This window comes from Kitasatospora sp. P5_F3 (assembly GCF_054049135.1).
Window position 1 is genome coordinate 166,820 of record NZ_JBFUMY010000031.1, and the last position, 57,671, is coordinate 224,490.

The 57,671-nt window shown below is 71.2% G+C and carries 47 protein-coding genes and 3 pseudogenes (2 of these 50 running past the window's edge); 25 read left to right on the forward strand and 25 right to left on the reverse strand.

From position 1 onward, the window contains the following. Positions 1-238 carry the end of an ABC transporter permease gene (locus tag ACXJMZ_RS19850; RefSeq protein WP_457031391.1) on the forward strand. 527 nt of this gene lie to the left of the window's left edge, so 238 of the gene's 765 nt are visible here — the last part of the coding sequence; the start codon falls outside the window, past its left edge; the stop codon is at positions 236-238. 11 nt (positions 239-249) lie between these two features. On the opposite strand, the gene ACXJMZ_RS19855 is transcribed toward ACXJMZ_RS19850, so the two are convergent. Beyond that, complete coding sequence (locus ACXJMZ_RS19855; protein ID WP_457031392.1) at positions 250-1,383, reverse strand: choice-of-anchor A family protein; 1,134 nt, start codon at positions 1,381-1,383, stop codon at positions 250-252. Positions 1,384-1,731: 348 nt separating this feature from the next. On the opposite strand from ACXJMZ_RS19855, the gene ACXJMZ_RS19860 reads away from it, so the two are divergent. The 3 genes from ACXJMZ_RS19860 (at position 1,732) to ACXJMZ_RS19870 (ending at position 4,922) form a co-directional block, all read left to right on the forward strand. Next, positions 1,732-2,958, forward strand: a complete 1,227-nt coding sequence (locus ACXJMZ_RS19860) for an acyltransferase family protein (protein WP_457031446.1) — start codon at positions 1,732-1,734, stop codon at positions 2,956-2,958. 57 nt (positions 2,959-3,015) lie between these two features. Beyond that, positions 3,016-3,981 (forward strand): COX15/CtaA family protein, encoded by a 966-nt coding sequence (locus ACXJMZ_RS19865; protein WP_457031393.1) that lies wholly within the window; start codon positions 3,016-3,018, stop codon positions 3,979-3,981. Positions 3,982-4,280: 299 nt separating this feature from the next. Beyond that, entirely contained in the window at positions 4,281-4,922 is a 642-nt protein-coding gene (locus tag ACXJMZ_RS19870; protein WP_457031394.1) for a DUF2461 domain-containing protein, read from the forward strand. Between the two features lie 48 nt (positions 4,923-4,970). On the opposite strand, the gene ACXJMZ_RS19875 is transcribed toward ACXJMZ_RS19870, so the two are convergent. Beyond that, a complete protein-coding gene (locus ACXJMZ_RS19875; RefSeq protein WP_457031395.1) occupies positions 4,971-5,912 on the reverse strand; it encodes a heme o synthase in 942 nt (313 codons plus the stop codon). 446 nt (positions 5,913-6,358) lie between these two features. Between ACXJMZ_RS19875 and tkt the strand changes: the two genes are divergently transcribed. The 5 genes from tkt (at position 6,359) to pgl (ending at position 13,107) form a co-directional block, all read left to right on the forward strand. Then, the gene (gene tkt, locus ACXJMZ_RS19880; RefSeq protein WP_457031396.1) at positions 6,359-8,455 is read left to right on the forward strand and encodes a transketolase; all 2,097 of its coding nucleotides are present in this window, start codon (positions 6,359-6,361) and stop codon (positions 8,453-8,455) included. Positions 8,456-8,532: 77 nt separating this feature from the next. Continuing rightward, a complete protein-coding gene (gene tal / locus ACXJMZ_RS19885) occupies positions 8,533-9,648 on the forward strand; it encodes a transaldolase (RefSeq protein WP_457031397.1) in 1,116 nt (371 codons plus the stop codon). Between the two features lie 86 nt (positions 9,649-9,734). Then, the gene (gene zwf / locus ACXJMZ_RS19890; RefSeq protein WP_457031447.1) at positions 9,735-11,255 is read left to right on the forward strand and encodes a glucose-6-phosphate dehydrogenase; all 1,521 of its coding nucleotides are present in this window, start codon (positions 9,735-9,737) and stop codon (positions 11,253-11,255) included. Beyond that, complete coding sequence (gene opcA, locus ACXJMZ_RS19895) at positions 11,252-12,337, forward strand: glucose-6-phosphate dehydrogenase assembly protein OpcA (protein WP_457031398.1); 1,086 nt, start codon at positions 11,252-11,254, stop codon at positions 12,335-12,337. The genes zwf and opcA overlap by 4 nt, the downstream gene beginning before the upstream one ends. After that, positions 12,334-13,107 (forward strand): 6-phosphogluconolactonase, encoded by a 774-nt coding sequence (gene pgl, locus ACXJMZ_RS19900; protein ID WP_457031399.1) that lies wholly within the window; start codon positions 12,334-12,336, stop codon positions 13,105-13,107. Before opcA ends, pgl begins: the two co-directional genes overlap by 4 nt. 39 nt (positions 13,108-13,146) lie before the next feature. Here the strand turns inward: pgl and ACXJMZ_RS19905 are convergent. The 11 genes and pseudogenes from ACXJMZ_RS19905 to ACXJMZ_RS19955 all read right to left on the reverse strand — a co-directional run. Beyond that, positions 13,147-13,302: pseudogene (locus ACXJMZ_RS19905) on the reverse strand (RNA polymerase-binding protein RbpA); the annotation flags it as partial. A 265-nt stretch (positions 13,303-13,567) separates the two neighbouring features. Next, the gene (gene secG / locus ACXJMZ_RS19910) at positions 13,568-13,804 is read right to left on the reverse strand and encodes a preprotein translocase subunit SecG (RefSeq protein WP_057240349.1); all 237 of its coding nucleotides are present in this window, start codon (positions 13,802-13,804) and stop codon (positions 13,568-13,570) included. Between the two features lie 86 nt (positions 13,805-13,890). Next, on the reverse strand, positions 13,891-14,676 hold the full coding sequence (gene tpiA, locus ACXJMZ_RS19915) for a triose-phosphate isomerase (protein WP_457031400.1): 786 nt from the start codon (positions 14,674-14,676) through the stop codon (positions 13,891-13,893). Between the two features lie 6 nt (positions 14,677-14,682). Beyond that, on the reverse strand, positions 14,683-15,888 hold the full coding sequence (locus tag ACXJMZ_RS19920) for a phosphoglycerate kinase (protein WP_457031401.1): 1,206 nt from the start codon (positions 15,886-15,888) through the stop codon (positions 14,683-14,685). Between the two features lie 138 nt (positions 15,889-16,026). Next, positions 16,027-17,031: a type I glyceraldehyde-3-phosphate dehydrogenase gene (gap, locus tag ACXJMZ_RS19925; protein ID WP_457031402.1), complete on the reverse strand. Its 1,005-nt coding sequence runs from the start codon at positions 17,029-17,031 to the stop codon at positions 16,027-16,029. Between the two features lie 288 nt (positions 17,032-17,319). Beyond that, positions 17,320-18,300 (reverse strand): DNA-binding protein WhiA, encoded by a 981-nt coding sequence (whiA, locus tag ACXJMZ_RS19930; protein WP_057240357.1) that lies wholly within the window; start codon positions 18,298-18,300, stop codon positions 17,320-17,322. Then, positions 18,291-19,346, reverse strand: coding sequence for a gluconeogenesis factor YvcK family protein (locus tag ACXJMZ_RS19935; protein ID WP_457031403.1), 1,056 nt, complete (start codon positions 19,344-19,346; stop codon positions 18,291-18,293). Before ACXJMZ_RS19935 ends, whiA begins: the two co-directional genes overlap by 10 nt. A gap of 98 nt (positions 19,347-19,444) precedes the next feature. Then, complete coding sequence (gene rapZ / locus ACXJMZ_RS19940) at positions 19,445-20,329, reverse strand: RNase adapter RapZ (protein WP_457031404.1); 885 nt, start codon at positions 20,327-20,329, stop codon at positions 19,445-19,447. 55 nt (positions 20,330-20,384) lie between these two features. After that, the gene (uvrC, locus tag ACXJMZ_RS19945; protein WP_457031405.1) at positions 20,385-22,358 is read right to left on the reverse strand and encodes an excinuclease ABC subunit UvrC; all 1,974 of its coding nucleotides are present in this window, start codon (positions 22,356-22,358) and stop codon (positions 20,385-20,387) included. 207 nt (positions 22,359-22,565) lie between these two features. Beyond that, positions 22,566-24,230, reverse strand: a complete 1,665-nt coding sequence (locus ACXJMZ_RS19950; protein WP_457031406.1) for a flavin monoamine oxidase family protein — start codon at positions 24,228-24,230, stop codon at positions 22,566-22,568. 23 nt (positions 24,231-24,253) lie between these two features. Then, on the reverse strand, positions 24,254-25,681 hold the full coding sequence (locus tag ACXJMZ_RS19955; protein ID WP_457031448.1) for an APC family permease: 1,428 nt from the start codon (positions 25,679-25,681) through the stop codon (positions 24,254-24,256). 293 nt (positions 25,682-25,974) lie between these two features. Here ACXJMZ_RS19955 and ACXJMZ_RS19960 point away from each other — a divergent pair, with 293 nt between their 5' ends. Then, positions 25,975-27,075 carry a hypothetical protein gene (locus ACXJMZ_RS19960; RefSeq protein ID WP_457031407.1) on the forward strand — a complete coding sequence of 367 codons (1,101 nt, stop codon included), beginning with the start codon at positions 25,975-25,977 and terminating at the stop codon, positions 27,073-27,075. 88 nt (positions 27,076-27,163) lie between these two features. Here the strand turns inward: ACXJMZ_RS19960 and ACXJMZ_RS19965 are convergent, their stop codons facing one another. The 3 genes from ACXJMZ_RS19965 to uvrA form a co-directional block, all read right to left on the reverse strand. Next, complete coding sequence (locus tag ACXJMZ_RS19965; protein WP_457031408.1) at positions 27,164-28,195, reverse strand: ArsR/SmtB family transcription factor; 1,032 nt, start codon at positions 28,193-28,195, stop codon at positions 27,164-27,166. A gap of 150 nt (positions 28,196-28,345) precedes the next feature. Further along, complete coding sequence (locus ACXJMZ_RS19970; protein ID WP_457031409.1) at positions 28,346-28,801, reverse strand: Rieske (2Fe-2S) protein; 456 nt, start codon at positions 28,799-28,801, stop codon at positions 28,346-28,348. A 120-nt stretch (positions 28,802-28,921) separates the two neighbouring features. Then, a complete protein-coding gene (gene uvrA / locus ACXJMZ_RS19975; protein WP_457031410.1) occupies positions 28,922-31,849 on the reverse strand; it encodes an excinuclease ABC subunit UvrA in 2,928 nt (975 codons plus the stop codon). Between the two features lie 304 nt (positions 31,850-32,153). Between uvrA and ACXJMZ_RS19980 the strand changes: the two genes are divergently transcribed. Together ACXJMZ_RS19980 and ACXJMZ_RS19985 are read left to right on the forward strand one after the other, a co-directional pair. Then, complete coding sequence (locus ACXJMZ_RS19980) at positions 32,154-32,945, forward strand: maleylpyruvate isomerase family mycothiol-dependent enzyme (protein ID WP_457031411.1); 792 nt, start codon at positions 32,154-32,156, stop codon at positions 32,943-32,945. Between the two features lie 61 nt (positions 32,946-33,006). Then, positions 33,007-33,657 (forward strand): MBL fold metallo-hydrolase, encoded by a 651-nt coding sequence (locus tag ACXJMZ_RS19985; protein WP_457031412.1) that lies wholly within the window; start codon positions 33,007-33,009, stop codon positions 33,655-33,657. 54 nt (positions 33,658-33,711) lie between these two features. Here the strand turns inward: ACXJMZ_RS19985 and ACXJMZ_RS19990 are convergent, their stop codons facing one another. Further along, positions 33,712-34,341, reverse strand: a complete 630-nt coding sequence (locus ACXJMZ_RS19990; protein WP_457031413.1) for a PASTA domain-containing protein — start codon at positions 34,339-34,341, stop codon at positions 33,712-33,714. A 291-nt stretch (positions 34,342-34,632) separates the two neighbouring features. On the opposite strand from ACXJMZ_RS19990, the gene ACXJMZ_RS19995 reads away from it, so the two are divergent. Further along, positions 34,633-35,241: a hypothetical protein gene (locus ACXJMZ_RS19995; protein WP_457031414.1), complete on the forward strand. Its 609-nt coding sequence runs from the start codon at positions 34,633-34,635 to the stop codon at positions 35,239-35,241. Between the two features lie 302 nt (positions 35,242-35,543). Next, positions 35,544-36,503, forward strand: coding sequence for a TauD/TfdA dioxygenase family protein (locus tag ACXJMZ_RS20000; RefSeq protein ID WP_457031415.1), 960 nt, complete (start codon positions 35,544-35,546; stop codon positions 36,501-36,503). Positions 36,504-36,562: 59 nt separating this feature from the next. On the opposite strand, the gene ACXJMZ_RS20005 is transcribed toward ACXJMZ_RS20000, so the two are convergent. The 4 genes from ACXJMZ_RS20005 to zapE all read right to left on the reverse strand — a co-directional run bounded on the left by ACXJMZ_RS20005 (position 36,563) and on the right by zapE (position 41,923). Further along, complete coding sequence (locus tag ACXJMZ_RS20005) at positions 36,563-37,552, reverse strand: TerC family protein (protein WP_457031416.1); 990 nt, start codon at positions 37,550-37,552, stop codon at positions 36,563-36,565. 226 nt (positions 37,553-37,778) lie between these two features. Then, entirely contained in the window at positions 37,779-38,357 is a 579-nt protein-coding gene (locus ACXJMZ_RS20010) for a TerD family protein (RefSeq protein ID WP_057229866.1), read from the reverse strand. Between the two features lie 200 nt (positions 38,358-38,557). Beyond that, a complete protein-coding gene (gene uvrB / locus ACXJMZ_RS20015) occupies positions 38,558-40,648 on the reverse strand; it encodes an excinuclease ABC subunit UvrB (RefSeq protein WP_057229867.1) in 2,091 nt (696 codons plus the stop codon). Positions 40,649-40,819: 171 nt separating this feature from the next. Continuing rightward, positions 40,820-41,923: a cell division protein ZapE gene (gene zapE, locus ACXJMZ_RS20020; protein WP_457031417.1), complete on the reverse strand. Its 1,104-nt coding sequence runs from the start codon at positions 41,921-41,923 to the stop codon at positions 40,820-40,822. Between zapE and ACXJMZ_RS20025 the strand changes: the two genes are divergently transcribed. From ACXJMZ_RS20025 to ACXJMZ_RS20045, 5 genes are all read left to right on the forward strand, one after another. Beyond that, positions 41,922-42,704, forward strand: coding sequence for a pyrimidine reductase family protein (locus tag ACXJMZ_RS20025; protein WP_457031418.1), 783 nt, complete (start codon positions 41,922-41,924; stop codon positions 42,702-42,704). The two genes, zapE and ACXJMZ_RS20025, sit on opposite strands and share 2 nt — an antisense overlap. Positions 42,705-42,815: 111 nt before the next feature. After that, positions 42,816-43,274, forward strand: coding sequence for an indole-3-glycerol phosphate synthase (locus ACXJMZ_RS20030; protein ID WP_457031419.1), 459 nt, complete (start codon positions 42,816-42,818; stop codon positions 43,272-43,274). Positions 43,275-43,366: 92 nt separating this feature from the next. Further along, entirely contained in the window at positions 43,367-44,770 is a 1,404-nt protein-coding gene (gene murC / locus ACXJMZ_RS20035) for a UDP-N-acetylmuramate--L-alanine ligase (RefSeq protein WP_457031420.1), read from the forward strand. A 19-nt stretch (positions 44,771-44,789) separates the two neighbouring features. Further along, entirely contained in the window at positions 44,790-45,194 is a 405-nt protein-coding gene (gene msrB / locus ACXJMZ_RS20040) for a peptide-methionine (R)-S-oxide reductase MsrB (RefSeq protein ID WP_457031421.1), read from the forward strand. Positions 45,195-45,292: 98 nt separating this feature from the next. After that, positions 45,293-47,563 carry a restriction endonuclease gene (locus ACXJMZ_RS20045; protein ID WP_457031422.1) on the forward strand — a complete coding sequence of 757 codons (2,271 nt, stop codon included), beginning with the start codon at positions 45,293-45,295 and terminating at the stop codon, positions 47,561-47,563. An 18-nt stretch (positions 47,564-47,581) separates the two neighbouring features. Here the strand turns inward: ACXJMZ_RS20045 and ACXJMZ_RS20050 are convergent, their stop codons facing one another. Further along, positions 47,582-48,496 (reverse strand): N-acetyltransferase family protein, encoded by a 915-nt coding sequence (locus ACXJMZ_RS20050; protein ID WP_457031423.1) that lies wholly within the window; start codon positions 48,494-48,496, stop codon positions 47,582-47,584. A gap of 382 nt (positions 48,497-48,878) precedes the next feature. Here ACXJMZ_RS20050 and ACXJMZ_RS20055 point away from each other — a divergent pair. The 5 genes and pseudogenes from ACXJMZ_RS20055 to ACXJMZ_RS20075 all read left to right on the forward strand — a co-directional run bounded on the left by ACXJMZ_RS20055 (position 48,879) and on the right by ACXJMZ_RS20075 (position 54,333). Then, a pseudogene (locus ACXJMZ_RS20055) lies at positions 48,879-50,121 on the forward strand (DUF692 domain-containing protein). 64 nt (positions 50,122-50,185) lie between these two features. Continuing rightward, positions 50,186-51,226 (forward strand): TIGR04222 domain-containing membrane protein, encoded by a 1,041-nt coding sequence (locus tag ACXJMZ_RS20060; protein WP_457031424.1) that lies wholly within the window; start codon positions 50,186-50,188, stop codon positions 51,224-51,226. Between the two features lie 4 nt (positions 51,227-51,230). Next, positions 51,231-52,163, forward strand: coding sequence for a TIGR04222 domain-containing membrane protein (locus ACXJMZ_RS20065; protein WP_457031425.1), 933 nt, complete (start codon positions 51,231-51,233; stop codon positions 52,161-52,163). A gap of 111 nt (positions 52,164-52,274) precedes the next feature. Next, entirely contained in the window at positions 52,275-53,072 is a 798-nt protein-coding gene (locus tag ACXJMZ_RS20070) for a TIGR04222 domain-containing membrane protein (protein WP_457031426.1), read from the forward strand. Positions 53,073-53,103: 31 nt separating this feature from the next. Next, complete coding sequence (locus ACXJMZ_RS20075) at positions 53,104-54,333, forward strand: hypothetical protein (protein WP_457031427.1); 1,230 nt, start codon at positions 53,104-53,106, stop codon at positions 54,331-54,333. 52 nt (positions 54,334-54,385) lie between these two features. Here ACXJMZ_RS20075 and hemQ read toward each other — a convergent pair whose 3' ends face one another. The 3 genes and pseudogenes from hemQ to ACXJMZ_RS20090 all read right to left on the reverse strand — a co-directional run bounded on the left by hemQ (position 54,386) and on the right by ACXJMZ_RS20090 (position 57,020). Then, positions 54,386-55,099: a hydrogen peroxide-dependent heme synthase gene (gene hemQ, locus ACXJMZ_RS20080; RefSeq protein ID WP_457031428.1), complete on the reverse strand. Its 714-nt coding sequence runs from the start codon at positions 55,097-55,099 to the stop codon at positions 54,386-54,388. Further along, positions 55,096-56,493 carry a protoporphyrinogen oxidase gene (gene hemG / locus ACXJMZ_RS20085; protein ID WP_457031429.1) on the reverse strand — a complete coding sequence of 466 codons (1,398 nt, stop codon included), beginning with the start codon at positions 56,491-56,493 and terminating at the stop codon, positions 55,096-55,098. Before hemG ends, hemQ begins: the two co-directional genes overlap by 4 nt. Positions 56,494-56,527: 34 nt before the next feature. Then, positions 56,528-57,020: pseudogene (locus tag ACXJMZ_RS20090) on the reverse strand (Uma2 family endonuclease). A gap of 168 nt (positions 57,021-57,188) precedes the next feature. Between ACXJMZ_RS20090 and ACXJMZ_RS20095 the strand changes: the two are divergent. Continuing rightward, positions 57,189-57,671 carry the 5' portion of a DUF4349 domain-containing protein gene (locus tag ACXJMZ_RS20095; RefSeq protein ID WP_457031430.1) on the forward strand. Its footprint extends 573 nt past the window's final position, so the window shows 483 of its 1,056 coding nt (coding positions 1-483); its start codon is at positions 57,189-57,191; its stop codon lies beyond the right edge, outside the window.

Sequence of the window (57,671 nt, forward strand, 5' to 3'; positions counted from 1 at the left end):
CGCCGCCAACCTGGTCTTCGTCCTGCTGCTGCTGGCGGGCGGCGTGGTCGTCCCGCTGTCGAAGTTCCCGGCGGCGGTCCAGCCGGTGCTGGAGCTGCTGCCGATCAGCGCGCTCTCGGACGGCCTGCGGGCCGTCCTGCAGAACGGCGCCGGGATGCCCTGGGCGGACCTGGGCATCCTCGGCGCCTGGGCAGCGGTCGGTCTGGGCCTGGCGGCCCGGTTCTTCCGCTGGGAGTGACTGAGCGCCGGCTAGCGCGAGCGGCGGCGGACGGCCACCGCGATGCCGACACCGGCGCCGAGCACCAGCGGCACGCCGTCCGGCAGCCCGTCCGCGAGCACCAGCCTCGGGGCGGGCTTGCCGCTGGTGCTCGCGGACGGGCTGCCGGACGGCGTGCCGCTGGTGCTCGGCGCCGGGGTGGTCGGCGGGGTGGTCACCACGGTGGTGGCCGGCAGGCAGCCGGTGAACGGGTAGTGGTGGGTCTCCGCGCCGCCCTTGCCGGTCAGCGACCTGGCGATCACCGAGCCGTTCACCGGGCCGCCGCTGCCGAGGTCGAAGGCGGCGTTCGGGGCGAGCACACTGCCCGGCCAGGCGTTGCCGCTCTTCTTGGTCACCTTGGTGGCGTTCGGGAAGTTCCACAGCAGCTTGGCCCGGATCTGGCCACCGGCCGCGCTCTGCTGCTTGTCGTCGTTCACGTACTTCTTGGCGGCCTCGTCCCAGAGGAAGAAGCCGGTGGTACCGGCCTGGTCCTGGTCGTAGGAGTCTTCCACCGAGCTGACCACCGTCACGGAGCCGACCGGCACCTTGAGGTAGAACTCCTTGGCCCCGGTGAGCATGTGCTTCGGGAGGACGAAGCTGTTCAGCGTCGCGTCCGTACCGGTCAGGGTGAGCTTGGTGCCGTCCAAGGCCATCGTCCCCGCACCGGGCTTGACCAGCTCGGCGGAGAGTGACCGCAGCTTGGCGAACTCCGCCGCGAAGTCGATCGGGGACGGGCCCTGGACGACCTTGCCCGCGTGCGCCTCGGCCTTGCCGGTGAGCTTGCCGGCGTAGACGCCGTCGCCCTTCATCACCTGGACGTTGCCGGTCAGGTTGCCGCCGACCACCAGGGCGTTGCCGCCCGGGAGCTTGGCGACCTGGTCGGCCGTCAGTTCGTTGCCGACCGAGAAACCGCCGGTGAAGTCGGCGTTGCCACCGATCGCGACCGCGCCCTCGGCGTCGGGGGTGTGGGTGTCGTCCCCCTCGACGAACTCGCCGTAGAGGTTGGCCACCCCGAAGGTGCGGCAGTTCTCGGCAGCCGGGGTCGCGAGGGCCGTCGGGGCGACCAGGGCGCCGAGAGCGAGGGAGCCACCGAGCGCGAGCGCGGCGGCGGGTACGGATATGCGCATGTGCAGGATCTCCGCTGTAGGTGCGGCCCAACAGGTATGGGTCAGGGCGCACTCTGTCGAGCAGAACGGGCATTGGTCAAGACCAATGCCCGTTCTGGCCAGTACGTCCCGTTCCGTTCGGGATACGCCCAGCGCTTAGCAACGGTGTACGTAATTTCGATCCGATTACAAGCTTGTGCCAGACCAGCACAGAACGGACATTGACTCCGAATCAGGTCGTCCAGGTCGACTACCGTCGGCCCCCGGCAGTCTGTCCTGTTCCAGTCCTCGATCACCGCACTGACCGGCGAGGTCTCGGCCCCGTAGTGGAGGTGTGACGTGTCCTCGTTCCCGCAGCACATCGAGACCATGCAACTGCGCGTCCCGCTGCCCCGGCAGCCGGAGCCGCAGCTCGCGCCCGAGCAGCTCACGACCGATCCGCCGCCCGCCCCCAGGCCCCGCTCGGGCGGCCGGGACCGCTACCTGGACCTGCTGCGCGCGCTGGCGCTGTTCCGCGTGGTGATCTACCACAACTTCAGCTGGGCCTGGCTGCCGCTGGTCTTCCCCTCGATGGGCGTGATGTTCGCGCTGGCCGGCTCGCTGATGGCCCGTTCGCTGAGCCGCCCCGCGCTCACCGTGATCCGTGACCGACTGCGCCGGCTGCTGCCGCCGCTCTGGCTGTTCGGCATCATCACGATCGGCCTGAGCCTGCTGGACGGCTGGGGCCCGAACGCCGAGGGCCACCCCGGCTGGTGGTGGGGCAAGCTGGCGTTCTGGATCCTGCCGCTGAGCACCCCGCCGTTCGCCGAGGGCCCGCTGCCCGGCTTCGGCGGTCTGCTGGAGCACAGCTGGGCCACCCAGGTCGGGGTGCCGCTCTGGTACCTGCGGGCCTACCTCTGGTACGTGCTGCTCTCGCCGCTGATGCTGAAGGCGCTGCGCCGCTTCCCGGTGGTCACCATCTTCACCCCGCTGGCCATGGCGCTCTGCTCCGGCCTGCTGCCGGAGGACGGCCGGATCTGGGAGACCTTCTCGGACTTCACCATCTTCGGCTCCTGCTGGGTGCTCGGAATGGCCCACCAGGAGGGCCTGCTGCGCAAGCTGCCGCAGTACGTCGCGCCCTCGATCGCCCCCCTCGTGATGCTGGCCGGCTGGTGGTGGCTGTCCAGCCGCCCGGCGCTCGACCCCACCGAGGTCGGCGACCTGGAGAGCGTGCCGATCGCGCAGGCCGTCTGGTCCTTCGGCTTCGTCCTGCTGCTGCTCCACCTGAGCCCGTCCTGGCAGAACTGGCCGGGCCCGCTGCAACGCTGGAACGGCCTGATCAGCCTGCTCAACGCCCGGGCGGTGAGCGTCTACCTCTGGCACACCGTGGCCCTGGAGCTCTCGGTCCCGATCGTCGACCTGGCCTGGCGCAGCGACTGGGCGTCCGGCCACCTGGCCTGGCTACTGAGAACCCCCTATCCCCAGCTGCTGGTCGCACTGCCACTGATCGCCCTGTTCGTACTGATCTTCGGCTGGATCGAGGATCTCGCCGCCGGCCGCCCACCCCGCCTCTTCCCCTGGCCCCGCCGGATCAAGGGCCGCCGCCGCGCCGGGTAGGACGGCAGCGGAGGGGGTGCGCATTGATCATCTGTAAGGCGAATTACAGTGATTCCCGTGCATACCCCCTCCTCCCTCCTCGCCGCCCGCTGGCAGCCGACCGCCGTGACCGTCCGGCGGGCCGCGCTCGCCGCCCTGGTGATGAGCGTGGTCATCGTGGTCACCGGCGGCGCCGTCCGGCTGACCGCCTCCGGCCTCGGCTGCTCGACCTGGCCGCGCTGCACCGCCGACAGCCTGACCCCGACGGCCGAGATGGGCCTGCACGGGATCATCGAGTTCACCAACCGGATGCTCACCTACGTGCTGTGCGCGGCGGTCGCCTGGGTCACCCTTGCCGCCCGCTGTCACCGTCCCTGGCGACGGAGCATCACCAAGCTGGGCTGGGCGCAGTTCTGGCTGGTGATGAGCAACGCCGTACTCGGCGGCATCACGGTGCTGACCGGCCTCAACCCGTACATCGTCGGCGCGCACCTGATCGCCGCGATGGCCCTGGTCTGGGTCGCCCTGCTGACCTGGGAGCGGGCCAAGGAGGGTGACGGCGCGCCGGAGCCGCTGGTCGCCCGGCCGGTCGCCCGGTTCGCCGACGTGCTGGTGCTGGTGATCGGCCTGCTGGTGGTGGCCGGGACGCTGGTGACCGGCGCGGGCCACCACCCGGGCGCCTCCAGTTCGGACGGCAAGCCGGTCCACCGGATCCCGATCGACTACGACCGGCTGGCCCAGCTGCACACCGACCTGGCCTTCCTCTCCTTCGGCCTGGCCATCGCCGCGGTCTTCGTCCTCGCGGCGGTCAAGGCCCCGCCGGCCGCCAGGGCCCGGGCCAAGGAGCTGCTGATCGTACTGCTGGCGCAGGGCCTGATCGGCTTCGTCCAGTACTTCACCGACGCCCCCGAGGTGCTGGTCGGCCTGCACATGCTGGGCGCCGCACTGGTCTGGATCGCCGCCCTGCGCATCCCGCTGGCGCTGCGCAGCCGGGCCGAACTGCCCGCGCCGGCCGTCCCGGCCCAGGAGCTGCAGCACGCCTGACGAGCCGAGACAGAAGGCCCGGACCCGTCATCGGGTCTCACGATGCGGGTGGCGATGCCACCGACGTACTCGACGACGCCCTCGGCGCTGCCGCCGTGCTGCTTGGCGAAGCTCTGGATGTGCTTGGCGATGCGCTTGGCGCGGCGCTCGGCGCGGGCGTCCGGCGCGGGGGTGGTGGCGGTGTCTGCGCTGCTCATGTCCGGCATGCTACCGAGGAGTAGTCACGCTGGCGACGGGAGCGGCGTGTGGAGCCCAACACATGGGCGGGCAGTTGGGCCGACCGGCCATAGGCTGGAGGTGTGACCTTCGAAGGCTGGCCCGCCGAGGCCCTTGAGTTCTACGAGCAGCTGGAGACCGACAACTCCCGGGTCTTCTGGCAGGCCCACAAGCAGCGCTACGACGACGACGTCAGGGCCCCGATGGCGGCCCTGCTGGAGGCCCTGGAGCCGGAGTTCGGGCCCGGGAAGATCTTCCGGCCGAACCGGGACGTCCGGTTCAGCGCCGACAAGTCGCCGTACAAGACGCACATCGGCGGCTACCTGGAGGGCGGCGGCTACATCCAGCTCTCCGCCGACGGCTTGGCCTGCGGCAACGGCATGTACCAGCTGGCCACCGACCAACTCGCCCGCTACCGCGCCGCGGTGGCCGAGGACGTCAGCGGCGCCGAGCTGCAGCGGGTGATCGCCGCGGTCGAGGCCGCCGGGCCCAAGGTGCACGGCCGGGACGCGCTGAAGACCGCCCCGCGCGGCTTCGCCAAGGACCACCCGAGGATCGAACTGCTGCGCAACAAGGGGCTGGTGGCCTGGCAGGAGTGGGAGCCCGCCGCCTGGCTGGGCACCGCGCAGGCGCTGGAGCGGATCACCGGCTTCCTGCGCGCCTCGCAGCCGCTGATGGCCTGGCTGAACGGGCACGTCGGCCCGAGCGAACTGCCCGGCCGATAAGCAGAAGGGCCCTGCCTCGACGAGGCAGGGCCCTTCTGCGATGTTCCGTCAGGGGATGAACGGGTCCACCGCGATGACCACGAAGAGCAGGGTCAGATAGGTGATCGACCAGTGGAACAGCCGCATCTCCTTGAGCTTGGCTCCGGCCAGACCGGCCTTGGCGCGGGCGTGCAGGCCGTGCGCCTCCTTGAGCCAGAAGCCGCCGAGCAGCACCGCCGAGACCGGGTACAGCCAGCTGGTGTGGGCCAGCGGCCAGAGCGCCAGCGAGACCAGCACCATCACCCAGGAGTACGCCACGATCTGCCGGGCCACCGCGAGGTTGCCCTTGAGCACCGGCAGCATCGGGACGCCGGCCCTGATGTAGTCGTCGCGCACCTTCATCGAGAGCGGCCAGTAGTGCGGCGGCGTCCAGAAGAAGATCACCAGGAAGAGCACCAGCGCCGACCAGGAGACCGAGTTCGTCACCGCGGCCCAGCCGACGAAGACCGGCATACAGCCCGCGATACCGCCCCAGACGATGTTCTGCGCCGTCCGCCGCTTCAGACCGAGCGTGTAGACGAAGACGTAGAAGAGCAGTGCGGTCAGCGCCAGACCTGCGGCCAGCGGGTTGACCAGCAGCCAGAGCCAGACCGTCGAGCCGATCGCCAGCGCGATGCCGAAGACCAGCGCCTCGGCCGGCGAGACCATGCCGGTCACCAGCGGGCGGCGCTCGGTCCTGGACATCACCGCGTCGATGTCGCGGTCGATGTACATGTTGAGCGCGTTGGCACCGCCGGCGGAGAGGTAACCACCGATCACCACCCAGAGCACCAACAGCAGATCGGGCACCCCGCGCTGCGCCAGGAACATCACCGGGACGGTGGTGATCAGCAGCAGTTCGATGATCCGAGGCTTGGTCAGTGCGACGAACGCCCCGACACGGGCCCCGATCGGCCGGCGCGCGGGAGTTGTCCCCACCACCCCGGCAGGGCGGGATTCAACGGCGGTCACGGACACCCCAACTCACGATGAATCTTCACAGGCGTCCTCGGAACCAGAATGTGCCGATCCGTCCGCGCTGCGCGTACCACGCCACCTTAGACGCTCCATATACCGCGATCGGCCCCGGGGTCCTCCGGCGAGGCGGAACCGCACACCGCCGGGTGAACCACCGCAAATCGGCCCATCCCCCGTCTTGGTCCGTGGACGCGCCGACCCGGCCGATCCGGGTGAGGGTAGGACGGGCGACAAGTGACACGGTATTCGGGAATCCGAGCCGGAAAGTCCTGGTTGTCCCGCCACGCAGGGTGAAGGTCCGCCCGGGCGGTAGGCTCGCACAGAGAAGCGGGATCAACCCTCCGTGACCGGAACCAACGAGACGTCAGGCCCACAGCGACGTGGCTGACCCGGTCCCTCACGGGGTCACTCTTCATATATGGAAGGAGCCCTGAGACAGGGTGAGCACCACGCCGAACGTTTTCGAGTGGACCGAGCTGGATCAGCGGACGGTCGACACCGCCCGGGTCCTGGCCATGGACGCGGTTCAGAAGGTCGGCAACGGACACCCGGGGACGGCCATGTCGCTGGCCCCCGCGGCGTACCTGATCTTCCAGCGCTTCCTGCGCCACGACCCCACCGACCCGGCCTGGGCGGGCCGGGACCGCTTCGTGCTCTCCCCCGGGCACACCTCGCTGACGCTCTACACCCAGCTCTACCTGTCCGGTTACGGACTGTCGCTGGACGACCTGAAGGCGTTCCGGGTCGCGGGCAGCCGCACCCCGGGTCACCCGGAGCACGGTCACACCGCCGGGGTCGAGACCACCACCGGGCCGCTCGGCCAGGGCATCGCCAACGCGGTGGGCATGGCGATGGCCGCCCGCTACGAGCGCGGCCTGTTCGACCCGGAGGCCGCCCCGGGCACCTCCCCGTTCGACCACACCATCTGGTCCATCGTCAGCGACGGCGACCTGGAGGAGGGCATCTCCGCCGAGGCGTCCTCGCTGGCGGGGCATCAGAAGCTCGGCAACCTGGTCGCGCTGTACGACGACAACCACATCTCGATCGAGGGCGACACCGACACCGCCTTCTCCGAGGACGTGCTGGCCCGGTACGAGGCGTACGGCTGGCACGTCCAGCGCGTCACCCCGAAGTCGGACGGCGACATCGACGTGCTGGCGCTGGCCGCCGCACTGGACGCCGCGAAGGCCGAGACCTCGCGCCCGTCCATGATCGCGATGCGCACGATCATCGCCTGGCCCGCTCCCGACGCGCAGAACACCGCGAAGGCGCACGGCTCGGCGCTCGGCGAGGCCGAGATCGCGGCCACCAAGAAGGTGCTGGGCTTCGACCCGCAGAAGACCTTCGAGGTCACCGACGCGGTGATCAACCACGCCCGCGAGGTCGTGCAGCGCGGCAAGGCCGCCCGGCACGAGTGGGAGAAGGGCTTCCACGCCTGGCGCGAGGCCAACGCCGACCGGGCCGCCGAGTTCGACCGGATCACCGCCGGCGAGCTGCCCGACGGCTGGGAGAAGGCCGTACCGGTCTTCCCGGCCGGCAAGGAGGTCGCCACCCGCAAGGCGTCCGGCGACACCCTCAAGGCGCTCGGCGCGGTGATCCCGGAGCTGTGGGGCGGCTCGGCCGACCTCGCGGAGTCCAACCTCACCACGATCGACGAGGGCAGCTCCTTCCTGCCCGAGGGCAACCCGCTGAAGTCGGCCAACCCGTACGGGCGGACCATCCACTTCGGCATCCGCGAGCACGCCATGGGCTCGACCATGAACGGCATCGCGCTGCACGGCAGGACCCGCGTGTTCGGCGGTACCTTCCTGGTCTTCGCCGACTACATGCGCCCGGCCGTCCGGCTGGCCGCGCTGATGAAGCTGCCGGTCACCTACGTCTGGACGCACGACTCGATCGGTCTCGGCGAGGACGGCCCGACCCACCAGCCGGTCGAGCACCTGGCCTCGCTGCGCGCCATCCCGGGCCTGGCCATGGTCCGCCCGGCCGACGCCAACGAGACCGCGGTCGCCTGGCACACCATCCTGGAGCGGCAGACCAGCCACCCGGGCCCGGTCGGCCTGGCCCTCACCCGGCAGAATGTGCCGACCTGGGACCGCGAGGTCTTCGGCTCCGCCGAGGGCACCGCCAAGGGTGGCTACGTGCTGGCCGAGGCCAGCGACGCGGCGCCGAAGGTGATCCTGATCGGCACCGGCTCCGAGGTCCAGCTCGCGGTCGCCGCGCGCGAGGAGCTGGAGGCCGACGGCATCCCGACCCGCGTCGTGTCGATGCCGTCCGTCGAGTGGTTCAACGAGCAGGACCAGGCGTACCGGGACAGCGTGCTGCCCCCGAACGTCCGGGCCCGGGTCTCGGTCGAGGCCGGCATCGCGCTGGGCTGGCGTGAGCTGGTCGGCGACGCCGGTCGGATCATCAGCCTGGAGCACTTCGGTGCTTCGGCCGACTACAAGGTCCTCTTCCGCGAGTTCGGCCTGACCGCCGACGCGGTGGCCAACGCCGCCCGCGCCTCGCTGCGCACCGTCGAGGCCATCTCGCGCTAGTCGTACCCCGGGGGGTCGGGTGCCTTCGGGCGCCCGGCCCCGTCTGACTGTCCAACAGAACAAGAGGAAGTAGCACCATGACTGACGCACTGAAGCGCCTCAGCGACGAGGGCGTGGCGATCTGGCTGGACGACCTGAGCCGTGACCGGCTGAACTCCGGGAACCTGGCTGAGCTGGTGCAGAGCAAGCACGTGGTCGGTGTCACCACCAACCCGACCATCTTCCAGAAGGCGATCGGCGGCGGCAGCGCCGCGTACGACGCCCAGCTGCGCGACCTGGCGGTCCGCAAGGTCACCACCGACGAGGCGATCCGCATGATCACCACCTCGGACGTGCGGGACGCGGCCGACGTGCTGCGCCCGGTCTACGACGCCAGCAACGGCCGCGACGGCCGGGTCTCGATCGAGGTCGACCCCCGCCTGGCGCACCGGACCGCGCCGACCGTCGCCGAGGCCAAGCAGCTGTGGTGGCTGGTGGACCGCCCGAACGTGCTGATCAAGATCCCCGCCACCCTGGCCGGCCTGCCCGCCATCGCCGAGGTGCTCGGCAAGGGGATCAGCGTCAACGTCACGCTGATCTTCTCGCTGGCGCGCTACCGCGCGGTGATGGACGCCTACCTGACGGGTCTTGAGACCGCCAAGGCGGCCGGGCTGGACCTGTCGCAGATCGAGTCGGTCGCCTCGTTCTTCGTGTCCCGGGTGGACACCGAGATCGACAAGCGCCTGGACAAGATCGGCGGCGAGGCGAAGAACCTCCGCTCCAAGGCCGCGCTGGCCAACGCCCGGCTCGCGTACCAGGCGTACGAGGAGGTGTTCTCCTCCGACCGCTGGAAGGCGCTGGAGGCCGCCGGTGCCAAGCCGCAGCGTCCGCTCTGGGCCTCCACCGGTGTCAAGGACCCGAACCTCCCGGACACCCTGTACGTCACCGAGCTGGTCGCCCCCGGCACCGTGAACACCATGCCCGAGGGCACCCTGGACGCCACCGGCGACCACGGCGTGATCACCGGCGACACCATCACCCCCAACTACGCCGACGCCAAGGCCGTGATGGACGCCATCGCCGCCGCGGGCGTGGACTACGACGACGTGGTCCAGGTCCTGGAGGACGAGGGCGTGGAGAAGTTCGAGCAGTCCTGGATCGAGCTGCTCGACACCGTCACCGCCTCGCTGGCCTCCTTCGCCGACGAGAACTGACACCTGCTCACAAGCACGTTCACGGAAGCGGAGCCCCAACAGTGAGCAACGAATACCCGGAGGTCGAGCAGGGCGATCCCCCGCTCGTGCCCTCCAATCCGCTACGTGACCCCGCAGACCGACGGCTCCCGCGCATCGCGGGGCCGTCGGGCCTGGTCATCTTCGGGGTCACCGGCGACCTGTCCCGCAAGAAGCTGATGCCCGCCATCTACGACCTGGCGAACCGGGGCCTGTTGCCGCCGGGCTTCTCGCTGGTCGGCTTCGCCCGCCGCGAGTGGGAGGACGAGGACTTCGCCAAGGAGGTCCACGACGCGGTCAAGCAGCACGCCAGGACCCCCTTCCGCGAGGAGGTCTGGCAGCAGCTGGCCAAGGGCATGCGGTTCGTCCAGGGCACCTTCGACGACGACGACGCCTTCGACACCCTGCGCAAGACCATCGAGGAGCTGGACCAGGCCCAGGGGACGGGCGGCAACTTCGCCTTCTACCTCTCGGTGCCGCCGAAGTTCTTCCCCAACGTCGTGCAGCAGCTCAAGAAGCACGGGCTGGCCGACCCGCCGCAGGGCTCCTGGCGGCGCGCGGTGATCGAGAAGCCGTTCGGTCACAACCTGGAGAGCGCCCAGGAGTTGAACCGGATCGTGCACGAGGTCTTCCCCCGTGACGAGGTCTTCCGGATCGACCACTACCTCGGCAAGGAGACCGTCCAGAACATCCTGGCGCTCCGCTTCGCCAACACCATGTTCGAGCCGATCTGGAACCGGTCGTACGTCGACCACGTGCAGATCACCATGGCCGAGGACATCGGGATCGGCGGCCGGGCCGGGTACTACGACGGCATCGGCTCCGCCCGCGACGTGATCCAGAACCACCTGCTCCAGCTGATGGCGCTGACCGCCATCGAGGAGCCCGCGTCGTTCCACCCCAAGGCGCTGGTGGCCGAGAAGCTCAAGGTGCTCAGCGCCGTCCAGCTCCCCGAGGACCTGGGCAAGCACACCGTGCGCGGCCAGTACGCGGCCGGCTGGCAGGGCGGCGAGGAGGTGGTCGGCTACCTGGACGAGGACGGCATCGACCCCAACTCCAAGACCGACACCTACGCGGCCATCAAGCTGGAGATCAACAACCGCCGCTGGGCGGGTGTGCCGTTCTACCTGCGCACCGGCAAGCGTCTCGGCCGCCGGGTCACCGAGATCGCGGTGGTCTTCCAGCGCGCCCCGTACCTGCCGTTCGACTCCTACGCCACCGAGGAGCTGGGGCAGAACGCCCTGGTGATCCGGGTGCAGCCGGACGAGGGCGTCACGGTGCGGTTCGGCTCCAAGGTGCCCGGCACCTCCTTCGAGGTCCGGGACGTCACGATGGACTTCGCCTACGGCGAGTCCTTCACCGAGTCCAGCCCCGAGGCGTACGAGCGGCTCATCCTCGATGTGCTGCTCGGCGACGCCAACCTGTTCCCCCGTCACCAGGAGGTCGAACTCTCCTGGGAGATCCTCGACCCGATCGAGCGGTACTGGGACACCCACGGCAAGCCCGCCCAGTACTCCTCCGGCACCTGGGGACCGACCGAGGCGGACGAGATGCTGGCACGAGACGGCAGGAGCTGGCGGCGCCCATGAAGATCGACCTGACCGACACCACGTCCAGCAAGATCAACGCAGCGTTGATGGACGCCCGCCGGGCCAGCGGCTCGACCGCGGCCGGCATGGTGCTCACCCTGGTGATCGTGACCGACGAGGGCAGCGCGTACGACGCCCTCAAGGCCGCCAACGACGCCTCCCGCGAGCACCCCTCGCGCACCCTGGCGGTCATCAAGCGGGCCGGGCGTTCGCCCCGCGCCCGGGCCGAGACCAAGCTCGACGCCGAGATCCTGGCCGGCACCGACGCGGGCTCGGGCGAGACCGTCATCCTCCGGATGCACGGCGAACTCGTCGCCCACGCCCAGTCGGTGGTGCTGCCGCTGCTGCTGCCCGACGCCCCCGTGGTGGTCTGGTGGCCGGAGAACGCCCCGCAGCACCCGGCCCAGGACCCGCTCGGTGCGATCGCCCAGCGCCGGATCACCGACGCGGTCACCGCCGAGTCCCCGGTCGGCCAGCTCGCCCAGCGGGCGGCCAGCTACACCCCCGGCGACACCGACCTCGCCTGGACCAGGATCACCGGCTGGCGCTCGATGCTGGCGGCCGCCCTGGACCAGTACCCGGTCAAGATCACCTCGGCCGTGGTCGAGGGCGAGTCGTACAACCCGAGCGTCGAGCTGCTCGGCCTCTGGCTGACGACCCGTCTGCACATCCCGGTCGAACGGGTCGTCACCGGCGGCCCCGGCATCACCTCGGTCACCCTGCGGGCCAAGGAGGGCGACATCGTCCTGGACCGGCCGGACGGACTGATGGGCACGCTGTCGATGCCCGGTGCGCCGGACCGTCAGGTCGCGCTCAAGCGGCGGGAGACCTCGGAGCTGATCGCCGAGGAGCTGCGCCGGCTCGACCCGGACGACATCTACGCGGCCGCGGTGAAGACGCCGGTGGAGCGGCTCAAGGAGCCTGCCTCCGAGACCGCTTCGCCCGCCCCGGTGATCGAGGCGGCCGTGGCCGCACCGGCCCGGGTCACCGCCAAGGTGCCCGCCAAGGCTCCGGCCCCGGCCAAGAAGGCGGTGGCGAAGAAGGCTCCGGCCAAGCGCGCCACCAAGAAGGCGGGCTCGTGACGACCGTCCCGCAGCTCGTCGTCCACCGGGACAAGGAGCTGATGGCGCAGGCCGCCGCCGCCCGGCTGATCACCCGGATCGTGGACGCCCAGGCCGCCCGCGGCACCGCCTCGGTGGTGCTGACGGGCGGTCGGAACGGCAACGCCCTGCTCGGCGCGATCGCCGCCTCCCCGGCGCGCGACGCGGTTGACTGGGCCCGGCTCGACCTGTGGTGGGGCGACGAGCGGTTCGTCGCCGCCGCCGACCCGGACCGCAACGCCGTCCAGGCCAGGGCCGAGCTGCTCGACGCCGTACCGCTCGACCCGGCCCGGGTGCACGAGATGCCCGCCTCGGACGGCGTCGACGGCTCGGACGTGGAGGCCGCCGCGGCCCGCTACGCCGAGGAGCTGACCAAGGCCGGCCGCGGCCGGGTGCCCGCCTTCGACGTGCTGCTGCTCGGCGTCGGCCCGGACACCCACGTCGCCTCGCTCTTCCCCGGCCACCCCGGCGTCCGGGAGACCGAGTTGAGCGTGGTCGGCGTGCGGGGCGCCCCCAAGCCGCCGCCCACCCGGATCTCGCTCACCCTCCCGGCCATCCGGGCGGCCCGCGAGGTCTGGCTGCTGGCGGCGGGCGAGGACAAGGCCGACGCGGTCGCCCTGGCCCTCACCGGGCCCGGTGAGATCCAGGCCCCCGCCTCCGGCGCGTACGGCACCGCCCGCACGCTCTGGCTGCTCGACCGCACGGCGGCCGCGAAGATCCCGCCGCAGCTCTACCCGCCCGCCTCCGCCTGAGGCAGCGTCAGAAAGGGCCCGGCTCCGCASTGCGGAGCCCGGGATGACCGCCTCGGCGGCGAAACTCGGCTTGGTCTCGTGCTTGTTGGCACACCAGAAGGAGATCCGGTTTCGGGGGGCGGACTCGCCGCGCTCCGCCTCACCCATCGGCCCGGCGCCGACTCTGCTGCCACGGATGGCGTTGCCACTTGCCACGGTCTGACTCCCTGCGTGCTGGTGCGATGCGATCTCGGCCGCTGCCCGGAGAGGGCCGTTCACCCGTGCCCGGTGTCTGACGGCAGGACGGCAGCCGATATCCACTGCCGCCCGGCCGAGGCCGGCGAACGGTGGCGAAGTCGTCCTAGTGTAAGCAGCGGTTAAGGATCTGTCCGCACCACCTCCGGCACTTCACCGTTCCGAGCATAAGCGGCGAACCGACGGAGCGTCAGATGTGTGCCAAAGCTTGGCCCTTGGGCTTTGCTCAGCTCTTGTACTTGAGCACCAGACCGAGCACCACAATGCACACGAACCAGCCGAGCGCGACGATGATCGTGATGCGGTCGAGGTTGCGCTCGGCCACGGCCGAACCGCCGCCGGTGGACATCGCGCCGCCACCGAACATGTCTGAGAGACCGCCGCCCTTCCCCTTGTGCAGCAGCACCAGGAGGATCATCAGCAGGCTGAAGACGATCAGGGCAATCGTGAACCCGAGAACCACAGCGGGACCAATCTCTCGTATCTTCGGCGAAGGGGCCGGGCCGCTCGAAGCGGTCCGGCCCCAAAGACTACGTTGCCGGTGCGGCGTTAGCCTACTGCCTGCTCGCGGTAACGCACGATCTTGACGAACTCGTCGGCGTCCAGCGAGGCACCGCCGATCAGTGCACCGTCCACGTCGGGCTTGGCCATCAGGCCGGCCGCGCTCGAGGACTTGACCGAACCGCCGTACAGGACGCGGACCTTCTCGGCCAGCTCGGCCGAGTACAGCTCGCCGAGGCGGACCCGGATCGCGGCGCAGACCTCCTGCGCGTCCTCGGGGGTGGCCACCTCGCCGGTGCCGATCGCCCAGACCGGCTCGTACGCGACCACGATGGTCTCGGCCTGCTCGGCCGAGACCTCACGGAGCGCGCCGTCGAGCTGGGCCAGGGTGTGCTCGACGTGGGTGCCCGCCTTGCGGACCTCGAGCGGCTCGCCGATGCACAGGATCGGGGTGATCCCGTTCCGGTAGGCAGCCTTCACCTTGGCGTTGACGATGTCCTCGTTCTCGCCGTGGTACTGGCGGCGCTCCGAGTGGCCGATCGCCACGTAGGTGCACTTCAGCTTGGCGAGCATCGGGCCCGAGATCTCACCGGTGTAGGCACCGGAGTCCTGCGCCGAGAGGTCCTGGGCGCCGTACTTGATCTTCAGCTTGTCGCCGTCCACCAGGGTCTGCACGGAGCGCAGGTCGGTGAACGGGACCAGGACGGCGACCTCGACGGCCTCGTAGTCCTTGTCGGCCAGCGCGAAGGCCAGCTTCTGGGTGTGCTGGATGGCCTCGAGGTGGTTGAGGTTCATCTTCCAGTTGCCCGCCATCAGCGGGAGACGGTCAGTCATCTGTGTTCAGCCTTCCAGTGCGGCGAGACCGGGAAGGGTCTTGCCCTCCAGGTACTCGAGGCTCGCGCCACCGCCGGTCGAGATGTGCCCGAACTTCGTCTCGTCGAAGCCCAGGATGCGGACGGCCGCGGCGGAGTCGCCGCCACCGACCACGGTGAACGCGTCGCTCGCCAGCAGCGCCTGCGCCACGGCCTTGGTGCCCTCGGCGAAGGTCGGGTGCTCGAAGACACCGACCGGGCCGTTCCAGAACACGGTCTTCGCGTCGACCAGCTTCGAGGCGAACAGCTCCCGGGTCTTCGGGCCGATGTCCAGGCCCTCCTTGTCCGCGGGGATCTTGTCCGCGTCGACGACCTCGAAGTCCTCGACCGGCTTGTGCGTCTTGGTGTCCGGGAAGGTCGCGGAGATCGCGACGTCCACCGGGATGACGAACTCGACGCCGTTGGCCTTGCCCCGCTCCAGGTACTCCAGGACGACCGGGATCTGGTCCTTCTGCAGCAGCGAGATGCCGACCTCGTGGCCCAGGGCCGCGAGGAAGGTGTACGCCATGCCGCCGCCGATCAGGATGCGGTCGGCCTTGCCCAGCAGGTTGTCGATCACGCCGACCTTGTCGGAGACCTTGGAGCCGCCGAGCACCACCACGTACGGGCGCTCCACCTCCTCGGTCAGGCGCTTGAGCACGCCCACCTCGGTGGCGATCAGGTCGCCGACCGCGTGCGGCAGCCGGGCCGGCAGGTCGAAGACCGAGGCGTGCTTGCGGTGCACCGCACCGAAGCCGTCGCCGACGTAGAGGTCGGCCAGCTCGGCCAGCTGGTCGGCGAAGGCGCCGCGCTCGGCGTCGTCCTTGGCGGTCTCGCCGGCGTTGAAGCGCAGGTTCTCCAGCAGCGTGACCTCGCCGTTCGCCAGGGCGGCGACGGTGGCCTTCGCGCTCTCGCCCACGGTGTCGGTCGCGAAGGACACGGACTGGCCGAGGATCTCGCCGAGGCGGACCGCGACGGGGGCGAGCGAGTACTGCGGGTCGGGCTCACCCTTGGGGCGGCCCAGGTGGGAGGCGACGATCACCTTGGCGCCGGCCGCGACCAGCTTGGCGATGGTCGGGGCGACGGCGCGGATCCGGCCGTCGTCGGTGATCCGGCCGTCCGAGAGCGGCACGTTCAGGTCGGCGCGGACGAACACCCGCTGGCCGTTGACCTGGAGGTCTTCGATGGTCTTCACGGTCTTCGAATCTCCTGGGGAGAAAAAGTGGCGGAGGCACTGCGGCGGGCCACCGATGAAGCGAGAGGGAACGCAGAGCGAGGGCCCGAACGGTCTTCGTCCGGGCCCTCCCTCACATCACGTCAGCTTCCGCTGGGTTCAGAGCTGGCCACCGACGAGGGTGGTCAGGTTCACCAGGCGGTTGGAGTAGCCCCACTCGTTGTCGTACCAGCCGAAGATCTTGACCTGGTTGCCCTGAACCATGGTCATCAGCGAGTCGAAGATCGTGGAGAACGGCGAGTTCACGATGTCGGAGGAGACGATCGGGTCCTCGGTGTACTGCAGGATGCCCTTGAGGGAGCCCTCGGACGCCTTCTGGAAGGCGGCGTTGACCTCCTCGACGGTGACCTCGCGCTCGAGGGTGACGACCAGGTCGGTGATCGAACCGGTCGGGACCGGGACGCGCAGCGAGGTGCCGTCCAGCTTGCCCTTGAGCTCCGGCAGGACCAGCGCGGTGGCCTTGGCGGCACCGGTCGAGGTCGGGATGATGTTGATGGACGCAGCGCGCGCACGACGCAGGTCCTTGTGCGGGAAGTCCAGGGTGACCTGGTCGTTGGTGAACGCGTGCACCGTGGTCATCAGGCCCTTGACGATGCCGAAGTTCTCCTGGAGAACCTTGGCCATCGGCGCCACGCAGTTGGTGGTGCAGGAGGCGTTGGAGATGACGGTGTGGTTCGCCGCGTCGTACTTCTCGTCGTTGACGCCCATCACGATGGTGACGTCTTCGTCGGTCGCGGGGGCCGAGATGATGACCTTCTTGGCACCGGCGGTGACGTGCTTCATCGCAGCGTCGGCCTTGGTGAAGATGCCGGTGGACTCGATCACGATGTCCACGCCCAGCTCGCCCCAGGGCAGGTTGGCCGGGTCGCGCTCGGCGATCACCTTGAAGGTGTGGCCGTCGACGGTGATGCTGTCGGCGGTGTGGCTGACCTCGCCCTGGAGGGTGCCCAGGATCGAGTCGTACTTGAGCAGGTGAGCCAGGGTCTTGGTGTCGGTAAGGTCGTTGACACCGACGATCTCGATGTCCGCGCCCTGGGACTTAACCGCACGGAAGAAGTTGCGGCCAATGCGGCCGAATCCGTTGATGCCTACCCGGATCGTCACGAACCGATCTCCTCGTTAGGTGCGCCGGACTGTGCCGACGGGGTGGAAATGGGATGTCCCCGACCACCCATGACCCTACCTCTCCGAAGGCGGCCCGGGCACATCGCCTCACCGGCACCGACCGGGCCTGACGCCTCGAACACCCGCGATCGGGGCTTCGGTCCCTGCGCCGCAGGGGAGTTGGTCCCGCTGCCCGAACGGCCCAGCCGAGAGTGCGTCACGCAGTTCGAACACGGAACGGCCGGTGCCCGCGATGCGGACACCGGCCGTTCGAAAAGTGAGACAGCGTCAGCTCATCGCCATCTCGTCGGTCAGGTTGGCCTCGGTGCTCGGCAGGCCGAGCTCGGAGGCGCGCTTGTCGGCCATCGCCAGCAGGCGCCTGATCCGGCCGGCCACCGCGTCCTTGGTGAGCGGCGGGTCGGCCAGTGCGCCCAGCTCCTCCAGCGAGGCCTGCTTGTGCTGCATCCGGAGCTGGCCGGCCGCCGCCAGGTGCTCCGGCACCTCCTCGCCGAGGATCTCCAGCGCCCGCTGCACCCGGGCGCCGGCCGCGACCGCCGCGCGGGCCGAGCGGCGCAGGTTCGCGTCGTCGAAGTTGGCCAGCCGGTTGGCGGTGGCCCGCACCTCGCGCCGCATCCGGCGCTCCTCCCAGGCCAGCACCGACTCGTGCGCGCCGAGCCGGGTGAGCAGCGCGCCGATCGCGTCACCGTCCCGAATCACCACCCGGTCCACCCCGCGGACCTCGCGGGCCTTGGCCGGGATGCCCAGCCTGCGGGCCGCGCCGACCAGGGCCAGCGCCGCCTCCGAGCCCGGGCAGGTGATCTCCAGGGAGGAGGACCGCCCAGGCTCGGTGAGCGAGCCGTGCGCCAGGAAGGCCCCGCGCCAGGCGGCCTCCGCGTCGCAGGTCGCGCCCGACACCACGGCCGGGGGCAGGCCCCTGATCGGCCGTCCTCGTCCGTCCACCAGCCCGGTCTGCCGGGCCAGCAACTCGCCGTCCTTCACCACCCGCACCACGTACCGGCTGCCGCGTCGCAGCCCGCCGGGGGCCATCACCACCAGATCCGAGGAGTGTCCGAAGATCTCCAGCAGGTCCTTGCGCAGCCGCCTAGCCGCAATGCCGGTGTCCAGCTCCGCCTCGATCACGATCCGGCCGCTCACAATGTGCAGCCCGCCCGCGAATCGGAGGATCGCCGAAACCTCAGCCTTGCGGCAGCAGGCCCGGGTGACGGGGAGCCGGCTGATTTCGTCCTTCACCGCTGCCGTCATCGCCATGGGCCGATCCTTCCATGTGTCCGGAAAATCCGGTCGTACGCAGCCGCCAGAAGCTCCCGGTCGTGTCGCGGCGTGCCGTCCGCGGCGGCGACCCGGTCGAGCACCAGAGCGGCACCCATCCGTCCGGCGGCCTTCTCGAGACCGGCCAGGTCCGCCTGGCCGAAGGCGCCACCGGTGACGGCGCGCTCGTCCACCAGGATCGCATCCACCGCAAGCTCCGGAGCGTGATCGGCGATCACTTCCAGGTGGCGCTGCGGGGTGAAGCCCTCGGTCTCGCCCGGCTGCGGGGCCAGGTTGAGGGTGAGCAGGCGGCGGGCCCGGGTCTGCACCAGGGCGTCGGCCAGCTCGGGGACCAGCAGGTGTGGCAGCACGCTGGTGAACCAGGAGCCGGGGCCGAGCACCACCCAGTCCGCCTCCAGGACCGCCGCGACGGCCTCCGGGACGGCCGGCGGCTGCTCGGGCAGCAGCCGGACGGACTGCACCGTGCCAGGTGTGACGGCCACGCTGGCCTGGCCCCGGACCGCGCTCAACTCACCCGGCAGCAGCGGGTCGTGGCCCCGGACCACGGCCTCGATGTCCAGCGGGACGGCCGACATCGGCAGCACCCGGCCGTGCACGTTGAGCAGCCGGCCGACCCAGTTGAGCGCCTCCACCGGGTCGCCGAGCTTTTCCCAGAGCGCCACGATCAGCAGGTTGCCGACCGCGTGGCCACCGAGCTCACCGTCGCCGGTGAAGCGCAGCTGGAGCACCTCGGACCAGGTCCGGCCCCAGTCGTCGTCCCCGCACAGCGCGGCCAGCGCCTTGCGCAGGTCACCGGGCGGCAGGACGCCCAGCTCGCTGCGGAGCCGGCCGCTGGAGCCGCCGTCGTCGGCGACGGTCACCACGGCGGTCAGCTCGGTGGTCAGCCGACGCAGCGCGGAGAGCGAGGCGGACAGGCCCTGGCCGCCGCCGAGCGCAGTGATCCGCGGCGCGCCTCTGGTCCGGCCGCCTGTGCTCTGGGCCCGGTCGGCGGTCTTGTGCTGCCGCGATGGCGAGTATGCCGTCACACCGACCCCACGTTCTGCTAGTCGGCGCCGCCCTGTGGCGGCGGCGCTCCTTGTCTCTGTAGAGCGACCGCCGGAGCGCCGCCGTCACTCCCCCGGGGTCACTCCCTGCCCATGTCGCGGTGGACCAGCACCGTCTCGACGCCGTCCGCGATCAGACGCTTCGTCAGCCGCTCCGACATCGCTACGCTGCGGTGTTTCCCACCGGTGCAGCCTACGGCAAGTGTCATGTACCGCTTTCCTTCCCTGCGGTAACCCTCGGTGATGATCCTGAGCAGCTCGGCGTAGCCGTCCAGGAACTCGTTCGCACCCGGCTGCTGGAAGACGTAACCGGCCACATCGGGGTCGGTTCCGGTGCGGGCGCGCAGCTCGGGGACCCAGTGCGGGTTCGGCAGGAACCGGCAGTCCACCACCAGGTCGGCGTCGACCGGCAGGCCGTACTTGAAGCCGAAGGACATCACGGTGGCGCGCAGCTCGGGCTCGTCGTTGTCGGCGAACGCGGCGTCCAGCTTGGCCCGGAGCTGATGCACGTTCAGATCGGAGGTGTCGATCACCAGGTCGGCCTCGCCGCGCAGCTCGCGGAGCAGGTCGCGCTCGCGCTCGATGCCGTCCACGATCCGGTCGGCGGCCTGCAGCGGGTGCGGGCGGCGGACCGACTCGAAGCGGCGCACCAGGGCGTCGTCCGAGGACTCCAGGAAGACCACCCGGAGCCGGACGCCGCGCTTCTCCAGCTCGTCCAGCGAAGTCAGCAGGTCGTCGAAGAACTTCCGGCCGCGGACGTCGACCACCACGCCGATCCGCGGCACCGCGCCCTGCGAGCGGGCGCCGAGGTCGACCATGGTCGGGATCAGGGCGGGCGGCAGGTTGTCCACCACGAACCAGCCCAGGTCCTCCAGGCACTTGGCCGCGGTGCTGCGGCCGGCTCCGGACATACCGGAGATGATCACCAGCTCCGGTGCGCTCTCTCCCACATCGGCCACTGTCACGTCTGATCCCCGTTCTCGGTGATTCTGCCGGAGCGCGGACGGGCGGCGTCGACCGTCACTGCGTCTCCTCGGTACTGTCCTCAATGATCTCGCCAGTGGCGGTGTTCACGGCGGGAGCGACCGGTGTACGGGCAGCCAACGCCGCGACAACAGTCTCCGCCGTGCGCAGGCCGATCCCCGGCACCTCGCAGATCTCCGCCACCGTGGCCGCCCGCAGCTTCTTCAGCGAACCGAAGTGCTTGAGCAACGCCTGGCGGCGAGTCTCGCCGAGGCCGGGGACCGAGTCCAGCTCCCCCGCCGTGAGCCGTTTGGCGCGCTTGGTCCGCTGGTACGTGATGGCGAACCGGTGCGCCTCGTCGCGGACCCGCTGGAGCAGGTAGAGGCCCTCGCTGGAGCGCGGCAGCACCACCGGGTCGCTCGCGCCGGGCAGCCAGACCTCCTCAAGTCGCTTGGCCAGACCGCAGAGTGCGACGTCGTCGATGCCGAGCTCGTCCAGCGCGCGGCGGGCGGCGGCGACCTGCGGCTGGCCGCCGTCGACCACCAGCAGCTGCGGCGGGTAGGCGAAACGCTTCGGGCGGCCGTCCTCTTCTCTGGGGCCGTCCTCTTCGGGGACCGCCCACTCGCCGGTCTGCTCGCGCTCCTGGAGGTAGCGGCGGAACCGCCGGGTGATCACCTCGTGCATCGAGCGGACGTCGTCCTGGCCCGCGAAGCCCTTGATCTGGAACCGGCGGTACTCGCTCTTCCGCGCCAGCCCGTCCTCGAACACCACCATCGAGGCGACCACGTCCTCGCCCTGCAGGTGCGAGATGTCGAAGCACTCGATCCGCAACGGCACCGAGTCCAGCTCCAGCGCGTCGGCGATCTCCTGGAGCGCCCGGCTACGGGTCGTCAGATCGGAGGCGCGCTTGGTCTTGTGCAGCACCAGCGACTGCTGCGCGTTCCGCTGCACGGTGACCATCAGGTCCTTCTTGTCGCCGCGCTGGGGCACCCGCAGGTCCACCTGGGCGCCGCGCAGCCCGGTCAGCCACTCCTGCACCGGGGCCAGCGGCTCGGGCAGTGCGGGCACCAGCACCTCGCGCGGGACGCTCTCGGTACCGCCGCCGTACAGCTGCTGGAGCGCGTGCTCGACCAGCCCGGCGGTGTCCACGTCCTCGACCTTGTCGGTGATCCAGCCGCGCTGGCCGCGGACCCGGCCGCCGCGCACGTGGAAGATCTGTACGGCCGCCTCCAACTCGTCCTCGGCGAGGGCGAACAGGTCGGCGTCGGTGCCGTCGCCGAGCACCACCGCGTTCTTCTCCATCGCGCGCCGGAGCGCCCCGAGGTCGTCGCGCAGCCGGGCGGCCTTCTCGTACTCCATCGCGGCGGCCGCGTCCTGCATCTCCTGCTCCAGGCGGCGCAGGTGGTTGCCCGTCCGCCCGGCCATGAAGTCGCAGAACTCCTCGGCCAGTTCGACGTGCTCGGCCGGCGAGATCCGGCCGACACAGGGCGCGGCGCACTTGCCGATGTACCCGAGCAGACAGGGGCGGCCGATCTGCCGGGCCCGCTTGAACACCCCGTTGGAGCACGTCCGGACCGGGAACACCCGGAGCATCAGGTCGACCGTCTCGCGGATCGCCCAGGCGTGGCCGTACGGACCGAAGTAGCGCACGCCCTTCTTGTGCGCGCCGCGCATCACCTGGACCCTGGGGTACTCCTCGTTGAGGGTGACCGCCAGCTCCGGGTAGCTCTTGTCGTCCCGGTACTTGACGTTGAAGCGGGGGTCGAACTCCTTGATCCAGGAGTACTCCAGCTGGAGCGCCTCGACCTCGGTGGCCACCACCGTCCACTCCACGGCGGCGGCCGTGGTCACCATGGTCGCGGTGCGCGGGTGCAGGTTGGCCACGTCCTGGAAGTACGAGGACAGCCGGGGCCGCAGGCTCTTGGCCTTCCCCACGTAGATGACCCGCCCGTGCGCGTCGCGGAACTTGTAGACCCCGGGCGAGGTCGGGATGGCCCCGGGTGCGGGCCGGTAGGTGGATGGGTCTGCCATGCCCCTACCGTACCGATCCGCCCTGACACCCGGGGCCGCCGTGTCAGCAAGACCCTGCGKSGGTKGGGGGGCGGCGKCGCGMCGCCGGGGCACGCACCTCGCCGGCTTCTCGTCAGTCGCCGCAGCTCCGCTGCTACTCCCTCCTCGGCACCGCCGAGCCACGCACCCCAACACCGCTCCTTCACCCACCCCCCAACCGACGCAGGGTCAGGCCCCGATCGCGGTGAGCACCTCCTGAGCGGCCCGGGCCCCTTCGGTGGCGCCGCCTTCCATGTAGCCCTGGAAGTCGTACGAGGTGTGCTCGCCCGCGAAGTGCAGGCGGCCCTGGGCGGTGCCCTCGTAGCCGGCTGCCGTGGTGAGGTAGCCGACCGGCCAGCAGGAGTAGGCGCCGAGGGTGTTCGGGTTGAGGTGCCAGGCGGAGAGGGTGGCCTTGCCGGTCCAGGCGGCCTTGGTGCCGGGCCAGAGGCGGTCGATCTGGGTCAGGTAGGTGGTGGCGAGGTTGCGGGTGTAGCTGTTGGTCGCATCGGTGAACGGCGCCCCGGGGGCGAGCGACTTGGCGGGCGTGCCGCCGTGGTACTGGATCAGCAGACCGTTGGAGCCGGACTGACCCTTCGTCACGTCCCAGGCCTGCTGGAACGGCTGGTCGCTGAAGCACTCGCCGCCGGAGACGCCGGGCCAGGGCCCGGTACCGGTCCACGGGCGGCTGCTGAACTGCATGTTGAGCTTGGTGCAGTAGCCCATCGTCATGTCGGTGAGCACCTTGCGCATCATCGGGTCGAGACCGGCGCCGGTCAGGTCCACCCGCTGCTGGAGCACCGGGAGCGGCAGCGCCAGGATGGTGTGGTCGGCGGTGACGGTACGGGTGCCGCCGCCGTTCAGCTTGAAGGTGAGGGTCTGGCTGCCGTCGGCGTTGCGGACCACCGCCGCCAGGGTGTGGCCGGCCTGCACGGTGCCGGCCGGGAGCGCGGCCGCGATGGCCCGCGGGACCTGGTCGTTGCCGCCGGTGACGTGGTAGCGCTCGTCGCTGCCGCCCCAGATGTTGAAGTTCCCGGGGTTGGCCTGCCAGGAGAGCATCAGCAGCAGCGCGTACGCGGACTGGGCGGTGGTGTCGGCGCCGTACTCGACCGCGTAGGCGACGTCGAGCAGCGCGCCGAGCCGGCTGGAGGTGCCACCGGGGACCCGGGTGTTGATCCACTCCCGGACCGACATCCGGTCCAGCGCGACGGCGGCCTGGTTGTGGTTGTCCCAGGTCGGTCCTGAGCCGCCGGCCTGGATGTCGTTCTTGATGGTCTGCCAGATCTGCTTGAACTCGGCGTCGGCGGTGGCGCGCGGGTAGTAGCCGCCCTGGAAGTGCAGGGTCTGCTCGCCGTCGGAGAAGTGCCGGATCGAGGTGGTGGAGAGGCCGAAGCGCTGACAGAGCTGCAGCATCGTGTGGTGGCCGGTGTCGACCAACTCGGCGCCGTACTCGGAGACCTGGCCCTGGGCCCAGTCGGCCTTGGAGTACATCCGGCCGCCGACCCGGGCCGGTTCGGCCTCGTACACGGTGGAGGTGATGCCCTTGTCGGCCAGCGTCAGGGCGGCGTTCAGGCCGGAGATCCCGGCGCCGATGATCGCGACCCGGGGCATCGTCCCGGTGAACTTGGTGGTGACGGCGGCCCGGGCCTTGGGGGCGGCGGCGATCCCGGCCAGGCCGACCCCGATACCGAGGGCGGCGGCGCGGCCGAGCAGGGCGCGACGGGAGGGGCCGTCGGGTTCGGCACAGGCGGCGTCCCGGAGGCCGACGTACTCGTCGACGGGGAGCCGGAGCCGATCGGCGGTGGCCTGGTCGGCGAAGGCGGAGCGGAGCAGGCGGGCGTACGGGGAGCGGGACATGTGGGGGTTCCCTTCCGGAAGGCTCAGACGGTGGCGGGGGTGGGCTCTTCGGTACGTTCCTGGGCGTCCTCGACCACCAGACGGCCCATCACCTCGTAGCGGGCCGGGTGACGGGCCCGCATGTAGAGCGCCAGGCCGACACCGCCGAGGAAGACCGCGCCGACGATCCAGGGGATCAGCTTGAAGAAGAAGATCTCGGAGGCGGCCCCGGCGGCGGTGTCCAGGTTGACCACCAGCAGCACGATCGCGGCGAGCATGCCGAACCCGCCGAGCAGCGGCGCGGTCAGGGTACGGAACCAGTGCCTGGACTCGGGGTGGTTGCGGCGGAAGTAGGCGATCACCGCGAACGAGCAGAGCGTCTGCACCACCAGCAGCGCGAGCGTGCCGAGGATCGCGGTCAGCGTGTACAGGCCGACGTACGGGTCCTGCCCGGTGAACCAGAAGCCGCAGACCACGGCCAGCGCGATGCCGGTCTGGGTGAACGAGGCGACGTACGGCGAGCCGTGCTTGGCGTGGGTGCGGCCGAGCGCCGGGTGCAGGAAGCCCTCCCGGCCGATCGCGTAGAGGTAGCGCGCGGCGCACTGGTGGAAGGCCATCCCGCAGGCGAAGGCGCTGGAGACCATCAGCCACTGGAGCGCGGTGACCGCCCAATCACCCAGGTACGTCTTGGCCGGGACCAGGAACAGGTCGAGCGGGCTGGAGCTGGTGGCCAGGCCGACCGCGGCCTCGGGGGTGTCGGCGGCCAGCACCATCCAGGTGACGAAGGTGTACAGCACGCCCAGGATGAGCACCGCGAGCAGGGTGGCGCGCGGGATGATCCGGCGCGGGTTGCGGGACTCCTCGCCGTACATCGCGGTGGACTCGAAGCCGATCCAGGACCAGAAGCAGAAGAACAGGCCGACGCCCGCGTTCACCCCGGCGAAGGCGCCGGTCGGGTTGAGCGTGCCCCAGTGCAGGCCGGTCGGGCCGCCGCCGTGCACCAGCACCGAACCGCCCAGCAGCGTCAGCATCACCACCTCGCCGACCAGGAAGACGGCCAGCACCTTGGAGGCCACCTCCAGGTCGAAGTAGGACAGCACGGCGGTGATCGCCAGCATCGCCAACGCGAAGACCTGCCACGGGAGATCGAGCCCGAACTGGGACTCGAACGCCTGCTGCGAGAAGTACGCGAAGATGCCCACGATGGAGGCCTCGAAGACCACGTAGGCGAGCACCGCAAGCAGCCCGGAGGCCATCCCGGCCACCCGGCCGAGCCCCTGCGAGACGAAGCCGTAGAACGCCCCGGCGGTGGTGATGTGCTTGGCCATCGACACGTACCCGACCGTGAAGACGGTCAGCACCACGGTGACGAACAGGAATCCGGCCGGAGCATGCACCCCGTTGCCGCCGCCGACCACCACCGGCAGGTTGCCGGTCATCGCGGTGATCGGGGCCGCGGTGGCCAGCGCCATGAAGACCACACCGGCCAGACCGACCGAGTTGGCTCTCAGCCGCTGCACCGGGGGCGGGGACTGCTGATCGGTTGGGGACACCGTGAACTCCCAGGAGGCGCAAGGGGGATGGAAGCGCCCAGTGTGTCGGGGAGCACAGCCCAGGAGGGATGAGCAGGGTGTAGCCGGGACTGTTAAAGGATTGACGCCCTGTCATCTGTACGAAGGCCCGTTCGGTACGCGCCATTGACCGCGAGCACGCCCAGCCCCACGCTGTGATCCGTCCGGGGACCCCACTCGTACAGGAGGCGTACATGCGCGTTCCGTTCGACAGGCTCAGAACGCTCGGCACCACGGCGGCCCTGCTGGCCGCCGCTCTCGTCCCGTCCGCCCCGCCCGCCCTCGCCGCCGCCACTCCCCCCATGGAGGTGTACGGCGCCTGGCAGTGCAGCAACGACGCCTGCACCTGGGGCACGGTGCGGAACATGACCGACTTCGACCAGGCCAACCACTGGCTGGTGGACCGGGGCGACGGCCGCCCCTCGGTCAACCTGGTGGTGCTCAGCTTCGTCCACCCGCTCCGGCTGCTGGACAGCACCAACGACGCCCAGACCGTGGACGGCGTGCCGGTCGGGATCAACCAGGCCGTCGTCGACTACTTCACCAGCCGGGGCATCAGGGTGATGCTCTCGATCGGCGGCATCACCTACACCGACGCCTGGAACCAGGCGCTGGCCAAGAATCCGACCCTGTTCGGGCAGCGGGCCGCCTCGCTCGCCACCCGGCTCGGGGTCGGCATCGAGATCGACTACGAGGAGAACACCACCCCGAACCTGACCGGCCTGCAGGCCTTCGTGGACGCCTACCGCGCCGTGCACCCGTACGACGCGAGCGGCAGCGACCCGGCCGCCCGGTTCACCATCGACGTGGCGGCGGGCGACCGCTGGCTGATCGGCATCAACCAGTACGCGACCGCGAACTGGCTGCGCACCGACCGGCCGGTGCTCGACTTCGCCAACGCGATGGTGCCCGCCCGGCAGCCGTCCAGCAGCGGTGCGACCGCCAACTGGCAGGAGCACCTGACCGGCAAGCCCACCTACAACCCGCCGGTCCTGCCACTGGCCCCGGCCAAGTTCACCGCGGGCCTGTACGTGGCGGAGGGCTCGAAGGTCCGGCCCGAGTGCAACAACTTCGCTGCCTCGCTGCAGAGTTCGACCAGCAGCTGGGTGCGGAGCGCCGCCCCCGACGGGGCCGGGACCAGCTCCGGCCTGCTCGGTTACATGTTCTGGGCGGCCGAGCGGCCGTCGGTGCGCGGGGTGACCACCACGCCGCCGAACAGCTGTGAGGCCGGCGTGGGCGCAGGGGCGACCGCGCACTCGGTGGCGATCCCGATGCCACCGCTCCGGCAGAGCTGACCCACCAGGTGTGCCCCGCCCGACCCGGGGCCATCGGTGGGTGCGGTTCAGTCACGTGCCAGGCACGGTATCCGGCTGCTCAGCTCGTTCAGCCCGTCCGTCCCGACGCACCGACCGGAGCCGGGCCGCCGGCCGCACGGTTGAGCAGGTCGATGCCGAGCGCGGTGATGGAGTGCAGCACCGCGCCGCCCCTGCGCTGAGTGGTGATCAGGTGGGCGTTGCGCAGCACCGTGGCGTGCTGACTGGCCGAGGCCGGGGAGACGTTGAGACGGCGGGCCAGTTCGGTGGTGGTACAACCCTCGGTGACGATGTCCAGGGCGGCCGCCCTGGTGCGGCCGAGCAGCGCGGTGAGCGACTGCCTGGCCGTCGGGTCCTCGCTCCACAGCCGGGCGCCGGCCAGCGGATCACGGACGGTGGGGAAGGCCAGCACCGCAGGGGCGTCCCGGTCCAGCGAGTCGGTCAGCAGCACCGGCGGATCGGCCAGGAAGACCATCGGGGCCAGCACCAGCCCCCGGCCGCCGAGATGGACGTCGACCGAGCGCGGGTAGCCGATCTCCAGCACCGGTGCCCGCCAGCGGATCGTCGGGGCGCAGAAGGTGCCGAGCAGCTGCTCCACCCCGCCGCCCAGCAACGTGCGGGCCAGGTCGGCCCGGACCGCGTCCAGGTGGGCCTGGATCCGGCCCCAGTACGGGCCGACGGTGAAGCGGTGGCAGGCCGCCACCGAGTCGGCCAGCCGCTGACGGGCGGTCAGGTCCCCCTCCATCAGAGCCCGGATCCAGCGCGGGTCGGCCCGGGGCGTCGCGACCTGGCCCAGCTCCAGCCGGACCAGCTCGTCCGGGGCGCTGAGCAGCCGGTCGAGGCCCTCCTCGACGGAGGTGCCGGTGCCGGTCAGCGCCCCCAGGTCGAAGCAGGGGCCGGGGCCCGGGATCAGCGAGGCGAGCGGGCGGATCTCCTCGGCCAGCGGACCACCGCCGAACTTCTGCCGCCAGGGCCGGAACTGGGCGCAGCCGCCCGGCCCGGTCAGCGTCTCCAGGCTGTGGTACGCCTCGGCCAGCAGCCCGACCGTGGGCGCCACTCGTACCCGGAGCAGGTCTTCGGTGGTCAGATGGACACGCAGCACGGCTTCCCCCTGTCCGTTTCAGACTGCACCTTTAAGGCACCCCTGAAACCCCTGTCCCCGCCCCGGGCCCACCCCTCAGGATGATCCCAGGTGCCGGTGCCCGGTACGGGGGTCCGGGCACCGGGAAACCGCCGTCTCGCACTCGGCCATCTACTTCGTCACCTGGAAGGCGCCGTCCTTGAGGGTGACCTGGTAGGCCGGGAGCGGGCTCGGGGCCGGGCCGTCCTTGACCGAACCGTCGGCAATGGCGAACTTGCTGTAGTGGCACGGGCAGTTGACGGTGCCGTCCTTGATCTCGTCCACCACGCAGCCCGCGTGGGTGCACTTGGCGCTGAACGCCTTGTACTCACCGGCCGTCGGCTGGGTGATGACGATCTTGGCGTCCCGGTACACCTTGCCGCCGCCGACCGGCACGTCGGCCACCGCACCGACCGTCACGGGGGCGGCCGCAGCGGCGGAGCCGCTGCCGGACCCACTGCCGGCCGCGCTGTCGGAGGAGGTGGACGAGCCGCAGCCGGTCACCGCGACGGCCGCGCCTCCGGCGGCCAGCGCGGCGCCGCAGCAGAGCAGGGTCCGGCGGGTGGGTGCGGGGGTGGGCTCGGTCATCGGTGACGCTCCCTCAGCGGGTGGACGGTACGGGCGGAACCGGCCGCAGTCTATGCGGGGAAGCTGAGAGAGCCGTCGTACCGGACGAACACCGGTACGACGACTCCCGCAGCAGTGGCGTTACTTCTTCTTCGCGACGGCCCGCTTGCGCGGGGCCTTGGCCGCAGCCGGAGCCACAGCCGTGGCCGGGACCGCCGCGTCCGAGACCCGGCCCGCCAGGATGTCGCGGAGGAACTTGCCGGTGTGGCTGGTCGGGACGGCGGCCACCTCCTCGGGGGTGCCCTCGGCGACCACCAGGCCACCGCCGCTGCCGCCCTCGGGGCCCATGTCCACGACCCAGTCGGCGGTCTTGATCACATCGAGGTTGTGCTCGATGACGATGACCGTGTTGCCCTTCTCGACCAGGCCGTCCAGCACCTTGATCAGCTTGCTGATGTCCTCGAAGTGCAGACCGGTGGTGGGCTCGTCGAGCACGTAGACCGTCCGCCCGGTGGAGCGCTTCTGCAGCTCGGAGGCGAGCTTCACGCGCTGCGCCTCGCCGCCGGAGAGGGTCGGTGCGGACTGGCCGAGCCGGACGTAGCCGAGGCCGACGTCGTTCAACGTGCGCAGGTGCCGGTGGATCGCCGGGACGGCCTCGAAGAAGTGCATGCCCTCCTCGATCGGCATGTCCAGCACCTCGGCGATGGACTTGCCCTTGTAGTGGACCTCCAGCGTCTCCCGGTTGTAACGGGCGCCGTGGCAGACCTCGCAGGGGACGTAGACGTCCGGCAGGAAGTTCATCTCGATCTTGATGGTGCCGTCACCGGAGCAGTGCTCGCAGCGGCCGCCCTTGACGTTGAACGAGAACCGGCCGGGCAGGTAGCCCCGGACCTTGGCCTCCTGAGTCTCCGCGAAGAGCTTGCGGACGTTGTCGAAGACGCCGGTGTACGTCGCGGGGTTGGAGCGCGGGGTGCGGCCGATCGGCGACTGGTCCACGTGCACGACCTTGTCGACCAGGTCGGTGCCGGTGACCCGGGTGTGCCGGCCGGGGACGCTGCGCGCCCCGTTCAACTCCCGGGCCAGGTGGGTGTAGAGGATGTCGTTGACCAGCGTCGACTTGCCGGAGCCGGACACCCCGGTGATCGCGGTGAAGGTGCCGAGCGGGAAGGCGACCGTGACGTCCTGCAGGTTGTGCTCGCGGGCGCCGTGCACGATGATCTGCCGCTTCTTGTCGCGCGGGCGGCGGATCTCGGGGGTCGGGATGGCGCGGCGGCCGGAGAGGTACGCGCCGGTGATCGACTCGTCGTTGGTGAGCAGCTCCTTGAGCGAACCGGAGTGCACCACCTTGCCGCCGTGCTCACCGGCGCCGGGGCCGATGTCGACCACCCAGTCCGCGGTCTTGATGGTGTCCTCGTCGTGCTCGACCACGATCAGCGTGTTGCCGATGTCGCGGAGCCGGACCAGGGTCTCGATCAGCCGGTGGTTGTCCCGCTGGTGCAGACCGATCGAGGGCTCGTCCAGCACGTACAGCACGCCGACCAGGCCGGAGCCGATCTGGGTGGCGAGCCGGATCCGCTGGGCCTCGCCGCCGGACAGGGTGCCGGCCGCGCGGTTCAGCGAGAGGTAGTCCAGGCCGACGTCGACCAGGAAGCGGAGCCGCTCGTTGACCTCCTTGAGCACCCGCTCGGCGATCTGCTTGTCGCGCGCGTTGAGCTTCATCGCACCGAGGAACTCGGCGCAGTCGGCGATCGACATCGCGGAGACGTCGGCGATCGACTTGTCGAGAATGGTGACCGCGAGGATCACCGGCTTGAGCCGGGAGCCCTGGCAGGACGGGCAGGGCACCTCGCGCATGTAGCCCTCGAAGCGCTCGCGGCTGCTGTCGCTCTCCGACTCGGAGTGACGGCGCGTCACGAACGGGATCGCGCCCTCGAACGGCGCGGTGTACGAACGCTCGCGCCCGTAGCGGTTGTTGTAGCGCACCTCGACCTGGGTCTTGTGGCCGTACAGCAGCGCCTTCTTTGCCCGCGCGGGGAGCCCGGCCCACGGGATGTCCGTCCGGAAGCCGAGCTCGCCGGAGAGCGCGTCGGTGAGGCGCTGGAAGTACTCCTTGGTGTGGCCCTGCGACCACGGGTGGATGGCGCCCTCGTCGAGCGACTTCTCCTCGTCCGGAATGACCAGCTCCGGGTCGACCTCCATCCGGTTGCCCAGGCCCGAGCAGTCGGGGCAGGCGCCGAACGGGGAGTTGAAGGAGAACGAGCGCGGCTCCAGCTCCTCGAAGGAGACGTCGTCGTACGGGCAGTACAGGTGCTCGGAGTACATCCGCTCGCGCTCCGGGTCCTCCTCGGGGAGGTCGACGAAGTCGAGCACCACCATGCCGCCGGCCAGCTTGAGCGCGGTCTCCACCGAGTCGGTCAGGCGGCGCTTGGCGCTCTCCTTGACCGTCAGGCGGTCGATGACCACCTCGATGGTGTGCTTCTCCTGCTTCTTCAGCGTCGGCGGCTCGGTCAGCTGGACGGTGACGCCGTCCACCCGGGCGCGCGCGTACCCCTTGGACTGCAGGTCGGCGAAGAGGTCGACGAACTCGCCCTTGCGCTCCCGGACCACCGGGCTGAGCACCTGGAACCGGGTGCCCTCCTTGAGCTCCAGCACCCGGTCGACGATCGCCTGCGGCGACTGCTTGGCGATCGGGCGGGCGCAGTGCGGGCAGTGCGGCTTGCCGATCCGGGCGAACAGCAGCCGGAGGTAGTCGTAGACCTCGGTGATGGTGCCGACGGTGGAGCGCGGATTGCGGTTGGTGGACTTCTGGTCGATCGAGACGGCCGGGGAGAGGCCCTCGATGAAGTCGACGTCGGGCTTGTCCATCTGGCCGAGGAACTGGCGCGCGTAGGAGGACAGCGACTCGACGTAGCGGCGCTGGCCCTCCGCGAAGATCGTGTCGAAGGCGAGCGAGGACTTCCCGGAGCCGGAGAGGCCGGTGAAGACGATGAGGGAATCCCGCGGCAGGTCCAGCGAGACGTTCTTGAGGTTGTGCTCGCGAGCACCGCGGATGATGAGGCGGTCGGCCACTGCTTCTGGCGCCTTTCTCCGGGGGAGGTGGCTGGGAAGGGCTGCGTGGCCCACTGCCGGGACCAACAAGCGCAATCGGGTGAATTCTTCCAGTGTGCGCCCGCCAGCCTACTAGCTCAGGCGTTCGAATATCGAGCCTGTCCAGCCGAGTCCACCCGAACGGGTGACGCCCGGTCCGGATCCACACCTTCCCCGTCCGGAAAACCCCTGCTCAGAGCCGGGCACCCCCGGTACCGTCACGGTGTCAACGAGTCACGCCCCCTCCGGGCAACGCTCGAGTGCACACCGATTCGGAGGCCGCAACATGACCGACTCCAGCACCGACTCCAGCACTGGCTCAGGCACGGCCGCCCAGAGCGCCGCGGCGATCGCGACCGCCCGCCTGCGAGCCGTCGAGGAGTCCACCGCGACCCTGCTGCGGGAGACCGGCGGCCTGACGCCCGAAGCGGTCGGCGAACCGTCCGCGCTGCCGGGCTGGACCAAGGGCCACGTCCTGACCCACCTCGCCCGGAACGCCGACTCGCTGGTCAACCTGCTGAACAGCGCCCGGACCGGCCAGGACATCCCGCAGTACGCCTCCCGAACCGCCCGCGACGAGGACATCGAGCAGGGCGCGCCGCGTCCGCTGGCCGAGCAGCTGGCCGATCTGGCGGCCAGCCACGAGCGCTTCGCCGCGGCCGCCGCCGAGCTGCCCGACGAGGCCTGGACGGTGCAGATCCGACACCGCTCCGGCTACCTCTTCCCGGCCCACGAACTGCCGCTGAAGCGGCAGATGGAGATCGAGTACCACCTGGTCGACCTCGGCGCCGACTACACCCCCGGGCAGTGGCCCGCCGACTTCGCCGAGCAGGAACTCCCGCGCCTGGCCGAGCAGTTCGAGAAGGTCGACGGCCTGCCGACGCTCACCCTGGCGGCCACCGACACCGGCCAGCGGGCCGCCCTGGGCGACGGCCCGGAGCAGCTCACCGTGGCCGGCCCGGTCCGCGCCCTGGCCGCCTGGCTGTCCGGCCGCTCGGACGGCACCGGCCTGCTGGTCCAGCGGGACGGCACGGAACTGGACCACACCGCCCTGCCGCAGCTCCCGCCGATGGGCTGAGGGGGATGATGGCGGTTCAGGTTCAGGTTCAGGCCCAGTGCGAGCGAGGAGCAGCGGCGCGATGACGTACCACGGAGCAGTGAAGGTCGGCGGCCCGCCGGACGTGCGGGAGTTGGCCCATCTGATCATCACCAAGATCGCGGTCGGCCCGTACGAGAACAACGCCTACCTGCTGCGCTGCCGCGCCACCGACGAGCAGCTGCTGATCGACGCGGCGGCGGACGCCCCGGTGCTGCTGGAGTCCGTCGGCGACCAGCTGGCCACCGTGGTCACCACCCACCAGCACGGCGACCACTGGGGCGCACTGGCCGAGATCGTCGCCGCCACCGGCGCCCGGACGGCCGCCGGCCGGATCGACGCGCCCGGCATCGCGGTCCCGACCGACCTGCCGCTGGACGACGGCGACACCGTCCGGGTCGGCCAGGTCGAACTGACCGTCCGCCAGCTGACCGGGCACACCCCGGGCGCGATCGTGCTGACCTACGACGACCCCCAGGGCCACCCGCACCTCTTCACCGGCGACTGCCTCTTCCCCGGTGGAGTCGGCAACACCTGGAAGGACCCGGCAGCCTTCGACAGCCTGTACCGGGACGTCACCGAGAAGCTCTTCGTCCTCCCCGACGAGACCTGGGTCTACCCCGGCCACGGCAACGACACCACCCTCGGCACCGAGCGCCCCCACCTCCCGGAGTGGCGCGAACGCGGCTGGTGAGGCCTGCGGGGTCGCCCGTCCGGGTGGCCCCGCATACTCGTGACTTTCCCCAGGTCAGGGGCAGGACTCGCCGAACTTGACCACCCTCAGCGACACCGGCTGCCCGTTCAACGCGGCTCCTGCCGCCGGATCCTGGGTACACACCTGCCAGTTGGACTCGACGATGACCATCCGGCCTTGCAGGGCGTCCTTCACCGCGTAGCTCGTCGACTTGTCCAGGGCGTCCTTCACAGCGGCCACCGACTTGCCCCTGAAGTCGGGCATCGTGGCGCCGGCCTTCGCAGTTGCCGTGCCCTGGTCCTGGGCGGGGCACTGCTCGTCGAGCTTCACCGTGCCGAAATCCACGACCGCGCCGGTGGCCCGCTGACCGGCGGCCGGAGCCTGGAAACAGACCTTCCAGTTGCGATCGTCGATCTGCGTCCGGCTGCGACCGAGTGCGTCGTGACTCCGGAGAGCATAGAAGCCTGCCGCCTGGGCTCTGTCCTGCGCGGTCTGCAGACCCATCCCGGTGAACGTCGGCAGGGTCGCACTGCCGGCGCTCCCCGCCGAGGCGGACTTCGTGGCCGACGCGCTCGCCTCCGGGCCGGTTGTCGCTGTCGCGGGGCCGGTGGCCGGCGCACTGGATACGCCCGCGGGGCCGGCGACAGTGGGGTTGCATGCGGCGAGTGCGAGCAGGGTGGTCACGATCGGAACGGTGGCACGAATGCGCATGGCTCTCCCGGAAAGTGTGGATACGGAGAGCGATGGTTGCGCACAACGTGTATGCCGTACGCGGGAGTTGCGAAGCCGTTACCGGGCCTCTGCCCGTACGGGCTTCGAAGCTGCAGCTCAGAACGCCTTACCGGCCCGGATCGAGCCACCGGGCCCGAAGGCCGTCGGAGGTCGAAACGGTAACGCTTCGAGGATCGGCCGACTTACCGTCAGGTACCGCTGTAGACCGGCCCTCTGCACTTCATCACTCTGCTGAGGACATGTATGAACTCCCAGGATCAGCAGCCCACTTACGACCGCCCATGGCCACCGGTTCCCTCCTCGCCGCCCGACTGGCCGAAGCCGCCGCCGACCCCGCCCAAGGTGCCGAACGCTGCGAAAATCGCTCTCGGCATCATCGGCTGCCTGGCCCTGGTGGGGAGCTGCAGCGCGCTGGTCGCGAGCGGGAGGACCGACAGGCCGACGGCCGCAGGGGCGACGGCGGGGCCCACCGCCACGGTCACCGTCACCGCAGCCGCCGCGCCCGTCACCGCACAACCCACAGTCACAGTCACAGTCACCGCCACGGCTACGGTCACGGCGCCGGCCGAGCCGGCCGCCGCTCCGGCCCCGGCCCCGGCCCCGGCCCCGGGGGACACGATCGCCGGCAACGGCACCTACCTGGTGGGCGACGACATCCAGCCCGGGACGTACAAGACCGCAGGCCCCGGCTCCCTCGGCCTCTGCTACTGGGAACGCGGCAAGGACAGCAGCGGTGGCTTCGACTCGATCATCGCCAACGACAATCTGACCGGGCAGGGCGTGGTGACCATCAAGAAGACCGACAAGGTCTTCAAGACCCAGGGATGCCAGGTCTGGACAAAGGTCGGCTGACAGCCCTCGGAGGCCCGTTCCCCCACCGGGTAGGGAAGCGGGCCTCCGGCGTCGGCCGGGAGATTTCATGGCGCCGCAACACCACCGCCAGACCGGTGCGGAACGATGAACGTCATTCGAACCACGTTGCGAGAGAGGGGAAGACGTTGACCTGCCGCTGTCCGCTTCCCTGTACCGGCTGCTGTTGTCGCCGCAGCCTGCTCGCCGTCTGATCCCACGTTCATTCACTCCCCTACCCGCCCGGGCCGAATTCGCCTGTCCCGGACGGGAGTTCTGCCGCACCCTTTTTCTGGAGGACAGCCATGACCACCGTCGCCACCGAACTCCGCCTCACCCCCGCCGCCGGCCGGATCGGCGCCGTCGTGCACGACATCGAGCTGGGCGGCTCGCTCGGCCCGGAGACCGTGGCCGCGATCGAGGCCGCGCTGTACCGGCACAAGGTGCTGTTCTTCCGGGGGCAGCGGCACCTGGACGACGCCGGGCACGAGGCGTTCGCCCGGCTGCTCGGGCACCCGGTGGGACACCCGACGGTGCCGAGTGCGGACGGCCGGTACATCTTCGAGCTGGACGCCACCAAGGGGGTACGGGCCAACAACTGGCACACCGACGTGACCTTCGTGCCGTCCTACCCGAAGGCGTCCATCCTGCGGTCGCTGGAGCTGCCGGAGGCCGGCGGCTCCACGGTCTGGGCCAACACCGCCGCCGCGTACGACGACCTGCCCGCGCCGCTCAAGGTGCTGGCCGAGAGCCTGCGGGCGGTGCACACCAACGACTACGACTACGCCGCCACTCTGGCACTCACCCCGGAGCTCGCGGAGAACAAGGAGATCGCCGCGCTGTTCCGGCAGGTCTTCGTCTCGACCGCCTTCAAGACCGAGCACCCGGTGGTCCGGGTGCACCCGGTGACCGGTGAGAAGAGCCTGTTGCTGGGTGCCTTCGCGCAGCGCGTCCAGGGCGTCTCGGGCGCCGACAGCCGGGCGCTGCTGGAGCTGTTCCAGCGGTACGTGGAGCGGCTGGAGAACACCGTCCGCTGGGACTGGCAGGTCGGCGACGTGGTGATCTGGGACAACCGGGCCACCCAGCACTACGCCGTGAACGACTACGGCGACCAGCCCCGGCTGGTCCGCCGGATCACCCTGGACGGCGACCTGCCGGTCGGTGTCGACGGCACCCCGAGCCGGCTGCTCGAGCCCACCGAACCTCCGGCGGTGGCCGGGCTGGTGCCGGCCGAGCAGCTGGAGGCGGCCGCACTGAGCGGCTGAGCACGCAGAGAGGGCGCCCTCGGCCCGTCGGCGGGGGGCGCCCCTGTGATCATCATACGTCAGGCGTCGATCTCGTCCTTCTCGGCCGCGGCGGCCTCGGCCGCCTCCTGCTTCTTGGAGGCCATCAGGCTGGTGATGGTGGTGATCACCAACACGCCGCCGATGACACCGAGCGAGAGCGGGATGCCGATCTCCGGCACGTGCACGCCGCTCTCGTGCAGCGCGTGCAGCACCAGCTTGATCCCGATGAAGCCGAGGATCACCGACAGGCCGTAGCTGAGGTGGACCAGCTTCTTCAGCAGGCCGCCGATCAGGAAGTACAGCTGGCGCAGACCCATCAGCGCGAAGGCGTTGGCGGTGAACACGATGTACGGGTCCTGGGTGAGGCCGAAGATCGCCGGGATCGAGTCGAGCGCGAACAGCACGTCGGTGGTGCCGATCGCCAGCATCACGATCAGCATCGGCGTCATCAGCCGCTTGCCGTTCTGCTTGATCGTCAGCTTGGTGCCGTGGTACTTGTCCGTCGACGGGAAGCGCTGCTCGATCGACTTGAGCAGGCGGTTCTCCTCGAACTCCTCCTCCTCGTCGTCTCCCATCGCCTCCTTGACCAGCTTGTACGCCGTCCAGACCAGGAAGGCGCCGAAGATGTAGAAGACCCAGGAGAACTCGGAGACCAGCGCGGCGCCGCCGGCGATGAAGACCGCCCGGAGCACCAGCGCGATGATCACGCCGACCATCAGCACGCGCTGCTGGTAGATCCGAGGCACCGCGAACTTGCCCATGATCAGGATGAACACGAAGAGGTTGTCGACACTCAGCGACTTCTCGGTGATGTACCCGGCGAAGAACTCACCGGCGGGCTGCGAACCGCCGTACCACCAGAGGAAGCCACCGAAGATCAGCGCCAGCGCGACCCAGACCGCGGTCCAGATCCCGGCCTCCTTGATGGAGACCTCGTGCGGCTTTCGACCACCGATGAAGAAGTCGGCCACGACCAGGGCGATCAATACCCCGATCGTGCCGACCCAGAGAGTTACGGAAACGTCCACTAGCTGCTCCTCCGGCAGGTAGGCGAGACAGACATCGTCACTGCCGGAGGTCTCTTCCGCCCGTCGGCCACACTCGGCCGGATCGGACCAGCGCCCCGGGGCACCCCGTCAGGGGCGCCCGTGATGACGGGAACGCTGCGGGGGAATACTCCCCTCCGCTACCGCCGAGACTAACAGAAAACCCAAGAGAAGGTAAAGAAGGTAAAGAAGGTCTCCCTCGGTCGACTCAGAGGTACGGCTCGATCGCGGGCAGCATGTCCTGGAACGTCCGCGCCTTCGCCGGGGCGCCGATCGCCTGCATGCCCCAGCCGCCGGAGCCGTCCCGGTAGACCTTGGCCATGATCTGCCCGGTGTGCGGACCGCCGCCGGTCAGCTCGTAGCGGGCCAACTCCTGGTCGGTGCCGTCGTCCACCAGCCGGCAGTGCGCCTGCTGGACCTCGGCGAAGCTCTGTCCGGTGTACGAGCTGACGGTGAACACCACCTGGGTGATGTGCGCCGGCACCTGGGCCAGATCGACCAGAATCGACTCGTCGTCCTCCGACCCCGCCCCGCCGATCAGGTTGTCGCCGGTATGCCGGACCGAGCCGTCGTTGCTGACGAGGTGTTGGAAGAACACCACGTCCGACGGGGTCTTCTCGGCGTACAGCAGGGCCGAGGCGTCCAGGTCGATCTGCCTGGTCCGGGAGCCGAACAGCCCGCGCTTGGGCGCGGCCTTCCAGCCCAGGCCCATCCGGACCACTGTGAGCGACTCCCCCGAACTCTTCTGAAGACTGACCCGCTGTCCCTTGGCCAGATTCACCGACACGGTACTGCCCTCTCTCCTCAGCCCCGGCCCTCACCCGGACCGGCACAACGGCGGAACACCCCCTTGCCGTCCCCCGGCTGAGGCCCCCTGCACGGGCTTTGCCCACCGACCACCCTAGAGCCTGCGTGCACCGACCCCGTGCAAAGGACTACCCCGTGGCGCGGATCACGACTCGCGCCACGGGGCGTCCACGCACTGTGCTAGGCCATGCCCGCTTCGCGCATCTGCCGGAGCTCCTTCTTGAGCTCGCCGATCTCGTCGCGCAGCCGGGCCGCCAGCTCGAACTGGAGGTCGGCCGCAGCCGCGTGCATCCGGTCGGTGAACTGCTGGATCAGGTCGGCCAGCTCGGCTGCGGGCAGGCTCTTGGCCGGCTTGCGGCCGGCGCCCAGGGCCGGGACCGCGGCCTTGCCCTTGCCGCCCTGCCGGTACCCGGTGGCGAGCAGCTCCTCGGTGTCCATGTCCTCCCGGGAGAGGGTGTCCAGGATGTCGCCGATCTTCTTCCGGAGCGGCTGCGGGTCGATCCCGTGCTTGGTGTTGTACTCCTGCTGGACGATCCGGCGCCGGTTGGTCTCGCCGATCGCGAGCTCCATCGAGGGCGTGATCCGGTCCGCGTACATGTGCACCTGGCCCGAGACGTTACGGGCGGCGCGGCCGATGGTCTGGATCAGCGAGGTGCCGGAGCGCAGGAAGCCCTCCTTGTCCGCGTCCAGGATCGCGACCAGCGAGACCTCGGGGAGGTCGAGGCCCTCCCGGAGCAGGTTGATCCCCACCAGCACGTCGAACTTGCCGGCCCGCAGCTCGCGCAGCAGCTCGATCCGGCGCAGCGTGTCGACGTCGCTGTGCAGGTACTGGACCCGGATGTCCAGGCCGAGCAGGTAGTCCGTCAGGTCCTCGGACATCTTCTTGGTGAGGGTGGTGACCAGGATCCGCTCGTCCTTCTCGATCCGCTTGCGGATCTCGTGCACCAGGTCGTCGATCTGACCCTCCGTCGGCTTGACGATCACCTCGGGGTCGATCAGGCCGGTCGGGCGGATGATCTGCTGCACCGTGCCCTCGCCCCGGGCCAGCTCGAACTTGCCCGGGGTGGCCGACAGGTAGACCGTCTGCCCGACCCGCTCCAGGAACTCCTCCCACTTGAGCGGGCGGTTGTCCAGCGCGGAGGGCAGCCGGAAGCCGTGCTCCACCAGCGAGCGCTTGCGGGAGGCGTCGCCCTCGTACATCGCCCCGATCTGCGGGACGGTCACGTGCGACTCGTCGATCACCAGGAGGAAGTCCTCCGGGAAGTAGTCCATCAGCGTGTTCGGCGGGGAGCCGGGCGAGCGGCCGTCGAAGTGCATCGAGTAGTTCTCGATACCGGAGCAGCTGCCGATCTGACGGAGCATCTCCAGGTCGTACGTGGTGCGCATGCGCAGCCGCTGGGCCTCCAGCAGCTTGCCCTGCTTCTCCAGCACGGCCAGCCGCTCCTCCAGCTCCTTCTCGATGTCGTTGACCGAGCGCTCCAGCCGCTCCGGGCCCGCCACGTAGTGCGAGGCCGGGAAGACGTAGATCGACTCGTCCTGGCTGATGATCTCGCCGGTCAGCGGGTGCAGCGTGTAGAGCGCCTCGATCTCGTCGCCGAACATCTCGATCCGGACCGCGAGCTCCTCGTAGACCGGGAAGATCTCGATCGTGTCGCCCCGGACCCGGAAGGTGCCCCGGCTGAACGCGACGTCGTTGCGGGTGTACTGCATGTCGACGAAGCGGCGCAGCAGCGCGTCCCGGTCGACCTCCTCGCCGACGTGCAGCTGGGCCATCCGGTCGACGTACTCCTGCGGGGTGCCGAGGCCGTAGATGCAGGAGACCGAGGCGACCACGATCACGTCGCGGCGGGTGAGCAGACTGTTGGTCGCGGAGTGGCGCAGCCGCTCGACCTCCTCGTTGATCGAGGAGTCCTTCTCGATGTAGGTGTCCGTCTGGGGGACGTACGCCTCGGGCTGGTAGTAGTCGTAGTACGAGACGAAGTACTCGACCGCGTTGTTCGGCAGCAGCTCGCGGAACTCGTTGGCGAGCTGGGCGGCCAGCGTCTTGTTCGGCGCCATCACCAGGGTGGGGCGTTGCAGCTTCTCGATCATCCAGGCGGTGGTCGCCGACTTGCCGGTGCCGGTGGCACCGAGCAGGACGACATCCTTCTCACCTGCGCGGATGCGGCGCTCCAGCTCGGCGATGGCCGCCGGCTGGTCACCGCTGGGCTGGTAGGGGCTGACGACCTCGAAGGGCGCCACGGACCGCTCGATACTCGTGATGGGACGCACGAGGTCAACGGTACGACTCCGCACTGACAACCCACGCCTGCTTCGGTGCAGGTGCTCGAGGAGATCTGGCACCGGGGTCACTGCGAAAGTGCCTGACCATTTCCGTACGTTGAACGCTCCTGAGGTCGGCGTCGCAGTTCCCCGAGCCCCTGGCGGCTGATGCCCGGAGGGCTAGGCGCTGTCCCGGGCCAGCGCGACCAGGCGGGAGATCGCCCGGAGGTACTTCTTGCGGTAGCCGCCCTTGAGCAGCTCCTCGGGGAAGACCTGGTCGAACGGGAGCCCGGAGGCGGTGATCGGCAGCTCGCGGTCGTACATCCGGTCGGCCAGCACCACCAGGCGCAGCGCGGTGGACTGGTCGTCGACCTGGTGGACGCCGCGCAGGAAGACCGCCTGGACGTCGTCCAGCATCGCGCCGTACCGGCTCGGGTGGACGGCCTTGAGGTGCTCGAGCAGGTCGTCGAAACCGTCCAGCGAGGCGCCCGGGGTGCGGGCCGCCCGCTCGTCCACGGCGTCGGCGGTGTACGGCGGCGGGGCGGCGGGCAGGCCGCGGTGGCGGTAGTCCTGGCCGTCGATCCGGAGCGGGCGGAAGTGGGCCGACAGGCCCTGGATCTCGCGCAGGAAGTCGGCGGAGGCGAACCGGCCCTCGCCGAGCTTCTCGGGCAGCGTGTTGGAGGTGGCGCAGAGCTTGACGCCGTTCTCGACCAGGCGGCCGAGCAGGGTGGAGACCAGCACGGTGTCACCCGGGTCGTCGAGCTCGAACTCGTCGATGCAGAGCAGCCGGTGGCCCGAGAGGGTCTGCACGGCCTGCTGGAAGCCGAGGGCGCCGACCAGGTTGGTCAGCTCGACGAAGGTGCCGAAGGCCTTCGGCCCGGGGGTGGCGTGCCAGAGCGAGGCCAACAGGTGGGTCTTGCCGACGCCGTAGCCGCCGTCCAGGTAGACCCCGGACGGACCGGTCGGCTCGGGGGCGGAGCGGCGGAACCAGCTCTTCTTCGCGGGGGTCGCCGCGGCGGAGATGCCTGCGGCGAACTCCTCCAGGACCTGGACCGCCTCGTACTGGCTGGGCTGGGTCGGGTCCGGCAGGTAGCTGCCGAAGCTGACACCGGCGAACCGCGGCGGCGGGACCATCTCGGCGACCAGGCGCTCGGCCGGGACCACCGGCCGGCGGTCGGTGAGCGCGATCGGGGTCGCGGACGGCGTCGCGGTCGCTATGGCATCGGGGCGGGAGGCTGCTGGCACGTTAGTAGAGGGTACCGGCCGTGGAAGACTCGAACTCATGCAGCAGCTGATCAGCCCGTCCGGCAACCGACACGACGATCTCCACTCCCTGGAGGCGCTCGCCGAGGTCTACGCGTACCCCGACCAGGTGAACCATGGCCGTCCGTGGCTGCGGGCCAACATGGTGTCGGGACTGGACGGCGCGGCCCGGCTGGAGGGGCTCTCCGAGGGGCTGTCGGGGGACGCCGACAAACGGATCTTCGGGGTGCTGCGGGCGCTCAGCGACGTGGTGCTGGTGGGGGCGGAGACGGTCCGGGCCGAGGGGTACCGGCCGGCCAGGGCCCGGGCCGAGTTCGCGGCGGCCCGCAGGGCGGCCGGGCAGTCCCCCGCCCCGGCGATCGCGGTGGTCAGCCGGAGCCTCGAACTGGCGCTGACCACGCCGTTGTTCACCGATCCGGTGGTCCGGACGGTGGTGATCACCACCGCGGACTCCCCCGCCGAGGCCCGCCGGGAGGTGGCGAAGGTGGCCGACCTGATCGTCGCGGGCGAGGGCTCGGTGGACCTGCCGACGGCCCTCGCGGCGCTCGCCGAGCGGGGCTGGACCAGGCAGTTGACGGAGGGTGGGCCCCGGCTGCTCGGGCAGCTGACGGCGGCCGGACTGCTGGACGAACTCTGCCTCTCGCTGGCCCCGCTGCTCACCGGGGGCGACGCGCCACGAATCCTCCACAATGCGGAAATGTCTGACACGCAGTCGATGCGGCTGGTCTCATTGATCGAGCAGAAAGGATTCCTCTTCACCCGCTACCTGCGTCCGGCCGAGCCCTCCCCCCTTCCCCTGTGATCTGACTCGCACGTGGCCCATGTGGCGCGTGCGCAGCGTGAGGAAAGCGTCCTCCGGGCACTATGGGAAGGGACACCGGACCCGGGGGCCTGCAACTGCGAAGGGACTCACGTGTTCAAGACCGTACTGATGATCGAAAAGGCGCTCTCCGACGCCGATGTGGAGCTGGTCACCACGCTCCACGGCGAGGAGAAGGTCTCCTTCGTCGTCCTGATGCAACCGCGCGGCAAGCAGGACGAGCTGCTCCGTGCACTCGACGACGTGGCACTCGGCCATCTCGACAAGGCGGTGCACGAGCACGACGAGAACGAACAGCCGACCCTGGCGAGCGAGTCACTGGAGCACAGCCTGCGCCACCTGCGCGAGGCCGGGGCCGAGGCGGTCGGCGAAGTGGTCGAGGAGCACCCGTTGGACAAGGTGCGGGCCGTGGTCGAGGAGACCGGGGCGGACGAGGTGCTGGTGCTGACCTCGCCGCACTTCGTGGAGGAGTTCTTCCACCGCGACTGGGCCTCCCGGGCCCGCCACAAGGTGGGTGTCCCGGTGCTCAAGCTGTTCGCCAGCGACTCCTGAGCCGCACCGTCGGTAGTGCAGAATCGTCCTTGCGGAACGCCCGCAAGGACGATTCGTCCTTGCCCCCGAATCCCTCAGGTACGGAGACCTCCTTGAACGACGCCGCCCACGACCTGCACGCCCCGCACTTCATCGGCATCGGTGGCGCGGGCATGTCCGGACTGGCGAAGATCCTCGCGGTGCGCGGCGCCCGGGTCTCCGGCAGCGACGCCAAGGAGTCCGAGACCGTGCTCGCCCTGCGGGCGCTCGGCGCGCAGGTCGCGGTCGGCCACGCCGCCGAGAACGTCCCGGCCGGGGTGAGCAGCGTGGTGGTCTCCAGCGCGATCCGGGCCGACAACCCGGAGCTGGCCGCCGCCCGCGAGCGCGGCATCCCGGTGGTGCACCGCTCGGACGCGCTGGCCGCGCTGATGGGCGGCCGCCGGGCGCTGGCGGTGGCCGGTACGCACGGCAAGACCACCACCACCTCGATGCTCGCGGTCAGCCTGGCCGAGCTGGGCCTGGCACCCTCGTACGCGATCGGCGGCGACCTGGACGTGCCGGGCTCGAACGCCCACCACGGAGCCGGCGAGATCTTCGTGGCGGAGGCGGACGAGAGCGACCGCAGCTTCCACAAGTACGCGCCCGAGGTGGCGATCATCCTCAACGTGGAGCTGGACCACCACGCCAACTACGCCTCGATGGACGAGATCCACGACTCCTTCGAGACCTTCGTCGGCCGGATCGTGCCCGGCGGCACCCTGGTGATCTCGGCCGACCAGGAGGGCGCCCGGGAGCTGACCGGCCGGGTGCGTGACCTGGCCGGCCTGCGGGTGGTGACCTACGGCGCGGCCGAGGACGCCGACGTCCGGGTGCTCGCGGTCCGCCCGCACGGGATGACCAGCGAGGTCACCGTGCTGATCGACGGCGCCGAGCTGACCTTCACCGTCTCGGTGCCTGGCCGGCACTACGCGCACAACGCGGTGGCCGCGCTGGCCGCCGGCGTCGCGCTGGGCGTCCCGGCGGCCGACCTGGCCAAGGCGCTCGGCGCCTACACCGGGGTCCGGCGGCGGCTGCAGCTCAAGGGCGAGGCCGGTGGCGTCCAGGTGATCGACTCCTACGCGCACCACCCGACCGAGATGGTGGCCGACCTGGAGGCGATCCGGGAGGCCACCGAGGGCCGGGTGCTGGTGGTCTTCCAGCCGCACCTGTTCAGCCGGACCCAGCAGCTGGCCGAGGAGATGGGCCGGGCGCTGGCGCTGGCCGACGCCTCGGTGGTGCTGGACATCTACCCCGCCCGGGAGGACCCGATCCCCGGCGTCACCAGCGAGCTGATCATCGACGCGGCCCGCCGGGCCGGGGCCGACGTCCGGGCCGAGCACGCCTTCGCCGCCGCTCCCGGGGTGCTGGCCGGGCTGGCCCGTCCCGGTGATCTGCTGCTCACCATGGGCGCCGGTGACGTGACCAACCTGGGGCCGGAAATCGTTGCGTGCCTCGCGGGCGTTGCACCCTCTGCCTGACCTTCTGGAGGAGTGAGCCGTGAGTTACGAGATCGAGAAGACCGACGCCGAGTGGCGCGAGCAGCTCAGCCCCGCCGAGTACCACGTACTGCGCGAGGCCGGGACGGAGCGTCCGTTCGTCGGTGAGTACACCGACACCAAGACGGTCGGTGTGTACGGTTGCCGAGCCTGCGGGGCCGAGCTGTTCAGCAGCGAGACCAAGTTCGACAGCCACTGCGGTTGGCCGTCCTACTACTCGCCGCTGGCCGAGGACCGGGTCCAGTACATCGAGGACAACACGCTCGGCACCCGCCGGGTCGAGGTCCGCTGTGCCCGCTGCGGCGGTCACCTGGGCCACGTCTTCGAGGGCGAGGGCTACGGCACCCCGACCGACCAGCGGTACTGCATCAACAGCATCTCGCTGACGCTGCGTCCGGCGGAGTAGTCCGCCCGAGGGCCCGGGGCGTACGCCGCCCCGGGCCTTCTGCGTACCCGCACCCCGTGCCAGACTTGATCAACAGTCAGGTGGGGGAAGGGACGGTCATGGCCAGGCAGCGGAGCCACGGGGTACTGGCCATGATCGCCGAGGCGCAGCGCCAGCAGGCCCGCGAACAGGAGGCCAGGCACCGGGCCGCGGCCGCCGCGCAGCGGCAGTCGGAGCGGGATCGGCGGGAGGCGCAGCGGGCCGCCGCCCAGGGTGAGCGCGCTGCCCTGCGGGCGTACCAGCAGGGGCGGGAGGCCGATGCCGCCCGCCGGACGGCGGAGCTGGACGACCAGGTGGCCCGGCTCCGGGCGGTGCTGGCCACCGGCCTGGCCGGCCGGCCGTTCCGGCTGACGGAGCCCCAGCTTCCGTTCCGGCCGCCGCCGTTCGACCCCGGGCCGCTCGGCCTGCCGGTGCCGATGCCGGACCAGGGCCGCTACCTGGTGCCGCCGCCGACCGGCATGCAGGCCCTGAATCCGGTCGCCCGGCAGCAGTACGACCAGCAGGCGGCCCAGGCCAGGGCGCACTTCGAGCAGGACTGGTACCGGGCCAGGCAGGCCGAGGACGAGCGGCTGCGCCGGCTGGCGGACTACCGGGCGCAGTACGACGCCTGGGTGGCGGAGAACCACCGGCTGGCCGCCGACCGGGCCCGGCMGGCGGCCCGGCTCACCACCGACCTGGCCACCGGTACGCCCGACGCGGTGGTGGAGCTGTTCGAGACGGTGCTGCGGGCCGGGGAGGACTGGCCTGCCGACTTCCCGTGCGACGGCGTCATCGGCTGGGACCGGCCGGGCCGTCAACTGGTGGTGGACTGGGAGCTGCCGGGCCCCGACTGCATCCCGGCGGTGTCCCGGGTGCGCTACGTGAAGAGCGACGACCGCGAGGCGGAGGTCGCCAGGCCGGCCGGCGAACGCAAGGCGCTCTACCGTGAGCTGCTGGCCCAGTGCGCGCTGCGGCTGCTCGCCGAGCTGTTCCGGGCCGATCAGAGCGGGCTGCTCGCCTCGGTGGTGTTCAACGGCTATGTCGAGGGCACCGATCCGGCCAGCGGACGGGACGAGCAGCGGTACCTGGTCGCGGTGACGGTCCGTCGGGAGGACTTCCGGGCGGTCGCGCTGGACCGGGTGGCCCCGGTCGACTGCCTGCTGGACGGGCTGCGCGGCCGGCTGTCGGCCCGGCCGGAGAAGCTGGAGCCGGTGCCCACCACCCGGCTGGCCGCCGAGGCCGACAGCTACGACGCCCGCCAGGAGGCCGCCGGGGACGATCCCGACCTGTTCGAGATGGACCCGATCGACTTCGAGCACCTGATCGCCGAGCTGTTCCGGCGGCGCGGCTTCCGTACCAGGACCACCGCCCGCAGCGGGGACCAGGGCGTCGACGTGATCGCCGAGGACCCGGACCCGGTGACGGGCGGTCAGATCGTCATCCAGGCGAAGCGCTACCGCCGGACGGTCGACCCGACCGCCGTACGCGATCTGGACGCCACCCGGGTCCACCACGGCGCCACCAAGGGCATCCTGGTCACCACCTCCGGTTTCGGCCCCGACTCGTACCGCTGGGTCGAGGGCAAGCCGCTGACCCTGGTGGACGGGCCGATGCTGGTCGGGCTGCTCAGGGAGCACGGCCTGGCCGGCCGCCTCGGCGGCACCCCGGCCGGGCCCGGGCAGTCCCCGGGGTCGGCCGATCCGACCGTGCTGCTGCCGGTGGACGGCTTCGGGCGGTCGGGGCAGGAGCCGACCGTGCTGCTTCCGCTGCCGGTCGAGCCGACGCCCGCGCCGGTCGAGCTGGAACCGGTCATGCCTGAGCCGGTCGAGCTGCTGCCCGGGCAGAACGCGCCGCTGTCGGAGCGGGCGGCGGCCGAGCTCTCGGTACGCTTCGACTCCACCGGGCCCGAGACCGACCTGACCCTACTGCTGCTCACGGCCGACGGCACGGTCCGCGACGACCAGGACTTCGTCTTCTACCACCAACCCACCGCCGCCGACGGCGCGGTGACCCTGGGTCCGAAGGAGCAGACCGGCCCGGACGGGCACGGCGAGAGCGCCACGGTCCGGTTGGCCGCACTGCCGACGGCGGTGGAACGGGTGGCGGTCTCGGTCACCATGGACGCCGACGGCACGGCGACCTGCGGCGAACTCCGCGCGGCCCGGCTGTCGGTGAGCGCGGCGGACGGCGCGGCCTGGACGTTCCGGCCGCCGGCCGACCCGGAGGTCTCGGCGATGCTGGTCGCCGAGTTCTACCGGCACCGGGGCGGCTGGAAGCTCCGCGCCGTCGGCCAGGGCTGGTCCGGCGGCCTGGCGGGCCTGGCCCGCGCCCACGGGGTGGACGTCGGCTGACCCGCCGGGGCCGGGGCCTCAGATCTCCTTGGTGTACGCCCACTCGCTCGCGCAGCGCCGGTAGCCGAGCCAGTCGTTGACGGCCAGCATCGGCGCGTTGGTGGCGTCGTTGTTGGTGTACGCGTCGGTGCAGCCCCGGGCCAGCGCGCGGTGCAGCGAGTCGGTCTTGGCCAGCTTGGCCAGGCCACGGCCCCGGTAGGCCGCGACGGTGGTGGTGAAGGCGGACCAGTAGCGGGTGGCGCCGTCCGAGTGCACGGCGCTGAACGCGACCGGGCGGCCGTCCGCCACCACGACGGTGGTCAGTTCGCGGTCGAGGTCGGGACGCTCCCAGACCTCCTCCAGCCACTCCTCGTAGCCCAGGTCGGACATGTCGACGTCGCCCGGCTCGTCCTGGGTGCCCTCGACGTCGACCCGGTAGAGCGGTCGCGGGTCCTCGAGGTAGTCGGCGGCGGTGCGCAGCTCGACCCCGGCGGGCAGCTCCGGCACCGGGGGCAGACCCGCCGTCAGGTCCAGGTGGGCGAAGTGGGCGCTGCGGCCGCGCTCGAAGCCGTGCTTCTCGGCGAAGGCGACGGCCGTGGGTTCGTCGTCCACCCAGGCCCGGATCAGGGTGACCCCGTGCTCGGCCAGGTGCTGTTCGGCGACCGCCAGCATGGCCGTCGCGACGCCCTTGCCCCGGGCCTCCGGGTTGACGCTCAGGTTGGCGAAGCCCTGGCCCTTGGTGCTGCTGAACGCGTGCACGCCGACCCGGCCCGAGCCGACCACCTCGCCGTCCAACTCGCCCACCAGCAGCCGGTAGTGCTGCTCGGGGGTGGCACTGGCGACCAGGTGGCGGACGGCCTCCGGGGTCATCAGCAGGTGCGGGCGGCCGGCGCTGTAGGAGGCGGCAGCGGCCTCGGCGTCGGAGGGGCGGAAGTCACGGATGATCAGTGTCATAGGAGGCTCACGGTAAGGTGCCGTCCGCCCGTCGGCCACTGAATATTGGGCCGCCCCTCCGGCAACTGGGGAGTGGATGAAGGAGCGGCGTTGGGGTGCGTGGCTCGGCGGTGCCGAGGAGGGAGTAGCAGCGGAGCTGCGGCGACCGACGAGAAGCCGGCGAGGCGCGTGCCCCGGCGTCGCGACGCCACTCCCCAGTTGCCGGAGGGGCGTCACTGAAGAAAGCTCAAGTTCAGCTCTGAGAATGCCTTTCCCGGGTTGGCATCGAACGCCCGGGGATACACCCTCTAGCAACGGGACGGCGCGCGAGGACGCCGCCGGTTCCGTCCGAAACCCTCACCTCCGCCGGACTCTCCGGCGAGCCCTCCGAAGGGGGCGTCAGATGACATCTGCTGCACTCGGAGTCGGCCTCGGCTGGCGCTCCGAGATCGACACCCTGGTGGAGCGGCTGCCCGGCCTGGACTGGGTCGAGGTGGTCGCCGAGAACCTCTGCCCGGACGACCTCAGGGACGGCCGGCTGCCCGAGTCGCTCCGGGTCCTGCGCGAGCGCGGCGTCCAGCTGGTCCCGCACGGGGTCGCGCTCGGCCTCGGCGGGGCCGAGCTCCCGGACCGGGCCCGGCTGGAGCGGCTCGCACTGACCGCCGGCGCGCTCGGCGCACCGCTGGTCACCGAGCACCTGGCGTTCGTCCGGGCGGGCGGCCGGGAGGCCGGGCACCTGCTGCCGGTGCCCCGCTCCCGGGACGCGCTGCGGGTGATCGCGGAGAACGTCCGGATCGCCCAGCAGGAGCTGCCCGTGCCGCTCGCGCTGGAGAACATCGCGGCCCACTTCAGCTGGCCCGAGGACGAGTTGACCGAGGGCGAGTTCCTGGCCGAGCTGGTCGAACGGACCGGCGTCCGGCTGCTGATCGACGTGGCCAACCTGCACACCAACCGGGTCAACCTCGGCCTGGACGTGGCCGCCGAGCTGGACCGCCTCCCGCTGGAGGCGCTCGCCTACGTGCACGTCGCGGGCGGCGTCGAGCGGGACGGCGTCTGGCACGACACCCACGCCCACCCGGTCACCGAACCGGTGCTGGCCGTACTGGCCGAACTGCGCGCCCGGGCCGTACCGCCCGGCGTACTGCTGGAGCGGGACGACAACTTCCCGCCGCCCGCCGAGCTGGCGGGCGAACTGGACGCGATCCGCCGGGTCCTGGAAGGGGCGCCGCACCATGTCTGAGCACGACGAGTACCTGATCAGGACCGGCGATCCGGACCTGGTGGTGGCCCGCGCCGCACTGGCCGGGCGGCAGAGCGAACTGCTCACCGCCCTGGTGGCCGGAGGGCCGGTCCCGGCCGGGTTCGACGAACGGCAGGTCCGGATCCAGATCCACGGCCTGGCCGCCAAACGCCGCGACACCGTGGCCCGGGTCGACCCCGCACTGGAGCTGATCCTCGGTCACGAGTACGGCCCGCTCTTCCTGCGCTACGCCGCCACCCACCCGATGGCCGACGGCTACCGGGCCGACGCCCGCCGCTTCGCCGACTGGGCCCTCACCGCCGAACCCACCGCCGGCTGGCGCGCCGCCCTGGAACGCCACCTCCGCCCGAAGGACCCGTCCCACCGCCGCTGGTGGCGCCGGTAGCCGCCCGGGCCGTGGCACGTGAACGAGACGCAACACCTGAGCACCGAGATACGGGGGAAAGTCCATGTGGTACACCGAGTTCGCCTTCGCGGCCGGCGCCCAACTGCTGGCCGGCTTCAACGCGTCGTCCGCCCTGCGCCGCCTGCGGCACGTGCCGCAGCCCCAGGGTCTGCCCGGCCGGGGTCTGCCGCTGCTGGAGACCGCCTTCCTGGCGGGCGGCCCGGCCCGGGTGGCCGACACCGTGGTGGTCCGGATGCAGCAGGAGGGCCGGCTGATCGTCTCCCGCTCCGGCCAGGTCACCGTGACCGACCGGAACGCCCGGGACGCCGTCGAGGCGGTGCTGATCACCGCAGCGGGCGCGTACGGACGAGCCGAACTGTCCACGCTGCGGCGCACCGTGAGCCGCAGTGAGCACGTCCAGCGGATCGGGGACGGCCTGGCCGCCCGAGGTCTGATGCGGCGTCCGGAGCTGTACCGGAAGGCGGTGAACGCCCGGCACCTGCTCTGGTTCGCCCAGGTCGCGGTGATCGTCCTCGGGGTGGTGTCCGCGTTCCAGTGGTTCGGGGCCTCCGTCAAGGAGCAGGGCACCGAGATCGCGCCGTTCTTCCCGTTCCTCGGCCTGCTGCTGGTCGGCCTGTTCTGGCTGGCCGCCACCCGCCCCGAACGGAGCCGGATCACCCCGGCGGGGGTCAGGCAGCTGGAGCTGATGCGGACCGGCTCGCGCCCGTGGGAGCCGCACGACCTGGCGCTGATCGGCGGCGCAGCGGTGCTCGGCGCCCTGGCGCTGGAGGGCGTGGTCACGCTGGAGGACGAGGAACTGCAGGCGGCCCTGACGGCCCGTCCGGTGCTGGGCTCGTCCTCCGGCGGCTCCAGCAGCTCCAGCGGTGACTCCGGCAGCTCGGCCACCTGGTGCTCCTCGGGCGACCCGGGCAGCTCCGGTGACTCCGGCTCCTCGGGAGGCTGCGGTTCCTCGTCCAGCTGCGGTTCCTCGAGCAGCAACAGCTGCGGCTCGTCCAGCAGTTCCTCCAGCTGTGGCTCCTCCAGCAGCTCCAGTTGCGGTTCGTCGAGCAGCAGCTGCGGGGGCGGCAGCAGCTGCGGAAGCTGACCAGGTGACACCCACGGGGGGGATGATCCACATGCAGTACGTCGAACTCGCCGTCGCAGCCGGGCTGGTGGCCGTCAGCGGCCTCTGGTCCACGGCCGCCAACCATCGGCTGCGGCACCCGAAGAACCCGCAGCGGACGCCGCAGAACGGGCTGCCACTGCTCGAGGCGGCCTACCTGGCCGGCGGCCCGGCCCGGGTCGCGGACACCGTGCTCGCCCGGATGGAGCAGGAGGGCCGGCTGATCGTCCCGCGCTCGGGCCAGGCCACCCTGACCGACCGCACCTCGCACGATCCGGTCGAGGCCGATCTGATCCGGGTGGTCGGCCCGACCGGGCGGGCCCACCCGGCCACCCTGCGACGGGCGGTGCTGACCAGTCGCCACCTACGCCTGATCGACCGGCGGTTGACCGACCGGGGCCTGCTCCACCGGCCTCGCCAGCTGCGGGCAGCGGTCCGTGCGAACCGACTGCTGCTGGGCGCGGTCGGCCTCGGGGCCGCGCTCGGGGCGGTCGCCGTCACCCGGCGGCTGCTCGCCCCCGGCGACGGCCTGCTGCCACTGCTCGCCTTCCTGGTCCTGCTGCCCGCCGGACTGCTCTGGCAGCGCCGGACCGCCCCCGGCCGGGGGCGGATCACCCGGACCGGCCGCGAGCAGCTGGAGCACCTGCGCGCCGGCACCGCCCGCCCAGCCCCTCACCCGGTCCCCGGCCGGGCCGCAGCTGGCCGCAGGGCCGCGCGCCCCAGCACCGCGCCACTCGGCTCGGCGCCGAACGCGGGCGAGCAACTCGGTGTGGCCATCGCCGAGTTGGTCCTGTACGGCACCCTGGCGGAGGACCCCGCCGACTGGTCGGCGGACCTGGACGGGACGACCTACGGCGACAGCGGCTCGTCGTACTCCGGGGGCGCCGACAGCTGCGGCTCCGGCGGGGGCGGCGACTGACCCGGCCACCCGGTCCGGGGCCCGCCCACGGACCGGACGGACAGTCACAGTTCGGTACCGCAGTCCGGGAATCCTTTCCTTTGACACAGGTACCGGTCTAGAACAAGGGCCATGTGGTTGCTCCTGCTCGCCCCTGCCCTGCTCGCGGCCGTACTCTCCTGCCTGCGGCTGGTCCGGGCCGCAGCCACCGCGGACTCGCTGACCGGGCCGGCCCGTTCGCACCCCGTGGACCCGGTCGGGGTCGGCCTCTACGAAACCGCCTACCTGGCCGGCGGCCCGGTCCGGGTGGTCGAGCTGGCCCTGGTGCTGATGACCGGCCGGGGGCGGCTGCACCTGGCGCACACCGGCTGGACCTCGGTGGTCGATCCGCACGGCCGGAGCCGTCTGGAGCGGGCCCTGATCACCGCGATCGGCCCCGAGGGGCAGAGCCGCACCGGCGAGCTCCGGGACCGGCTGGCGGCGCACCCGATCGTGCTGGAGATCGGCGGACGGCTGGTCCAGGCCGGTCTGGCGACCCCGCCGATGGTCCGGGAGCGGACCCTGCTGGCGGTCCGTCAGGTCCGGCAGGCCCTGCTGCTGTCGGTCGCGCTGCTCGGCGCCGCGCTGGCCGTGGCCGCTCCCGGCACCGGTGACGCCGGGTCGGCGGTGGCCTGGTTCTCGCTGCCGATCATCCTGACCAGCGGCACCCTGCTGATGGCCCGGGTGGACGTCCACCCGTACACCCGCTGGGCCACCCCGGCCGGCCAGGACCTGCTGAACGCCGCCCGCCTCCCGCACCAGGCCGGCGACCCCACCGAGCCGCCCCCCGGCCTGCCCGACGCGGCCGAACGCGAACTCCTCACCGCCGTCGCCGTGGTGGGCCCGGCCGCGCTGCCGGACGCCCGGCTGCGGGCGGCGCTGCGCAACTGAACGCCCCCCGCACGCTCCTGACAGGAACCCCGTGGAAGCAGTGACCCCGAAGCTCGCCGACCTGCTCCGCCGCCGCCGGCTCCGGCGGCTGCCGACCGCCTGGTACACCTCGGGCCGGCCGGGCCGGGCGGACTGGCTGGCGGGCGGCTGGGCCGCACCCGGGCTGGTGATCAGCGGGCTGGCCAGTGGGCTGCAGGCACTCAGGACCTCCGACGGCCAGGTCGCCTGGAGCTGGCCGGCGCCGCAGTGGGCCGAGCTCACCGCGATGTCCGACCGTCCGGTCGACGGGGTGGCGGTGGCGGTGCTGGCCAAGGAGGACAGCACCCACGAAGGCACCACGGCGGTCGGCATCGAGGTCGGCTCCGGCAAGGAGCTCTGGGCGTACCGGCTGCCCGTCGAGCGGCCCTACCTGAACGGCCGGGACTTCTGGGACGACCCCGCCAGGCGGACGCTGGCGCTGGTGCCGGGGCGGGCCGTGCTGCAGGTCGGCCAGTGGGCGGTGACCCTTGACCTGCGGACCGGCAGGCCGCTGCAACCGCCATGGGCCGGCGGCGACTCCGCCGCCTTCGACGTGCTGGCGTCCGGCCGGGACGTCTACCAGGTCAAGCACACCGAACGGACGATCCTGATCCGCCGGCTCGACCTGGAGCGGGGCGGAGTGCTGGAGGAGACCCCGGTGCCGTTCGACGGCCGGGTGAAACAGGTCCGGGTGATGAACGGCGCCCCGCTCGCCCTCGCGGTCACCGGAGCCGGTGTCCACGCGCCGGACGACGTACTGCTGCTGTGCGACGCCGAGGGCCGGGTGTCGGCCCAACACCAGCTGTCCGGAAAGGAGTTCGACCTGGTCCTGGACCACAGCAGGCTGCTGCGACCGGACGGTCCGGTGGTGCCGGCGGGCGACCTGCTGCTGATCCCGACCCGCCCGAGGTACGGGAGCGACCTGTACGTGACGGCTTTCGACAGCACGGACGGTACGGTCCGGTGGACCTGGAAGTCGCAGGGCCGGCTGCTCGGCCTGCTGCCGGCCGGGGACTCGGTGCTGGCGCTCCACCACCACGTACCCCCGCCGGCCGAGCCCGACGATCCGAGCGTGCCTCGGACGCCCACCCGGGTGACCCTGCTGGACCGGGCCACCGGACGCGTGCAGGCCCGACGCCGTTTCGGGGACTACAGCTCGGACTGCCTGTCGTTCCTCGACGGCACCCGGCTGATCCAGCTGAACACCTTCCGGGGCAGTGCCTCGGCCGTCGAACTCCGCTAGCCGACCCGCCCCGTGGGCCGGACCCGGTCACCCCGGGCCCGGCTCACCGCGATCAGGCCAGGCCGTTGAGCAGGTCCGCGATCGGCTTGCGACGGCCGGTGTAGAACGGGACCTCCTCGCGGACGTGCAGCCGGGCCCGGGACGGGCGCAGGTCGCGCATCAGGTCGACGATCCGGTGCAGCTCGTCCGCCTCGAAGGCGAGCAGCCACTCGTAGTCGCCGAGCGCGAACGAGGCCACCGTGTTGGCCCGCACGTCGGGGTAGCCCCGGGCCATCTTGCCGTGCTCGGCGAGCATCGCGCGCCGCTCGTCGTCCGGCAGCAGGTACCACTCGTAGGAGCGCACGAACGGGTACACGCAGATGTACTCGCGCGGCTCCTCGTCGGCGAGGAACGCCGGGATGTGCGACTTGTTGAACTCGGCCGGGCGGTGCAGCGCCATGTTCGACCAGACCGGCTCCAGCCGGCGGCCGAGGGCGGTGCGGCGGAAGCGGTTGTACGCCTCCTGGAGGTCGTCCGAGTCCTCGGCGTGCCACCAGATCATCAGGTCCGCGTCGGCCCGCAGGCCGGAGACGTCGTAACTGCCGCGCACCGTGACGTCCTTGGCGGCGAGCTGCGCGAACAGCTCGTCGACCTCGGCGGCCAGCGCGGTCCGGTCCTCGGGCAGCTCGGTCTTGAGCTTGAACACCGACCACATGGTGTAGCGGATGACCTGGTTGAGGTCGCGGGCCTTCTTCTTCGCGGGCTGCTGTTCAGTGGACTCAGTCATGCGCCCATTCTCCCTTCCCTGACGGGCGCACCGGCGCCCGGGGTCAACACCTCGTTGACGGCGCGCCGGGCGCTGGCGACACAGGCCGGGATGCCCACCCCGTCGTACGCCGCGCCACAGACGGCCAGACCGGTCCCGGCCACCGCCGCCCGGATCCTGGCCACCCGGTCCAGGTGCCCGACCGGGTACTGCGGCAGACCGCCGGCCCAGCGGGTCACCGCGCTGTCGTACGGCTTCGCGTGCAGGCCGACCGCGTCGGCCAGGTCGGCCAGCGAGCGGGTCACCAGCTCCTGGTCCGAGAGACCGAGCGCGGCCTCCTCCCGGTGCCGGCCGAGCGAGGTACGGAGCAGGAAGCTGTCCGGCGCCGAACGCTCCAGCCAGCCCCACTTGTTGGAGGAGAAGGTGGACGCCTTGATCTGCCGGCCGTCCACCGGCGGTACCAGGAAGCCGCTGCCGGTCAGCCCGGCGTCCAGGTCGGCCCGACGGAACGCCATCGTCACCAGGGCCATACCGGCGTACTCCACCGTGCCCAACTCGGCTGCCGCACCCGGGACTTCGGCCGCCATCAGCTTCGCCGCCTGCGGGGCCGGCACCGCCAGGATCACCGCGTCGGCGTGCAGCACCTCGCCGTTGCTGACGATCAGCCAGCCCTCGGGAGTGCGGCGCAGCTCCTGGACCGGACTGTCGGTACGCAGCTCGGCCCCGTTCTTCCGGCAGGCCGCCGCGACCGCCTCCGGGAGGGTGCCCAGACCGCCGCGCAGGCCCTGGAAGACCGGGCCGCCGCTGCTCGGACGGGCGATCAGTTCGCGCACCCCGGCGGCCAGCGAACCGCCCCGCTGCGCGATCGGCAGCAGCGCCGGGACGGCCGCGCGCAGCGAGATCTCGTCCGCATGCCCCGCGTACACCCCGCCGAGCAGCGGCTCCACCAGCCGGTCCACCACCTCACGACCCAGCTTCGCCGCCACGTACGCCCCGATCGAGACGTCCGCCGCGACCTCGGCCTCGCCTTCCTGCCCGGCCCGCGCCACGCCCTCGGCGGTGAGCACCCCGGACTCCGCAAGCGCCGTCAGATCCCCCGGCACTCCCATCAACTGCCCACCGGGCAGCGGCCGCAGGGCACCTCTGGTCCAGATCGCCGCCTTCGCCGTACTCGGCGGTTCCAACTCCCCCGCCAGCCCGACCTCCCGGGCCAGCTCCACCGCCTCCGGCCGCCGCGCGAGCATCGACTCGGCCCCGAGGTCCACCCGGACCCCACCGACCTCGCCGCCCTGCAACTTCCCGCCCAGCCGCCCGCTCGCCTCCAGCAGGGTGACCTTCGCCGCCCCACTCGCCAGCCACGCCGCGGTCAGCCCCGCGATACCGCCACCGATCACCACGACCCGCGTCTCTGCCATGTCCCGCAGTCTCGCAGAGCCGTCGCAAAACCCATCAATCAGGGCGTCGCCCGGTCGGCAGAGCATCGAGATCCACAGTGACCGGGAACGGCACCGGCCGCTTCAGCTCGCCCCGGAAGATCCCCACCGGCACGTAGCCGCCGGTCGGCACGTCGAGCTCGTAGACATGGACCACCGGCAGGTCTCCCTCCCGCTCGACCAGCCAGTAGTGACCGATGCCCGCCTCGGCGTACCTGCGGAGCTTCACGGTGCGGTCCCGGTCTGCCGACTCCGGCGACTCGATTGCGCCGGTCCAGTCGAATCACTCCGGCACGCTCGACGACTGCCCCCACCGGTACCGACAGGCGCAGCGCGGACATCAGCGCCGCCACCACCCGACTGTGCCAGTCAGACTCCGGAATCAGCTCGAAAACCAGTGCCCCGTGGATCAGTTCGGTGCGCCGGGGTGCCGCGGTCAGACGGTCGAGGTCCTCCGCGAACCAACCTTCCTCGCGCGGTGGGTACATCCAGTCGGACAGCACGCTCATGGCTTCAGGGTGGCACAGGAGCAGGACGCCGCTGAGCGGACAGGGTGCGGCGCCCGCTGACCGCAACGCGACCGGCCCGTGACCGAGTTGCGATCACCGGAGCGGATCCCGGTCGGGCCGCCGTGCGTCCAAGGCAGGACGACAGCGGTTCAGGGAGGGATTCGGACCATGACAGGCACGGGGTACGGAAGACGGCGGGCGGCTCTGGCGGTGGCGGGGGCGGCCACTGCGGCGGCGGTGCTGCTGAGCGGGTGCGGGGCGGGCCAGGACAGCGGCGGGAAGGCCACGGCGGCGGACGCGGTCGCGCCGCAGGCGCAGACCCAGAAGATGGCCGAGGGCGGGGCAGCCCCGGCGACTGCGGGCGACGCCAAGCCGGGAGCGGGCGGGGCCTCTGCCGCACCTGCGGGGACGACGGAGGCCACGGCCCCCCGGCTGATCGCGTACACGGCTCAGCTCTCGCTGCGCAGCAAGGAGATGGCCAGGACGCTGGAGCAGGCCCGCAGCCTGACCACGGCAGCCGGCGGCTACGTCGCGGGCGAGCAGCTCGGCGGCGGCAAGGGCGGGGACGGGAAGACGGGGGACGGCGGCGCGACCGACGCGCGGCTGACGCTCAAGGTGCCGTCGGCGGCCTACCAGCAGAGCCTGGACCGG

Bases quoted from the DNA above. Each gene is read 5' to 3' on its own strand.
- ACXJMZ_RS19855 (WP_457031392.1), bottom strand. From the start codon at position 1,383: ATGCGCATATCCGTACCCGCCGCCGCGCTCGCGCTCGGTGGCTCCCTC.
- ACXJMZ_RS19860 (WP_457031446.1), top strand. From the start codon at position 1,732: ATGCAACTGCGCGTCCCGCTGCCCCGGCAGCCGGAGCCGCAGCTCGCG.
- tal (WP_457031397.1), top strand. From the start codon at position 8,533: ATGACTGACGCACTGAAGCGCCTCAGCGACGAGGGCGTGGCGATCTGG.
- opcA (WP_457031398.1), top strand. From the start codon at position 11,252: ATGAAGATCGACCTGACCGACACCACGTCCAGCAAGATCAACGCAGCG.
- tpiA (WP_457031400.1), bottom strand. From the start codon at position 14,676: ATGACTGACCGTCTCCCGCTGATGGCGGGCAACTGGAAGATGAACCTC.
- whiA (WP_057240357.1), bottom strand. From the start codon at position 18,300: ATGGCGATGACGGCAGCGGTGAAGGACGAAATCAGCCGGCTCCCCGTC.
- uvrC (WP_457031405.1), bottom strand. From the start codon at position 22,358: ATGGCAGACCCATCCACCTACCGGCCCGCACCCGGGGCCATCCCGACC.
- ACXJMZ_RS19950 (WP_457031406.1), bottom strand. From the start codon at position 24,230: ATGTCCCGCTCCCCGTACGCCCGCCTGCTCCGCTCCGCCTTCGCCGAC.
- ACXJMZ_RS19955 (WP_457031448.1), bottom strand. From the start codon at position 25,681: ATGGCGCTGGCCACCGCGGCCCCGATCACCGCGATGACCGGCAACCTG.
- ACXJMZ_RS19960 (WP_457031407.1), top strand. From the start codon at position 25,975: ATGCGCGTTCCGTTCGACAGGCTCAGAACGCTCGGCACCACGGCGGCC.
- ACXJMZ_RS19970 (WP_457031409.1), bottom strand. From the start codon at position 28,801: ATGACCGAGCCCACCCCCGCACCCACCCGCCGGACCCTGCTCTGCTGC.
- ACXJMZ_RS19980 (WP_457031411.1), top strand. From the start codon at position 32,154: ATGACCGACTCCAGCACCGACTCCAGCACTGGCTCAGGCACGGCCGCC.
- ACXJMZ_RS19985 (WP_457031412.1), top strand. From the start codon at position 33,007: ATGACGTACCACGGAGCAGTGAAGGTCGGCGGCCCGCCGGACGTGCGG.
- ACXJMZ_RS19995 (WP_457031414.1), top strand. From the start codon at position 34,633: ATGAACTCCCAGGATCAGCAGCCCACTTACGACCGCCCATGGCCACCG.
- ACXJMZ_RS20000 (WP_457031415.1), top strand. From the start codon at position 35,544: ATGACCACCGTCGCCACCGAACTCCGCCTCACCCCCGCCGCCGGCCGG.
- ACXJMZ_RS20025 (WP_457031418.1), top strand. From the start codon at position 41,922: ATGCAGCAGCTGATCAGCCCGTCCGGCAACCGACACGACGATCTCCAC.
- zapE (WP_457031417.1), bottom strand. From the start codon at position 41,923: ATGAGTTCGAGTCTTCCACGGCCGGTACCCTCTACTAACGTGCCAGCA.
- ACXJMZ_RS20050 (WP_457031423.1), bottom strand. From the start codon at position 48,496: ATGACACTGATCATCCGTGACTTCCGCCCCTCCGACGCCGAGGCCGCT.
- ACXJMZ_RS20060 (WP_457031424.1), top strand. From the start codon at position 50,186: ATGTGGTACACCGAGTTCGCCTTCGCGGCCGGCGCCCAACTGCTGGCC.
- ACXJMZ_RS20070 (WP_457031426.1), top strand. From the start codon at position 52,275: ATGTGGTTGCTCCTGCTCGCCCCTGCCCTGCTCGCGGCCGTACTCTCC.
- hemQ (WP_457031428.1), bottom strand. From the start codon at position 55,099: ATGACTGAGTCCACTGAACAGCAGCCCGCGAAGAAGAAGGCCCGCGAC.
- hemG (WP_457031429.1), bottom strand. From the start codon at position 56,493: ATGGCAGAGACGCGGGTCGTGGTGATCGGTGGCGGTATCGCGGGGCTG.